Below are 57,671 nucleotides of genomic sequence, written 5' to 3' on the forward strand. Positions count from 1 at the left end.
TATTCTTAAAGATGCCCTACTCTCGGAAAACTTTGTGCGGCTATCTGGAGCGGTATGGCATCTATGATGAGCATTTGGAGCGCCGACCAGCGGAGCTCAGCGGCGGTGAGCTTCAACGTTTGGCATTGGCCCGTGCCATGCTTCTGAAACCCTCTTTCCTGGTGCTGGACGAGCCGACCTCTATGCTTGATGTCATCTCACAGGCCCAGATCATCCATTTACTGCAGGAAATCCAGCGGGAAAAGGGGCTTGGGTACCTGTTTATATCCCATGACATGGCTCTCTGCAAGCATTTTTGTACAAAGATCCTTCACCTGTCAGGAAGGAAGCTGTGGCCGGCAGAAGAGGGAGCAGATGTGCCGGAACAGTGCCGGCTCTAAGAGGAGAAAATGATGGCCAGAGAAAAGATCAAGCATCCCCCGTATCTCACACCGCAAGAAGTATGTTATTACCAACAGGTGGTGGAGGGCCTGGCAAAAGAGGGAGTTTCGGAAGCATATCTCCGGCAGGAATATCGGGATTATGCGCCGGATAAGCCGTTGGGGCGGACAATTTGCGAAAGCTATCCCATCCAGGATTTGGTGGCAATTCTAACTGAAAGAGCAAAAGAATTGGGCCGGACTCCCACACAGCAGGATATTTTTCCGCTCTACCGGGCGTATCTGAAGCGCCGATTTAGAACCTGGCCCGCCGCGCTCCGGGCGGCGGGATTGCGGCACGGCGTGGAGAAACAGGCAGTAACAGCAGACTGGATGGCTATGCTCACACAACAGCCGGAGGTAGGCTGGGCACTTCTGGTGTTGTCAGAGCGATGGGTAACTTGCGGGGTACCGCCGCTGCGGCGTGAAATACCAGAGGCGGAGCTGCTCCGCACCCATTTTGGTGCCTGGAATCAGGTCCTGATGGCTGCGAAAACCTTCGACCAGTGGCTGGAAGACCACCCGCTCCACGTAGAGCCTCCAGAACCCGAACAGATAAGAGAGATGGAGAGACTCGCTGGACACCTGGGACGTACCCCGCTACGGGAAGAGGTTCCGGAACCATTGCGGCTGACACTCCGCACAGGCTGTCGAAGCTGGGGAAGTATTCTGGAGGCTGCTGGCCTAACACCATTGTCAGGGGACGAAGAAGCGCGGGCAAAGTGGGAGTACCAGCAGCGAATATGTGCTGGGAGCTGTGTACTTACCTTGATACAGGCGCCTACCGCCAAACAGAGCAAATTGCTGGCGCGCCTGGAGGAGATCTGCCGTAGACTGGGCCGCTCTCCGCTCCGGGACGAGCTCTCTCCGTCGCTGCGAAATGAGCTGTCGGAAAACTTCGGCTCACTGCGGAATGCGCTCTTTCAACTGGGCAGGGCGCCGCTCACAGGCTCGGAAGCACAGAGGCTCCGCATCAAATTAAGAAAATCAGGCAGCAATAAAGAATCCCCCACTTGACAGCACAACAGGAAACTGCTATGCTGGTTACAATAAGTAAATATAGGAATGTCATAAGGTGGCGCCGCAGGGCGTCTGAAACGGCAAGCCGGTGAAATTCCGGCGCAGTCTTATCTCTACTGTGTGCGGCTTGGAGCCGTGAGCCAGGAATGTCGACCTTGTGGCGGACAAGAGCATCAAGGTGGAATGCTTTGTCGGTATCTCGTCTTTTTTGAAGGTTCAGAAAAGGCTTTGGTTGGTTTACCCTTCAAAGCGGAGATATCGGCACTGCGTCCACCTTTTGCATGGGTAATCCGGCGGAAAGTGGTCCGCCGGATTTTTTAAAAAGAAAATACCGGGGGGCTTTGTTTTCGTACGTTTTTTGACGAAAAAACGATTTTTGATAACTTTTCATTGACTTAAGAGCTCTGCGGTGCTATAATTTGGTACAGATGAGAACGATTGCTCCCATGTGTATCAGTGATCTCTCGATCCGGCAGGAAATGCCCAAAACTGAATACTGCATCCGGCTTTTGTGGCAAATGCGCGACCCGGCTCTGGAACACCGGAGCGGACACGCATCCTTGTTCGGCTGAACAAGGGAATCAGGTGTAATTCCTGGACATGTTTTGCGGCAGGAACCGCGGCGAAAGCTGCGGGGACGCGCAATTCAATAGCTGTGATTGTGGAGTATATCCGTTTTCTGCGAAAGCAGGTCACTGGCGGTCGTAATGGCTTAGCTGGGAAGGCGGCGGGTATGCAAGGGCGGTCAATATGGCCGTCGGGACACATCAGTCAGAAGACCTACTAAGAGCTCAATCCCGGGTTTCGGGACTGCTCTGACAAAAAACGCCAGATGAGAGGCGTACACGGGATCAGTGTACCCTTTCACGCCCTGAAAAGGAGCAAAAGCGGACGTATGATGATACGTCCGCTTTTTTCTTCCATACCATTGGGGATAAAGACGGACGCATTTTATGCGCCTGTCTTTTTTGTTTGGTGCCGGAGGGAACGAACCGCTCTGTACCTGTATCTGGAGGGACTGCCCGTGGAGAATAAAACATTCCAAGAAGGCCGGTCATTTAACCGAAAGGTCATAGGACGGACCAAAGAGGCCTTGCGGGCTCTGAACGTACAGTTTGCACAGGAACATGCCGAGGGCAGTGACGATATGCTGCTGGAATACGTCCGACAGGAGGCGGTCCGCTTTGGCTTTACGCCCAACGCCGGCGAGATCATCGGCGGAGCCTACATCTCCTCCCGTTTTGGCGGCTGGAAACATGTGATCGCGGCGGCGGGGCTGCCTTCTCCAAAGCGGCAGAGGCCCATCACCAGCCGGAAGATCTTTCAAGACGAGTTTGAGCGGCAAACGCGGCTCTACGCCCGGGAGCTCCGTGAACAGGAGGCAGGGGAGCATCCGGAGAAGGCAGGAAAACCATAAAGAGAAGGAGGGAATCCCTCCTTCCGGCATAGGGAACCCTATGCCGATGTCCTTTCTGTAACCAGCGGGCCTTCGCCCGTCTCATATGGCCGGTTCGCGGCCGACAACTGAATACCCAGCACCGAAAGCGATATTCCGTGAGCGGAGTAGGCCAGGACGCCGGGAGACCGGCCGAGCCACCAACGGCGGAGAGACGTGGAGCAATGCGGAACCGGCAACTGCACAGGAACGGTATTGGTGTCTGGCGGAGACAGGCGCGTATGAAGGGCCACCGATACGGCGGCCTCTGCGCTTTGTGACAGGAGCGCGGCGGCGGCCGCATTGGCGGCCGGACATGGATTTGAACCATTGAGGTTTCTCTATCGACCGGCGAAGGGAGGAGGCGAAGGGCAGACAGGGAAACACGAGAGAACATGCGGGATCCTAAACCAGCGGGATATTTTTAAGGAGGTTTTGGGTATGAAAACGAGAAAATTCACAGCCATGCTGCTGGCTCTGGCCATGGTGCTGAGCCTTTGCAGCGTCAGTGTATTGGCAGCAGACACTTCTGTTACCTACGGCGGCGTCACCCTTGGGTTTGGTGACCCCGCGCATGAGTCGACCTGGCCGGAAAATGCCATGGGCCTGGAGGGCTCCAATGGCACATACACGGCAGTTTACGAGGGCTCTGACGCGGCGTATTATTACCCCGACACCCTGAGCCTGTACGCCGACTGCGGCGACACGTCTCTGACCCTGACGGGCGATGGCGTGAAGTTTGCTACCTATGTGGACGCTGAGGAGATGCTGCACAACTCGATCACCACTGAGGAGAATGGCGCCGACCTCTTCACGCTGAAGATCCAGAGTGCCGGTACGGTCACCATTACTGGTGGCTCCAGCACCGTCACCATCCAGTTCAGCGCCCCCAAGTCGGACTACCCGGAAAGCGATGGCACCCCCACCGGCCTGAACGGCTACCTGCCCATCGGCCAGTATGCCAACGGCAATATGTGGGGCAGCCCCTATTCTGACGGCACCGCCTCCGCCGGCAATACCCCCAAGGTGGTGGGCGGCTACTCCGGCACCGGCGTGTCCTTGGGCGCCGCCGGCGGCTATGTGGAATACGACATGAACGTGACCAACAGCGACACCACCCCCTACGGCGTGGACTTCATCGTCTACGGCAATGCCTTTGTGGGCAACCCCGAGGCGGCCTCCGTCAAGGTCTACGGCACCCCTGTGAACGGCACCGCCGGGTGGTACGAGCTGGCCGGCTCCCTCTACTACGCCGACGAGACCCTGCGCAACGTGGACGTGACCTATAAGAAGGTCACATCGGCCAGCGGGGAATTTACCTCTGCCGGCATCTGGTACAAGATCGAGCGGAATGGCGTGACCCTGCGCAGCTGGACCAAGTTCAACACCAACACCAACGTGGCCTGGTGGCCGGAGGAGAGTGAGGGCTACCTAGGCGCCAACGGCGTGTGGGGCGGCGTGAACGACGTGGTCATCAGTGCCGACCAGACCCAGATCACCTACCAGAACGTGACCCTGGTGCGGGACACTGACGCCACGGCCGACTACGCCTTCGGCTATGCCGACATCACCCCCAACGGCACCAACTACGGCACGCCGGTCAACCCCTATACCTACAACACCACCGGCGGCAATGCCTATGACATCTCCTGGGCGGTGGACGAGAACGGAGAGCCCGTCCGTCTGACCACCATCTCCAAGATCCGGGTGTACACCTCTGCGGCGCTGAATGTCTCCTCCGGGGATGCCCCGATCTTCACCGTCCCCTCCATCTTCGGCGAGACCTCCACTGAGGTGTGCGGTATTTACGCGGTGACGGGGAGCGGCTCTGGTGTCGGCGCGGTTCCTACTGTTGAATTGAGCGAAGCCGGCGATATTGGATTGACCGCGGGTGATGCCGGGACTACTGTTAATTTGCAGGGTCTTGAGATGGATTCTGTTACGATCAGCGTATCTGGCGGCACCTACATCTTCATTAATGGTGTCGCCACTTCTACTGCTACCATAGATTTGTCCGATGGCGCAGTTCATAATGTCCAAATCATCGTGCAGAGCGGTACAGCTTCCCCGTATATCGTGCTGCTCCAGCTTGCCGCGTAGAGGTTATACAAGGGCAGCCGCGTTTTGCGGCTGCCCTTGTATGCTATATGAAAAAGTATGAAGAAAAATGTAAATAAGTTGATTTCCGCATTTCTTGCATTTGTTACGCTCTTGGGAATGCTTCCGCCGGCTATTGTTTTTGCAGTTGATGCGACGGAACCGCAGGCAGATAGCGATGGAGTGTATCAGATCGGAACCGCGGAAGACTTGCTGTGGTTTCAGCAGCAGGTATCAAACGGAAATACGACTGCTAACGCTGTGCTGACGGCAGATATTGACCTGTCCACTGTTTGCGGCAAAACAGCAGGTTCCTGGACTGCAATACCTGCTTACGGCGGAACGTTCGATGGACAAGGCCACAAAATTTCCAATTTATATATTTCGGGAGCAACGGTTGCAAAACAGGGCCTGTTTGCTGAGTTGAGTGCGACTGGTGTCATTCAGAATGTTGGCATGAGTTACTCTTCGGTATCAATGACCTCGAAAAAAAAGGTTAATAATCCCTATGCAGCTATTTTAGTAGGCTATAACGACAATGGTCAAATCATCAACTGCCATGTCGAGGACAGTTTAGTAGAAACGAACGCAAATCTAATGGCAAAATCAGGAGCCATCTGTGGCAATGATAATGGTGGGAAAATCATAAACTGCTACAGCATAAATAATATCATAACTGAACTGAATAACAAATATCAAATTGGCGGCATTTGTGGCTATAGCAAGGGAACTATCGAAAACTGTTACGTTGTAAATACTCCTCTTACTACGACCTCTAAAAACGCAGTGCAATCTATTTGTGGAGCCTCAACATCTGCAACCGTAATAAATTGTTACTATTCTGTTGAGGGTAAGTCAGATAATAAAGCTACTGCGAAAACCGATGAATGGTTTAAAAGTGATGATGCAATCGTTGCGTTGGGCAGCAAGTATTTTGCAAAAGACACAGAGAATATAAATGATGGATATCCTATCCTTACATTTGCAAAATACGGTGTGGACAAAGAGCTTTTGGAGCAGGCGCTGTCAGAGGCCCTTCCAGCACAGGAAAACTATTACACAGAAGATGACCGATGGAACGGGGTGGAAACGAGTATAAACGGATTTTGGGCGGATATGTATGCAATTATTCAACCCGCTCGAGATGTTTTTGATAGTGAAAATGCAACTCAAGGTGATATAGATAATGCTGTCGCTTACTTGACTTCTGAGGAAACAAAAGCGACTTTGCAGGCTGCAACTGATAAGCTGATTCCCACCACCCAGGTCAACGCCACCAGGCTCTACGAGGCAGTGCAGGCCTACCAGAAGCTGAAGGAGTCGGACTACACCGCCGCCTCATGGGCGGAGGGGGAACGCCTGTACGGCAAAATGGTGACGCTGCTGGACAGCCTGTTTGATGAGGAGGGCAACGCCACTGAGGCCAATACGGCATACAGGCAGGACGAAGCGGACGCCCTGGTGGATCAGGTTTACGCGTCGAACTCGTACCGCTGGACAAAAGTCCTGGTCGAGCAGGGGCTCTACGATGAGTACTACACCGTCTATGAGGCGCGCAGGCAGGAGGCACAGAACCTGCTGAACGCCTATGACCCGGCGCGGCTGACGGAAAGCGACTATACCCCGGAGTCCTGGAGCGCGTACACGGCGGCCTACGGCACCCTAGCGGAGGACATGGAGCACAAATTTGCCGGCGGGACCCGGGCGGACTACGGTATGCTGGCCCTCTTTGAGCCGCATCTCGATGCCCTGATCGACGCCCGGCTCCAGCTGGCCAGCAGCGGGGACGTCACCTGCTCCTTCACCTATGTGAACAACCTGATCGCCCGCTACCCGGACTTCCGGGAGGGGGGGACGGCGCTCTATGAGGAGCTGTCCATGACCCTGGCGGCGGGGAGCACCACCGTATCGGCGGCGCTGGAACAGGCCGGGATCACCTACCGAGAGGCCCACGACAACACCCTACCGGCCGGTGCCACCAACGACAGCGACACCGACGCCCTGCTGGCCATTTACCTCAACGGCGAGTGGGTGGCGTCCTCCTATGCAAAGGATCTGGAAAAAACGGATATCCAGATCCCGAACGGCGCCAAGGTGCTGGTGGTGCGCTACGCGCTCCCAGCTGAGCAGATGGAGGCATCCACCGGCGAGACCACCTCGGAGTGGAGCACCTATCCGTCGAACAGCACCACCGACTATTCGGACAGCTTTGCCCTGATCAAAATCAAGGGGCCGGCGGGGCAAGTGGCTGTGGGCGACAAGGCGGCCTTCACTGGAACGGTCACCGGTGCGTCTTACAGCCATCTGGGTGAGGATTTCGGCGGAGAAGGGCTGACCCTTTTCGTCAGCGAGCCCAGTGAAACAGAGACGCTCTCCGTCCCCGCCAAGCAGAGCACGGCGGTCACCGGGGCGGACGGTTCCCTGGAGTACGTCTTCACCAAGCCCGGCTGGTACACCGTGGCCCTCTTTGACTTAAACGAGGATGTGCTCACCTCCACCGACATCTTCCAGGAGACCACCATCGGAACCTATCCCTCCCTCTACGTCGGCGGCTTTATGACGCTCTATGTGGCGGAGGCGGAGGTCGGGGCGGATCTGGTGGAGCAGTACCGGACGGAAAAGGCGGCGGAGGCGGAGGCCTTCTTCAGCCAGTACCACGACTACGACTTCGCGGCCGGGTACTATGAGGAGACCTTTGTGCCGCTGTACAACACCCTGAAAACCAACCTGGCGGCGGCTACAGACTTTGCCGGACTGATGGATCAGTACGATGTGGACTATGCAGCCCTGCGGGCCGCGGCGTCCGCCGCCGTGAACCACACCGCAATCCTCGCCGCTCTGCGGGCGGATCTGGCTTTGATCCCCAGCGGCCTGTCCGGCATGGACGAGACCTACAAGACCCTGGTTGCCGGTATCCAGACGGCCTATGCCGCCCTGAACGACTACCAGAAGTCCCTGCTGACACCCAACGAGACCAGCAAGCTGGAGCAGATCGCGGCCCTGGACACGGACAGCCTGACCAAGCTGGCCAACGTGACGGTGACCTTCTATAAGCCAGGGGAAACCGAATATCCCTTCGCCACGATCCAGGGGACCTTCAGCGGCAACGGCGGAGCGGCCCTATATAACTGGCCCAACTGGAACTGGACCTCCCACCAAAAGCCCAATGGCACCATTCCGGATCCCAACTGGGGCGATGCCCGGCCATACGCAGAAAGCATGGCAGCCAAGGCTGGGGACTATGTCTACGTCCGGCTCTATCTGAATACGACGGAGCAACAGTACTGGCCCATGTGGTCGGTGGATAACGGGACGACCTGGGAACTGTTTGAGCCGGCGGTCTACGGCGGCGTGAGCGGCTACTACCTGGCCACCTGGCAGGTTCCCGAGGACGCCGCCGAGGGCAGCAGCTACCACATCAGCCTGAAAATGGTCTCCCGGACGGAGTACGAGGAATTCCTACGCACCGGGGACACCGAGGGACTGGAGCAAAGCAAGGAGACAGCCATTGCCGCTCTGAAGGCCGAGTATCAGCAATACCGCGCAGACAGTTCACTTCCTGCTGCCACATTAGTAAAGATCGAAGAGGCAATGACGGCGGGGATCGAGGCAGTCAAGGCGGCTCAGACCAACACTGAGGTCGCGGAGGCCCGGAAGGCCGCCCTCAGCGCCATGGCTTTGGCCGCAGGGAATACTGAGGATGTGGGCGAGGTCAGCTACGACTCCGGCGAGACAGTGGGACGAGTCCATGTGATCATGGAGAACACGACCTATGCCCAGGGTGCTTTTTATGGCCCGGGTTCCATCGCGGATGGCTGGTACACACTGGGTAAGAACGACTCCATGATGACCGTGGTGCTCAAGGTCCTGGAGAGCCAGGGCTATACCTGGACTGGTACCGGCGGCACAACTGCAAGCGGCTACGACATCACCTATCTGTCCAGTGTGTCCAAAGACGGCCAGACCCTGGCGGAAAAGCAGGGCGGTACTGCCGCCGGCTGGATGGGGACCCTCAATGATTGGTTTACCAACCTGGGATTCCATGCCTTTACCTATGCAAACGGCGGGCTGGAAGACGGCGACGAGATCCACATCGTATTCTCTCTGAACGCCGGCGAGGATCTGGGCGGTACCTGGAACAACAATGATACCCGCCTGGCGGCACTGGAGATCACGAGTGGCACACTGGCGCCCGCCTTCTCCCGCGACGTCACTGACTACCTGCTGGTCGTCCCCGATGGATATACGACGCTTCGGGTAGAGCCGGAGGCGGTCAATAAAAACTTCCAGACCCGTATTTTCCTGAACAGCTATGACAAGGACAGCGCCCGCTACAAGAGTGGCGAGACCATCTCGGTCACCTCCGGCGATGCGCTCTATGTGGGCGTGGGCGAGCGCGGCTGGCCCACCATGAACACCGGCAACCGGGGCACCAAGTATACTATTCAGGTGGCTACCCTTGCAGATGCGATCAGCTCCCTGCCTCAGGACAGTCAGGTGACCCAGAGCAATTACAAAGCGTACGGCCAGACGGCTACCATCCTGGAAGCCGCGGTCTCCACCAGCGGGTATCAGGGTGACACCACAAAGCTGAAAATGCTGCGGGCACGGGTGACCTTCTTTGAAGAGATCGCCGAGGTAGAGCGCCTGATCAGCACCCTTCCGGCCCTGGAAACCATTCAGGCTGCTCCGGGTGACTGGCGCGAAACAGTGAACCAAGCCAATGACGCTTATAAAAAATTGTCTGTTGCACAGCAGGCATACCTGGTCAGCGCCGATGTGAACAAGCTGAACCAGGCCGTGGAGGCCGTGGGCGGTGAGCAGGGCGGTGAAGATCTGGAAGCCGTGCGGACTTTCAACGACAAGGTGGACGCCATTGGTACCTTGGTCACGGTGGAGAGCGAGAACGTCATCAACGCGGCCAAAGCGGCCTATGGATCGCTGACGGAGACGCAAAAGACCCTAGTGGCAGAGCGATACAACACCCTCTGCAATGCGGAAGCCGCATTGGCGGTGGTAAAGCAGATCGCAGCCATCGGTGAGGTCACCCTGGAGAGCGAAACGGCCATCACCGAGGCGCGCTCCGCCTATACAGCTTATACCGGACAGTTCCCCGAGAAGGACATGGTCTCCAACCTGAGCGAGCTGGAGGCTGCCGAAGCTGCGCTGGAGGCCCTTCAGGGCGGCGGACAGGACACCTCCGGTTATCGGGAGGCCCTGGACAAAGTTCTGAGCTATCTGGCGGAGACCGTCTCCAGTCCAATCGTCGGGTCGACCAACGGCGAGTGGGCCGTGTTGGCCCAGGCCAGAGCCGGTGCGCTGGATAGCACTACCCAGACCAATTACCTGGCCAATCTGCGGACGTATGTGCAGCAGTGGGGTGGAAAGCTGGATCAGTCAGCTGACCAGACCCTGCACACCGAGTACTCCCGGGTCGTCCTGGCCCTGACCTCTCTGGGGGAGGACGCGGAGCACTTCCAGGTGGGCGACGTCACCTACGATCTGGTGGTACCCCTGCTCGAGGCGTCCAAAAACACGGGCGGCAGCTATGCCTATCAGGTCTCGGAGCAGGGCAACAACGGTACCATCTGGGCCCTCATTGCCTTGGATTCCGACAACTACCGGGATGACCCCGAGGGCAACGAAGCCCGGGCGGCATGGATCGACCTGCTCATCGAGAAGCAGCAATCCGACGGCAACTGGCCCATTTACAACCCGGACCAGGTGGACACTGGGAGCGGAAGCGAGCTGGGTGGCGTGGATGTCTGCGCCATGGCGGTGCAGGCCCTTGCTCCCTACTACCTCAACGAGAGCCGGTTTGCGGCACTGGACACGGTGCATACCTATAATGATCTCAAGAAAACCGTGGACGATGCGGTGGCCTTCCTCTCCACCTCTCAGAACAGCACCGGAGGCTACGGAAGCGCCGAATCCAGCGCCCAGGTCATCGTGGCCCTGGCCGCTCTGGGCAGAGACGCTGCCACCGACAGCGCCTTTACCAAGAACAGCATCAGCGTCCTGGCGGATCTGCTGAGCTACCAGCAGGAGGATGGCGGCTTCAGCCATGCGACTGGCGGCACCAACCAGATGGCCTCTGAGCAGGCGGCCTATGCCCTGGTGGCTTATGACCGCTACAAAAACAACAAGAATTCCCTGTACGACATGACCGATGTGTTCCCCAGCCAGCCCGGCGACACGCACACGATCCATGCCGAGGCAGGGGCAGGCGGAAGTATCGACCCGTCCGGCGCAGTTACCGTCGAAAACGGCGAGGATGTGACCTTTACTATCACCCCGGATGCAGGCCATCAGATCGCGGACATCCAGGTGGACGGGAACTCGGTGTGGGCCGGAGGCAGCACTGCCCAGAACGGGATGGATATTATCTCCGACAGCGATCTCATCAAGGAGACCGAGGCCGCGGAGACCTGCGCGGATGGGACGCATATCGGTGAAACAGTCGTCATCGGCCGGAGGACGGCCACCTGTACAGAGCCGGGCTACACCGGAGATACCATCTGCGGAAGCTGCGGCGAAGTGCTGGAGAGCGGTGTGGAGACCAGCTTGGCAGCCCACCAGTACACGAGCGGCTGGCAGTCGGACGCCACAGGCCATTGGCACATCTGCCTGGTCTGCGGAGAAAAGAGCGCTGTGGAGCCCCACGTATTTGAAAACGGGGAGAGCTCTGCCCTTTCGGAGACAGGGCCCGAGGGAGGGCCTGTAGTCCCGGAGACCGGCGAGACCACAGATCCTGAGTCTGACGGCGGGGAGACCGTGCCGGAGACCGGTGGCGAAGAAGAGACTACCCCGGGCACCGGAGACGGGGTGACGATCCCCAAGGCCGGTGACAACACGGCTCCAGAGTCCGAGAACAGCGGCACAGAAACCAGTTCTCAGGACGAAGGATCTACACCTGAAGAAACAGACGGACAGAAGGAGGCTGATGACCAGACAGGTGGAGAAGAAACGGATTCCGAGATAAGCGGCGACGCGCAGACCAAGCCCGCTGAGGGCAGCAACGCCGAGGAAACAGAGGACGAGACCGCCCCGACAGAAACCAATGATGAAACCGAGGAATGCCCTGCAGAATCTACAAACCCGGAGGACAGCCTGCTCAGCCTTGCCGGTATCCACCCAATGCTGCTCATGAACATGGGCAGCGGGCTGACCCCGGTGGATGCAGCAGCCCCCGCTACGGAGGATGCGGTCTGCCAGGTGTGCGGCTACAACGAGACAGTGGGCGGCACCGCCCCCTGTGACCATCACGGCGGCACGGCCACCTGCACGGCCCTGGCGGTCTGCCAGGACTGCGGGCTGTCCTATGGCGGCTATGCGGAGCACAGCTTCACCCAGATGGCCCACAGCGGCGGGATGCACTGGGCTGTGTGTGCAGACTGCGGCCTGGAGGGTGTGTCTACTTTGGCCCCCCATAGCTGGGAGCTAGATGCGGCAGCCTCCACGGAGACGATCGCCGTCTATGTGTGCCCGGACTGCGGTGCGGAGCGTACGGAGACTTCTGCAGAGGCTGTCCCCACGGAAGAGAGCCAGCAGCTCTCCAATGCTGCGGGCAAAAGTCAGACATACACGCTGGAAAACGTCACAGGCGATCATACCGTCTTTGTCACCTTTGAGGCCCTCACCCCTGTGATCGAGCAGGAGGTCACTACTGAAGGGGACACACAGACGGCAACGATCACAGAGAACGCGATCAGCGAGGCGGTCAAGGCGGTGAAGGAGACAAGCGCCGACACCATCACCGTCATCCCGGCAGAGGTCAGCCCCAGCACCCGCGCGGTGAGCGTGGTGCTCCCCGCCGGTTCGGCAAAGTCCATCGCCGAGGCAGCTGCGGGCCTTGCCGTCCAGACGCCCAAGGGCAATGTCACACTGTCTGAGGAAGTCCTGAGCAGTATCCAGGACCCTGGAGAGCTGATCATCCGTGTGGAGGAGACATCCATTCTTACGGTGGCAGAGCAGCTTCCCACCGGCACAGACCTGACCAACAGCACCGCGGTGGAAGTCACCATTACAGTGGGTGGCCAGGAGCTGACCACCTTCGGTGGGCATGGTCTGACCGTTATGATCCCAGTGGGCAGCAACTTCACGCTTGGCCAGCAGTATGACGTCCTGGTCATCAGCGACAATGGTACGGTGGAGACCTTGACTGGCCGGTGCGTCATCTCAGATGGCCAGCGCTATGTGACAGTTAGCGTAGATCATCTGAGCACCTTCGTTGTCTTGGCGGATGCCATGGAAGAGATCTACACCATCACGGCTACGGCCGGTGCTGGCGGCAGGATCGAGCCCGCGGGTAAGACCGAGGTAACGGCCGGCGGCAGCCAGACGTACTATATCACGCCTGATGAGGGCTATGTGGTAGATGACGTTCTGGTGGACTGGAGATCTGTGGGTGCGGTGGATTCTTACACCTTCCGCAAGGTGGATGCGGATCATGAGATCCGTGCGACCTTCCGGCGGGGAACGGAGATCCCGGACTTCGGCCCGGTCATCGGTTCGGTTTATATCAGCGTTGAGAACAACACCTACAGCGGTGGAGACTTCCGCGGCACCCTGGTGTCCGGCTGGTATGATCTGTGCGCACGGGACACCATGATGACCGGCGTGCTCAAGGCCCTGGCTCTGGACGGCTACTCCTGGTGGGGAACCGGCGCCAGCGACACCGGCGGCTATGACATCACCTATCTCTCCGGCATCTATGTGGACGAGAACAGGAATGGCCGCAAGGACAGCAGCGAGCCCAGCTTGGCTGAGTTCGATGGCGCTAGGGGAGCCGGCTGGATGGGCACCCTCAACGACTGGTTCGTCAACGAGGGCTTACAGTCCTTCCGGGCCAATGGCAGCGGCAACTATGAGCTGGGTGACGGCGATTACCTGAACATCGTCTACACCTGCAACTTGGGCGCGGATGTAGGAAGCCTCTGGGGCAACACAGATACAAGCCTGGATGACCTACGCATCAGCGGAGGGACACTTACACCGCGCTTTGACGGCGACACCCTGGAATATACCCTGAGCATCTCCGGCAAGAGCGCACGGGTCACGGTGACCCCCACCGCCATCAACAAGAACTATCTGGTCAAGACATTCCTGAACCACTACAACCGCGACTCCGCCTATTACAAGCGGACGCAGAGCATCACTGTGAAGCCTGGTGACGTCCTCTACATCGGCGTGGGCGAGCCCTCCTGGCCCTCCATGAACAATCAGGGCTCGGATGCGGTCAACTACACGGCGACCCGCTACACCATAACAGTGGTCAGCAACAACAGTGCGGAAGCGGTCATTAAGATGATCGAGTCTTTGCCGGAAATCACCTATGCCAACTACAAAACGCAGGCTGCAAAGGTAGCGGCTGCACGAGCCGCCTATCATGCGCTGAGCAGTGATTCCAAGGCAAAGGTGAGCCGGACGCTTCTGGACAAACTGGAGGAAGCAGAGGCAAAAGTAAAATTCTATGAACAGATCGACGACGTGAAAGAGCTGCTGAGGGCTTTGCCCAAGGTGGATCGGGGCAGCACGCCCAGTACGCGTCTGATTCAGCAGGTAAAGGAGGCGGCGGCAGCTTATAAAAATCTGAACGAGGAACAGAAAACGTATATCACTGCGGAAGATGCCGAGCGGTACGAAGCCCTGCGGCTTTGGCTGATTGAAACCGGAGCAGTAAAGCCCGACGAACTGCCGGTCATTGATGGCAATTTTGTCATGCCTGAGCTGGACGGGATTGAGATTCTTTTGGAACCCAAGGCGACCGTGGACAGCAATGGGAAGGCCGTTGCCACCGTGACATCTGCGGAGTTCAATACCCTTCTGGAGGAGGCTGTGGAGGCCGGCGCTACTCTAATCGTTATCGCACCCACCGGTGCGGAGCGGGCGACCGACATCTCCGTGGAGCTGCCCCGAAGGGCGCTCAGCGGCGTGATCGACGAGACGGATGCCGGACTGGCCGTTCGCACACACCTTGGTGAAACGAATATTCCCAACAGTACTCTAGCAAAGATCCTGGAAGAGGCGAACGGGCAGGATTTGACTGTCCGTATGGAGGAGCATCCATCTTCCGAAGCCAGAACCCTTCTGGCGAACAAAGCGGATATCCCAGCAGACCGCCTGGAGGATGCCAGTGTCACTGAAGTGACCATCACTTCCGGCAGTAAATCCATCACCAGCTTCGGCGGACGCGCTATTACCCTGCTCCTGCCTGTGAGTGAAAGCCTGTTCCAGACCGGTGAACGCTGTGTCGTGTACCAGATCAGTGAAAGCGGCGCGGTGGATGAGCAGACAGGACTGTGCAGGAGACAGAACAACCAACTTTGGGTAGAGGTCACAACAACATACCTGAGCACCTTTGTAGCTGTCCCGCCCATCCGGCTGCCATTCACTGATGTGAAAGAAAGTGACTGGTTCTATGACGCGGTGGTCTATGCCTATATCAATGAGCTTTTCAACGGTACCAGCGCCACCACCTTCTCGCCCAATGATACCATGACCCGCGCCATGCTGGTGACGGTGCTTTGGCGAATGGAGGGTGGACCCACGATGAACAGCACCAAGCCCTTTAACGATGTGGTAGCGGGAAACTGGTATACCAACGCAGTGGTATGGGCCAGTGGCTCCGGGATTGTCAACGGCACCAGCGCCACGACCTTTGATCCAGACGGCAGCGTGACCCGTGAGCAGATCGCTGCGATCCTGTACCGCTATGCCAAAACCAAGGGCTGGGATGTCAGCAGTGCATCCGGGCTGGGCGGTTTCCCGGACAGTGAGCAAGTCTCCGATTGGGCGGCCCGGGCTATTGAGTGGACTTATGCGGAAGGACTGATCACCGGCAAGGATGGCGGCCGTTTGGATCCTCAGGGCCAGGCAAGCCGCGCTGAAGTGGCAACGATCCTGATGCGCTTTCTGGAAAGTCGTTCCTGACGAATCCAGGGGCGCAAAAGCGGAAATCATGACAAAAAAGTGCGTGAAATTCGCCGCAGGCTTACCCCTCCCGTAACAGCCGGGGAATCACAGGATCTGGCTGTGCGGGATGGGTACGGCCAGGAAAAAGCAAGCGCGGGAGCCCATCCGACGGATGGGCTCCCGCTTGTCCTTGATGGAGGGTGAGCAGAAGATGAGATCCAGAGAGATTATCCGGCTGAAACAGGCCCTGTCACAGACAGCGGCGGAGGAGAGCGGGAAAACAGAGGATGCAGGATGGATGGAACCATCGCAGTGGATCATGTTCATGGGCAAACAGGCTCGAGGGGAGCTGTATGCGGCCTTCTCCAATGAAGAACTGTTATCTATTCTTCGGGAGACAGCAGAGCGTCTGGGACATAATCCCAGCAAAAAAGAGGTGTTTTGCGTCTACCGTGTATTTTTGATCGAGCGGTTCGGTAACTGGCCGAAGGCGTTGGTGGCTGCAGGCCTGAAGAAACCACGTAAGGAGCGGCGAGAGGCCAACCGGCGCCGGGAGATTGAGGCAATGAAGCGAAACACAAAATGGAAACAGTCCTTGATGCGGTGTGAGGAATGGCCGCATGGAAAAGGAACACAGGAGACAAATACATTGGCGGGAGATATTGCTGCCACAATCAGCATGGAAGGAGGAGCGGGATGAAACGAATCTGGAAAAGATGCGCCGCCGCACTTATGACACTGTCAATGGCAATAGGGATGAGTGTGCCGGCCCATGCCGCCGTGACGAATAGTGAGGTAGCTGCGGCTGTCCAAGACACGGCAAAATATGTTTATACTATGGTTCAGGATCCCCAGGTGGGATCCATCGGCGGCGAGTGGGCAGTTCTAGGTCTGGCACGGAGCGGCTATGAGGTGCCGGACAGCTATTATCAGGACTATTACGCCACAGTAGAGGAGTATGTGGAGGCGTGTGACGGTGTACTCCACGACAAAAAGTACACGGAGTACTCCAGAGTCATTGTGGCGCTGAGCGCCATTGGAAAGGATGCCCGGGATGTGGCAGGCTATGACCTGACAAAGCCGCTGGGGGATTATGAAAAGACCATCTGGCAGGGGCTTAACGGCCCTATCTGGGCCCTCATCGCCCTGGACAGCGCGAGCTACCCCATGCCGAAGAACCTTGAGGCGGAGACCCAGGCCACCCGACAGATGTATATTGACCGCATATTGGAGTGCCAGCTTCCAGATGGCGGGTGGAGCCTGTTCGGCGGGACAGAATCTGAAACGGCCAGCGACGGCACAGCGGATCCGGACATCACAGGCATGGCGCTCCAGGCCCTGGCCAAGTATCAGGATCAGCCCGCGGTGGCCCAGGCCACCCAGGAGGCGCTGGCCTGTATGTCCGAGCAGCAGAGCGATGACGGAGGTTTTTCCTCTTGGGGAACCGCCAATGCGGAAAGCTGCGTTCAAATGATCATTGCCCTGTGTGAGCTGGGAATTGACCTGGATGACCCCCGGTTTGTAAAGAATGGAAACACCATGCTGGACAATCTGATGACCTTCTACCGCAAGGGGGAGGGCTTCCTGCACACCCAGTCGGGCTCCGGCTCCAACCAGATGGCTACAGAACAGGGCTTCTACGGTCTGGTGGCCGCCCAGCGGGCGGCAGAGGGGAACAGCAGTCTCTACCGCATGTCTGATGCGCTTTCGATCCCCGATGCCGTGGAGACGGAGACGGCCAAAGGGCAGGGCCTGGAAGGCAAGGATCCTGCCGTGACCGCCCAGCCCATCACATCGCCGGGCAAGACCTTCCCGGATATCGTGTTCAGCGACCAGATCACAGCCATCGAGGCCCTGGCCGCTCGGGGTATCATTGATGGCAAGTCAGATGGCAATTTTGATCCTACAGGAAGCATGACACGGGCGGAGTTTGCAACCATCGTGGTGCGGGCTCTTGGACTAACGCCGGTGGATACCGGCGCCTTTGTGGATGTGGATTCCACTGCCTGGTACGCCTCCTATGTGGGGGCCGCCAGCACATACGCCCTCATCAACGGCGTGGGTGAGGGGCGGTTCAACCCGGATGGAACCATCACCCGGCAGGAGGCCGCCGTCATGGTGTCCCGCGCGGCACAACTGTGTGGATTGGAAACGGAAATGGATACGGCTGCAGTGCGGAATATGCTGGCCCAGTTCCCAGACTACATGACCTCCGCCGAATGGGCCAGAGCCCAACTTGCCTTCTGCTACCAAGAGGGAATTTTAAGCCAAACAGAGTTGAACATCCGACCTCAGGATGCCGTGACCCGGGCGGAGGTGGCCCAGATGCTTTTCAACCTTTTAAGTAGTGCCGATCTATTGTAAACTGAGAAGGGGGCGTACACGACCGTGATGAATCGGAACTGGTTTCAGAACAGAGACCATGTGGCGTACTGTAACGAGGCAGAGATTATTCCTCGTCTTTCCAGGGAACTGGGAATCAGCGATCTGGGGCAGCGGGTGGCGGCTTTCCGTGAGCACCCTGCCCCGGAGGGGGAGAACATCAGAGGGTGCAAGCGCACCACTCTCAAGCTGATGATCCCCAATCTGGTGTTTTCCGAACCCATCGACATGGGAGAGAACGTATGGATTTACATGGGTGATCTGTGCCCGGCTTATTGCCTGTATACGCCGTGGAAAAATGGTGAGGCGGCCAAATGAAGCTGACAAAAGGGAAGCTCATTGCCGCGCTGATCATTGTAGCCGTCCTTGCGGCGGCCTTCTGGTATGGCGGCAATGCGCCGGGGCTCCAGGGCTGGACGGTACGAGGGCAGGAGAGCGGCGCAGTCCTGGAGGCCTCACCGTCCGCTTCTGGAGCAGATGAGGCCGAAGTGTTTGAAGAGAAACCTGGCGGGGAGGCGGAAAAGTCCCCGCAGGCAGAGAGCAGCAACCCAATATGTTCTGAGCCACCACGGGCGAGTGAACCGGCTAACACCCCCGAGCCATCCCCCACGCCCGGCGGGCTGGATACCCGCCCAGGCGGCACAGAGGGAGGGATGACTGCCCAGGAAAAAGTGGAGGCCGCCGCTGAGCTGGCGGGAGGTTCCTCCGCCGGCGTGGAGCAGGGAGACAAGGAGTACTCGGAAGCCAACGGCATGGTCATCGATCCGGAGACGGGGAAGGATCGCTATCTTACCGACCCTGTGCCGGAGGGGAAACCCCTGCCGGTGGAGCCCCAGGATGTGGAATTCTCCGATGTGACCCACACCTGTACCCTCTCGGTGAGGTGCGATACCATACTGGAAAACATAAACTGGCTGAATCCAGAAAAAGTGGAATTGGTACCGGAGGACGGTGTCATCTTCCCTGCCACAGAGGTCACCTTTTACGAAGGGGAGAGTGTCTTCAACGTACTTCAACGGGAGATGCGGAAGGCTGGTATCCACATGGAGTTTGTGGATACACCTATGTACAATTCTGCCTATATCGAGGGAATCAACAACCTTTACGAGTTTGACTGCGGCGAGTTGTCCGGTTGGATGTACAAGGTCAATGACTGGTTCCCTAACTACGGTTGCTCCCGCTATCAGCTCCAGCCTGGTGATGTAGTGGAGTGGGTGTACACCTGCGATTTGGGAATTGACGTGGGAGGCTATTACGCTGCCAGTGGATAAAGATGTTCAGAGAGGAAGACGCTCTATGCCATATTCTGTCGAGGCATTGGAACAGGAAGTGTCTGTAAGCAGGTATCTCAAGGAGTGTGTGGATGTGGAACAGTTTCTGGGATACTGCCAGGCTTGTGAAAACTACGGAAAGCGATGGCCCTGCCCGCCATATGCTTTCCAGCCGCGGCAACTTTGGAAACAATATAAACGTCTGCACCTATTTGCCCGCATACTCTGTCCTTCATCGGACGAGACACTCACCGGATTGCTGAAAGGGATGCGAGCGGAAAAGGAAAAGCTGATGACCGAGCTCTTGGTTCTGGAGCGCAGAAAGCCCGGTGATCTGGCTTTGTCTGCTGGCAGTTGTGCCCTGTGCGGTGACGACTGCACGCGTCCGCACGGGGCACGGTGCCGACATCCAGAGAAAATGCGCCAATCCATTGAGGCTCTTGGCGGCGATGTTGAGAAGACGATGGAGCTGTATTTTCACCGCCCCATCGTCTGGGTAAAAAATGGGGAGGTTCCAAGCTACCTTACCCTCGTTGGCGGGCTTCTGCTGAAGTGAGTTGCCTGTCGGACACGTCAGGCTCCAGAAAAAGAGACGCTATGAACACGGGCAAACCGATATATATGCTGGGGCGAAAGCAGCGGAAGATTCACTTGCTTGGAAAACGGCATTAAGGACAGCTATGGCTATATTGCCGGCTGCTTCCAGAAAATTTCCAGTGAGATGGCCCGGTGAGAGCGGGAGGAGACGCAGTCCGGGCAGTAAACTTCATGCTCATGGGTACGGCGGTCTGCTGCGTCCCATAAGGGGGGATGTTCTATTCAAAACAGAGATACATTTTCCAGCTGCCATCCAGCCATCAATTTTCTCTATTTTGCGCTGGTCATTGGCTTCTCCATGTTTTTAATGCACCCGGTTTGCCTGGCCGTTTCCCTGGCTGCTTCATTGGCTTACGCAATCTATCTGAATGGCCGAAAGACTGTCCGTTTTTCTGTGCTGGTGATGCTCCCCATGATGGCGGTAGCCGCATTGGTTAATCCCGCCTTCAACCATGAGGGGGCGACCCTGTTGCTCTACCTCCCCTCGGGGAATCCGCTGACTCTGGAGAGTATCCTGTATGGGTTGGCTGCAGCGACCATGCTGGCAGCGGTGATCACTTGGTTCTCCTGTTATACGGCGGTGATGACCTCGGATAAGTTTGTCTACCTCTTCGGACGGGTCATTCCGGCCCTCAGCCTGGTGTTGAGCATGGCCCTGCGCTTCGTGCCCAAATTCCAAACTCAGTTCAAAGTGGTGTCTGAGGCACAGCAGTGCATAGGGCGGGATATTCATAATGGCGGGGTGATCCAGCGGTTGCGGAATGCGGTCACAACATTTTCTATTATGCTTACCTGGAGCCTTGAAAACGCCATTGAAACAGCAGACAGTATGAAGAGCCGCGGATACGGCCTGCCTGGCCGAACAGCGTTCTCCATTTATCGGTTTGACAGCCGGGACAGAGCTGTGCTGGGGTGGCTTGTGTATTGCGGAGTCTTTCTTTGCTGCGGTGCGGCAACGGGCGCCTTTACCTGGCGATATTACCCTACAGCAAAAGGCGCACCCTGGACGCCGCTGACGGTCTGCCTCCATCTGATTTATTTAGCTGCGTGCCTAACGCCGCTTATTTTAGATGTGTGGGAAGAAAGAAAATGGCGAAGGCTGTATGGAGAGAAGAAGGGGATATCTTGAAACAGACGATGAGCCTCCCTCTCTATTCCGGGAGTTTTATTGAATATCATGGCTGGGATGACATGCGTAGGGAACTGGCTCGGTTGGGATGTGACGGACTGGAGGGCGTATGGAGCGGCGAGGCTTTTCCTCCAGATTTACCCTCCGAACTGATAATTGGCTACCACTTGCTGTTCTATCCGGACTGGCTGGATTTTTACCGGGACAACAAAGCGATGCTCGTACGAAAATTTGGTGCCTTAAATACTGTTGAGTGTTTTTATGGAGGGTTGGACCCGGAAATTTTACTGAAACAGTATCAACAGGATTTGGAACGGGCAGCTTCCTTGAATGCAGAATATGTGGTGTTTCATGTCTCTGATGTCTCTATTGAAGAAGGCTATACCTACCGCTGGCTTCACAGTAACCAAGAGGTCATCGACACAGCAACAGAGATCATCAATTTAATTTTAGGGGAACGAGATTGGCCCTTCGTATTCCTGGTAGAGAATCAGTGGTGGCCGGGCTTCACCTTTACCAACCCGGAGGAGACTGCCCGACTGATAGGAGGGATTCGTTATCCCAAGAAGGGGATCATGCTGGACACCGGCCATCTCATGAACACAAACACCTCCCTGCGCACGCAAAGAGAAGGAGCGGCCTACCTGCGGAAAATGCTGGATACCCACGGTTCCCTGTGCAGATATATTCAGGGGGTACACCTCCACCAATCATTAAGCGGGCCCTATGTGACAGCATGCACTGGCAAACTTCCAACAGACTTGCCGAGAGACTACCTGGAGCGATTTGCTGTAAACTACAGCCACATCCTTCGGATTGACCAGCACCTGCCATGGACGGATCCGGCGATCCTCCCGGTACTGGAACGCATTGAGCCGCATTGGCTGACTCATGAGCTCTCTTCCCGGAATCGGAGGGCCCGTGCTGCGGCAGTGATGGCGCAGACGACATTATTGAGGGGAGGAGGATTGGCTTGTGGCTGAAGTGATGGAAGAAAGCATAAAAATAGAGCACCTGTCCTTCTCATATCCGGAGCAGGAGCGTTTGGCCTTGGATGACTTAAATCTGACCATCAAGCAAGGAGAGTTCTTAGTTTTGTGCGGGCCCTCTGGCTGTGGGAAATCCACCCTGCTGCGGCAACTCAAGACGGTCTTGACGCCTCATGGCCAGCGGACGGGCCTTATATGGTTCCGGGGTCAGCCTTTGGACACGTTGGATCAGCGGCTCCAAAGTTCTGCAATTGGCTTTGTGCAGCAGTCCCCGGAGAATCAGATTGTCACGGACAAGGTCTGGCATGAGCTGGCCTTTGGACTGGAGAGCCTGGGGTACGATACCCCAACCATCCGGCGGCGGGTGGCGGAGATGGCCTCCTTCTTCGGGATCGAGGGGTGGTTTTACAAAAATGTCACTGAGCTCTCCGGCGGCCAGAAGCAGCTGTTGAACCTGGCCTCCATTATGGCCATGCAGCCGGATATCCTCATTCTGGATGAGCCCACCAGCCAGCTGGATCCCATCGCTGCCGGGGACTTTATCGCCACCCTGGGAAAGATCAACCGGGAGCTGGGCACGACCATCCTGCTGACGGAGCACCGGCTGGAGGAAGCATTCCCCTTAGCCAGCAAGGTGGTGGTGATGGATGCGGGGAAACTCCTCTGCGCCGGTTCTCCCCAGGAAGTGGGCGTGGCCCTGAAACAGAGCGGACACGCCATGTTCCTGGCCATGCCGACGGCTATGCGGGTCTGGGCGTCGGTGGAAAACGATGCGCCCTGCCCCGTTACCGTGCGGGAGGGCCGCAGGTGGCTGACGGACTATGCGGGGAGGCATTCCCTGAAGCCACTGCCGGAGATGGCGGTGCCATCAGGATCGGGTGAGGCGGCGCTGACCGCCGAGGAGCTGTGGTTCAAGTATGAGAAGGATGGGCCGGACGTAGTGCGAGGGCTGGAGCTCTCCGTCCGAAAGGGGGAGTTCCTGGCGCTCCTGGGAGGCAACGGCACTGGCAAGACCACCAGCCTGAAGCTGCTCTCCGGCCTGCTGACGCCCTACCGGGGACAGGTGCAGATCCATGGCAGCCTTGGCATCCTGCCCCAGAACCCCCAGGCTCTCTTCGTAAAAAAGACGGTGCGGGAGGATCTTTTTGAGATCTTTCAGGGGAAACAGATCCCCCGGCAGATCCAAGAAGGACGGGTGGCCCATGTGACCGCCCTGTGCCGCCTGGGCCCGCTGCTGGATCGCCACCCCTACGACTTGTCCGGCGGCGAGCAGCAGAGGGCGGCCCTGGCCAAGGTGCTGCTGCTGGATCCGGATATCCTGCTGATGGATGAGCCCACCAAGGGACTGGACGCGGAGTTCAAACAGGCTTTTGCGGAGATCCTGCGGGTGTTGTTCCGGCGGGGTGTGACCGTCCTCATGGTCAGCCACGACATCGAGTTCTGCGCCAGATATGCCCACCGCTGCGCCCTCTTCTTTGACGGAAGTGTGGTCACGGAGGGCCGGCCCCGGGACTTCTTCTCCGGTAACAGCTTCTACACGACCTCTGCCAACCGGATGGCCCGGGGCCTTCTGCCCCGGGCGGTGACGCCGGAGGACGTAATGGTCGCCTGCGGCGGGGCCCTGTCTCTGGAACCAGCGCTGCCGGAGGACATTCCACCCCTGCCGGAGCCGGAGGAAAACAGCCCGGCGGCCAGGCCCCGGAAGCTCCCCTGGTGGCGGAAACTGCTGGCTGCGGCATCCGGACTTACGGTGTCGGTGCTGTTTTTGAAGGTGCTGGGCGTTACGGATCTGACTGCCTTAGTAACCCAGGAGGGCGCCACCGCCCTGGCGGAGGATCAACTGCGGCTCTATGGCCTGATGATCGCCGCAATGTTCGTTTTTGCCCTCTCCATTACCCGGCGCGCTCATCGGCCAGAGTATCTGGTGCAGACGCCAAAGGAGAAGCGGAAGCTGACAAAACGCACCCTGGCAGCCACGGTGCTGATCCTGCTGCTGATCCCGCTGACCCTGTATGTGGGCGTGTTCTACTTGGATAACAAAAAATACTACTTTATCTCTCTGATGGTGCTGTTGGAGTGTATGCTCCCCTTTTTCCTGATCTTCGAGGGCCGGAAGCCCCAGGCCAGGGAGTTAGTTATCATCGCGGTGCTGTGCGCCATTGGGATTGCTGGGCGGGCGGCGCTCTTTATGCTGCCCCAGTTCAAGCCGGTGATGGCCATGACCATTATCGCCGGTGTGGCCTTCGGCGGCGAGACAGGTTTTCTGGCGGGGGCCATGAGCATGCTTGTGTCCAATGTGCTCTTTGGGCAGGGGCCGATGACGCCCTGGCAGATGTTCGCCATGGGCATCATCGGCTTCCTGGCCGGAGTGCTCTTCCGCAAGGGGTGGCTGCGGCGGAGCCGCGGGTCCCTGAGCGTGTTCGGTGCGTTGTGCGCCATCCTGATCTATGGCGGGATCATGAATCCGGCATCTGCCCTTACCTGGTTGGGAGAACTCAATGGTAAGATCCTTCTGACATACTATATTTCGGGCTTCCCCTTCGACTGTATCCAGGCCGCTGCCACCTGGCTGTTCCTTTTCTTCGGCGCCGAGCCTATGCTGGAGAAACTGGATCGAATCAAAGTAAAGTATGGCCTGGTGGAATAGGGAGCTTAAGGGGGAACCATCAGCAAGTATCAGCCCATTGAGGAATCTGGGTAATCTGGTGGAGATACGGATTACCCTATGCTGCCTGTACTAGGGGAAGCACGCCATTGCTTGGCTTCTTTATATCAAAAACCCGGTTCGTGTTTGACGAACCGGGTTTTTGGCTGACTCAGGGCCGGTATAGCCACAGGGAACTGTCAGCTGAAATGTCTGCGCTGCTGGTATGGCTCTCGCCATAGAGGGAGGACGGAGTTGAGCCAAGACTGCTCGGGATACCATACGCCCCATCTCCGTTCGGGTTTAACCTCGTATGGAATGGGAATGACCATATGTATATGAACCATGGCGACGCAATGGTTGTCTGCCTCGCTGCGGAAAATCCGCACATAAGTCTGGGCATCCTCCGGCTTGCCGGGCTCCACGGACTCATACCACAGGATCACAGCACCGAACCGGTACTCCTCCAGTAAAATACAGCGTTTTTTCACGGCTTCCGGTATGCGGATATTCTCTCCTCCATCGACGCCGTCAGCGACGTTGGAGCGGCGGCGGTGCTCAGCAGCGACGGGCGGGTCGTGGCCTCCACCAGGAACCACCAGACCCAGGGCTTTTACGATGTGGATGGGTCGGCCTATCTGGGGGAAGAATTGAGCGACAAATTTATGCAGGCGCTGTCCCAAAACGAGACTCAGTTTTTTCCGTTTGAGCTGGACGGTCTGCCTCTGTATGCCTGTGTCATGCCCATGGATGTGTGCTCGGATAAAATCGTGATCGTAGACACCGACAAGGGCGTCAGCGATGCTGTTTCGGGCGTGGTGGATTACGCGCATGTCATTGGAGTTATGTTTGGCGTGGTGTCACTGCTGTTTGCGGCCGCGGTGCTCTACATCAACCGCTGCTACCATCGCCAGCTGCTCCAGGTGGTGTACCATGACCGGCTGACCGGAGCGTACAACCGGGACAAATTCCTCCGAATTCTGGAGCAGAATTGGAGGAAAAACCAGGAATACACCGTAATATCCGCCAATATACGAAAATTTAAGTACATAAACGAGCTGCTTAGCCCAGCCCGGTCCGACCAGGTGCTCAGGGATATCTGCGCGGTCCTGAATGGACAGATGGAGCAGGGAGAGTTTTTCTGCCGGGATACGGCGGATACTTTTGTGCTGGCCCTGAGAACGCTGGACCAGGAGGACGTGCGCGCCCGGCTGGAGCGTATATTCCTGGAGATCAACCAAAGCTGCAAGAGCGTCCCGCCCAACTACCCCATCGCTTTCTACTGCGGCTGTGCCTCCACGGTGGACTGCTCTGATAAAGGCCGAAGCGAGGAACTGGTGAGCCATGTGATGCTGGCCCTCAGCTACGGGCAGGGCTACTATTATAGTAGGCCGATCCCAGCGGCGGAATTTACAAAGGCATTTTTGAAGCCCTGCGCCCCGCACGCCCAGCCGTGGAGCGATCCCGACGGCAAGAGGGAGGACGGGAAAAAGGCATTGGGACTGTGGCGGAACGTATCCCGGACCAGGACCGGTTAAGCGGTAGAGCCACTGCTGAGGTACGCGCCGCGTGCTGCTTATCTGAGGGGGTGTGCATGTGAACGCCAACAGACACTTGCAGTTGGGACAGCGCGATTGTGATTGCCACTACTGGGATCAAACAGACAAATGGATTGTGTCCGGTCACTGGATCATTGAGATGGAGGAGGGCCAACCGGCCCGTATGTACTGCGACGACACCGCGCTGATCGCCCTGGGGGTCGCTCCGGGTACATCTCCCGAGAAATGCTACACCATGTGGCAGGAGAATATTTTTTCCTCTCACGTTGCGGAGATGCAGCGGCATATCTGTGCAATTATGGCGGGAGAACAGGGAGACATCACATATCCCTGGAAAAGCCCCACCGGCAGCACCATGTATCTGCGCAGCATCGGAGTACGGGATATGAGTTACCAGAAAGGGGTCCGGCTGGTGGGGACCTTTCAGGATGCCACCAGTGTGGTTTTCAGCGAACAGATCAGCCGGCACGCCTATCTGAAGTCTGACTTTCTGCTCCAGATCCTGGCGGATACCTTTGAGGCCGTGCATGTGATCCAGTTTGACAAAGGCTGCGTCATGCCGGTCCGCGCTGTCATGCCGCTCTTCTGGAAGGAGTCCGGACTGGACATTGCGCGTTATCTCGGGCTTTTGCCCAGCTTTGTCCCGCCCAAGGACTGCGAAGCCATCGAGAAGTGCGTTGCGCAGCGCAGGGCGCTGGACAAGAATGGGAATTTCGTGACCAGATGTTCGTGGAATTTCAAGGGCAGCGCCATAGAGAAAGACCGCTGGTATAACGTCCTCATCAGTTTGGACCCCAATGTCAGCAAAGACGACATGATCATCGCGTTCCGCGATATTTCCGAGGTGGAAAACAACAAGCACGCCGTCAGTACCCTGAGACACACATCAGAGATCGACGGCCTGACAAAGGTGTTCAACCGCACTGCCATTGAGCAGAAGATAAATGCGCATATTTCGGAGAACACGGACGAGACCAGTCTGGTCCTGCTGCTTGACCTGGACAATTTCAAGGCGGTCAACGATATGTTCGGCCACATAGAGGGGGATAACCTCCTCATCGAAACGGCGGAAAAGCTGGAGCATTTCTGCCGCAGCACGGATAAGGTGGGCAGGCTGGGCGGCGATGAGTTCATTATCTTCCTGCGCTCGGTGAAAGAGAAGGACATTGACCCGCTGGTCTCACGGATCATTGAGCAGCTGAGGAAAAAGTACAGCAACCCTGAAGACGATTTTGAGGTGACCGCGTCCATCGGCATCGCGCATTACCCCAGGGACGGAGCCTCTTTTTCCGAGCTTTACCACTGTGCGGATATTGCACTGTACGACGCAAAGCGCAGGGGCAAAAACCGCTACTCACGCTACCGGGACATGAGTCCGGGGAAAAACGGGTGCCAGCCGGTCTGACGCCAAAATGCCGCTGCTGTACCGGAAGAAGAGCCCTTGCCCCAAGAACGATTCGCCGGCGCATGGAGGTCCTGCTGACGGGACGCTTCGGCTTGGGGTGAACCCCCACACGCCCTGTTGATTTTTTTCTTGACAACAGGGGGGCGGGGTGGTATAGTAGGACAAAACTTAATAACCTAAACCGTTGAAGCGGAGATAACGGCAACGATGCCTTTACAGAGAGCCTGTGATGCTGAGAGTCAGGCAAGAAACACGTTGTCAAATGGACCGCTGAGGGCGCGGGGAAATGTGGGGCTCCACAGAGTATTCTGCGACGTTGCAGGCAGACGTCATTTGCCGGGGATATGTTGGTATCCTGCTAAGTGCACGGGTCATGCCGTGAATCAAGGTGGCACCGCGGATAATGTGTTTATTCGTCCTTGACAGATCGTATCTTTCTGTCAGGGGCGATTTTTTTGCGCCTCCGGCAGAAAGGCCGGAGGCGTATTTTTTATTTGGAGGTGCACACCATGCAGATTCGCCCCACACTGGACCAGGTCAGGGAGATGGCTGCCGGCGGCGCATATCGCGTGCTGCCGGTGAGCTGCGAGCTCCTGTCCGATTTCACCACGCCCATCGAGGTCCTGCGGACCCTGAAGCGCGTATCCACCCACTGTTACCTGCTGGAATCGGCGGCCGGCCACGAGAGCTGGGGACGCTATACCTTCCTGGGCTTTGACCCCAAGCTGGAGATCACCTGCATGGGCGGTGAGATGAGGGTCGGGAGCCTCCGTTTCCCCACGGAGCGCCCCGCCGACTGTCTGCGTCAGATCCTGGCCGACCACAAAAGCCCCCGGCTGGACCACCTCCCGCCCTTCACCGGCGGCCTGGTGGGGTACTTCTCCTACGACTACCTGGGGTACAGCGAGCCGTCGGTCCGCACGGAGGTGGAGGACACCGAGGCCTTCCGGGACCTGGACCTGATGCTCTTCGACAAGGTCATCGCCTTCGACCACCTGCGGCAAAAAATCGTCCTCATGGTCAACATGTCCCTGGACGAGCCGGAGACCGGCTACCACAAGGCGGTGCTGGAGCTGGAGCAACTGGCCGAGCTGCTGCGGAAGGGGGAGAAGAAGCGGGAGCCCGCCGGGCGTCTGCTGGGGGAGGTGACGCCCCTCTTTGACCGGGCGCAGTTCTGCGGCATGGTGGAGCGGGCCAAGGGCCACATCCGGGAGGGGGACATCTTCCAGATCGTCCTCTCCAACCGCTTGTCCGCCCCCTTCGAGGGCAGCCTTCTCGACACCTACCGGGTGCTGCGGACCCTCAATCCCTCCCCCTACATGTTCTACTTCTCCGGCACCGACGTGGAGGTGGCGGGGGCCTCCCCTGAGACCCTGGTGAAGCTGGAGGACGGGGTGCTCCACACCTTCCCCCTGGCGGGCACCCGACCCAGAGGCAAGAACTCGGAGGAGGACGGGGCGCTGGAGGTGGAGCTGCTCTCCGACGAGAAGGAGCTGGCCGAGCACAACATGCTGGTGGACCTGGGGCGCAACGACCTGGGCAAGGTCAGCCAATTCGGCACCGTCCGGGTGGAGCAGTTCCACACCGTTGAGCGGTTCTCCCACGTTATGCACATCGGCTCCACGGTACGGGGGGAGCTGCGGGCGGACAAGGACGCCCTGGACGCCATCGAGGCGGTGCTGCCCGCCGGGACCCTCTCCGGCGCGCCCAAGCTCCGGGCCTGCCAGCTCATCGCAGAGCTGGAGAACAACAAGCGGGGCATCTACGGCGGGGCCATCGGCTACATCGACTTCACCGGAAATATGGATACCTGCATCGCCATCCGCATTGCCTACCAGAAGAACGGCAGGGTGTTCGTCCGCAGCGGGGCGGGCATCGTGGCCGACTCGGAGCCGGAAAAGGAGTACCAGGAGTGCATCAACAAGGCCCAGGCGGTGGTCAGCGCCCTGAAGCTGGCCGGGGAGGTAGACCTATGATCCTGCTCATTGATAACTACGACAGCTTTTCCTACAACCTCTTCCAGATGGTGGGGGAGCTGAACCCGGATATCCGGGTCATCCGCAACGACCAGTGTACGGTGGAGGAGATCGGGGCCATGCGCCCCGACCGCATCATCCTCTCCCCCGGGCCGGGCAGGCCGGAGGACGCGGGGATTACCATGGAGACGGTCACCGCCCTGGGGCGGGACATCCCCATCCTGGGTGTCTGTCTGGGGCACCAGGCCATCTGCGCCGCCTTCGGCGCGACGATAACCTACGCCAAAGCGCTGATGCACGGCAAGCAGTCGGAGGTCCGGTTCGACCGGGACTGCCCCCTCTTCCAGGGCTGCCCGGAGACCGCCCCCGTGGCCCGGTATCACTCCCTGGCCGCCGAAGCGGACACCATCCCGGCGTGCCTGAAGGTGACCGGGCGCACCGCCGACGGCGAGGTGATGGCGGTGCAGCACACCGTCCATCCCATTTACGGCGTGCAGTTCCACCCGGAGTCCATTTTGACGCCCGACGGGAAAACCATGCTGCGAAACTTCATAAAGGGGATGTAAGCCATGATCAAAGAAGCCATCGTCAAGATCGTCAATAAAGGGGACCTCACCTATGAGGAGGCCTACACCGTCATGAACGAGATCATGAGCGGCCAGACCACCCCCACCCAGAACGCCGCCTTCCTGGCGGCCCTCTCTACCAAGAGCGCCCGGGCGGAGACCACCGACGAGATCGCCGGCTGTGCCGCCGCCATGCGCTCCCACGCCACAAGGGTGGAGACCAGCATGGAGCTCTTTGAGATCGTGGGCACCGGGGGCGACAACGCCGGCAGCTTCAACATCTCCACCACCGCCGCCCTGGTGGCGGCAGCGGGGGGTATGAAGGTGGCCAAACACGGCAACCGGGCCGCCTCCTCCCAATGCGGCACCGCCGACTGCCTGGAGGCCCTGGGGGTCAACATCCACCAGAGCCCGGCCAAGTGCGTGGAGCTCCTCAGGGAGGTGGGCATGTGCTTCTTCTTCGCCCAGGACTACCACACCTCCATGAAATATGTGGGGGCCATCCGCAAAGAGCTGGGCTTCCGCACCGTATTCAACATCCTGGGCCCCCTCACCAATCCCGGCACGCCCTCACTGCAGCTCCTGGGGGTCTATGACGAGTATCTGGTGGAGCCCCTGGCCCAGGTGCTCATCAACCTGGGTATCAAGCGGGGCATGGTGGTGTACGGCCAGGACAAGCTGGACGAGATCTCCCTGAGCGCCCCCACCACCGTCTGCGAGATCCGGGACGGCTGGTTCAAATCCTCGGTCATCACGCCGGAGAACTTTGGGTTTGCCCGCTGTGCCAAGGAGGATTTGAAAGGCGGCACCCCCCAGGAGAACGCCGCCATTACCCGGGCCATTTTGAGCGGGGAGCGGGGGCATAAGCGCAACGCTGTGCTCCTCAACGCCGGGGCGGCCCTGTATATCGGCGGCAAGGCGGACACCATGCAGGACGGCGTGGCCCTGGCGGGGGAGCTCATCGACTCCGGAAAGGCCGCCGCCGTCCTGGAGCGGCTGGTGGCTGTCAGCAACGGCCCGGAGGTGAGCGCATGACCATTCTGGACCAGCTGGCCGACCACGCCCGGGAGCGGGTGGCGGCGGCCCAACGGGCCGTCCCTCTGGAGGATCTGCGGCGGCAGGCCTGTTCTCTCCCCAAAGGGGACTTCGCCTTTGAGCGGGCCATGGGCAAGGAGGGACTATCTTTCATCTGCGAGTGCAAACGGGCCTCTCCCTCCAAGGGACTCATCGCCCCGGAGTTCCCCTACCTGCAAATTGCCAGGGAGTACGAGGCGGCGGGGGCGGACGGCATCTCCGTGCTCACCGAGCCCAAGTGGTTTTTGGGCAGCGACCGCTATTTGGAGGAGATCGTCCGGGCCGTTTCCGTCCCCTGTCTGCGGAAGGATTTCACGGTGGACGCATATATGATCTACCAGGCCAAGGTGCTGGGGGCGTCGGCGGTGCTGCTCATCTGTTCCATCCTGACCCAGGGGCAGCTCACGGACTATCTGCACCTCTGCGACGAATTGGGCCTCTCTGCCCTGGTGGAGATCCACGACGAGGCAGAGGGGGAGACCGCCCTCCGGGCGGGTGCCCGGCTGGTGGGGGTCAACAACCGTAACCTGAAGGATTTTTCCGTGGACACGGACAACAGCCGCCGCCTCCGGGCCATGATCCCACACGACGTGCGCTTCATCTCCGAAAGCGGCGTGCGGAACAGCGGCGACGTGGCCCGGCTCCGGGCGCTGGGAGCCGACGGTGTGCTGGTGGGGGAGACCCTGATGCGGGCGGCGGACAAAAAGGCGGCTCTGGCGGAATTGCGAGGTGGCGTATGACCATGACCGGAACAAAAATCAAGCTCTGCGGACTGTCCCGTCCCCGGGACATCCGGGCGGCCAACGCGTTGAAGCCCGAGTTTGTGGGCTTTGTGTTCGCGCCGCGCAGCCGGCGATATGTCTCACCCCAACAGGCAAAGACACTTAAGAGCCTGCTCTCACCGGAGATCCAAGCGGTGGGGGTCTTTGTGGACGAGGAGGCCGAGCGGGTGGCTGAGCTGCTGGGCAGCGGCATCATCGACCTGGCCCAGCTCCACGGTGCCGAGGACAACGGGTACATCCGGCGGCTGCGGGCCCTCACCGATCAGCCGGTCATCCAGGCCTTCCGTGTCCGGTCGGAGGAGGACGTCCGGCGGGCGGCGGACAGCGGCGCCGACCACATTTTGCTGGACGCCGGCGCCGGCACGGGCACGGTCTTCGACTGGGGGCTGCTCCGGCAGATCCGGCGGCCCTATTTCCTGGCCGGTGGGCTGGGCCTGCACAATGTGGAAAAGGCGGTGGAGGAGCTGCACCCCTATGCGGTGGATGTGAGCTCCGGCATTGAGACCGACGGGGTCAAGGACCCGGAGAAAATGGCGGCCTTTGTGGCCGCGGTCAGAAAGGAAGGAAGACCATGACCAATCCCAAGGGCCGCTTCGGGGTCCACGGCGGGCAGTATATCCCCGAGACGCTGATGAACGCGGTCATCGAGCTGGAAGAGGCCTATGACCACTATAAAAATGACCCGGAGTTTAGCCGGGAGCTCACCGAGCTGCTCAATGAGTACGCGGGCAGGCCCTCCCGGCTGTATTTCGCCAAAAAGATGACGGAGGACCTGGGCGGGGCGAAGATCTACCTCAAGCGGGAGGACTTAAACCACACCGGCGCCCACAAGATCAACAACGTGCTGGGTCAGGCCCTCCTGGCCCGGCGGATGGGCAAGAAGCGGCTCATCGCTGAGACGGGGGCGGGCCAGCACGGGGTGGCCACCGCCACCGCTGCCGCCCTCATGGGCATGGAGTGCGTGGTTTTTATGGGAGAGGAGGACACCGTCCGTCAGGCCCTCAATGTCTACCGCATGCGCCTGCTGGGGGCCACCGTGGTGCCCGTCACTACCGGCACCGCCACATTGAAGGACGCGGTGTCCGAGGCAATGCGGGAGTGGACCTCCCGCATTGCCGACACCCACTACTGTCTGGGCTCGGTGATGGGGCCCCACCCGTTCCCCACCATCGTCCGGGATTTCCAGGCGGTGATCTCCCGGGAGATCAGGACCCAGCTCCTGGAAAAGGAGGGGCGGCTGCCCGACGCGGTGCTGGCCTGCGTGGGGGGCGGCTCCAACGCCATCGGCAGCTTCTACCACTTCATTGAGGACCCCCAGGTGCGGCTCATCGGCTGCGAGGCGGCGGGCCGAGGGGCGGATACCCCGGAGACGGCGGCCACCATCGCCACCGGAAGGCTGGGCATCTTCCACGGCATGAAGTCCTACTTCTGCCAGGACGAATATGGGCAGATCGCCCCGGTGTACTCCATCTCCGCCGGGCTGGACTATCCGGGTATCGGGCCTGAACATGCTCACCTCCACGATATCGGCCGGGCGGAGTATGTCCCCGTCACCGACGAGGAGGCGGTGGACGCCTTCGAGTACCTGGCCCGCACCGAGGGCATCATCCCCGCCATCGAGTCGGCCCACGCCGTGGCCCACGCCATGAAGCTGGCCCCCACCATGGGGAGGGAGCAGATCATCGTCATCACCATCTCGGGGCGGGGCGACAAGGACTGCGCCGCCATTGCCCGTTACAGAGGGGAGGATCTCCATGAGTAAGATTGCAGACGCCTTCGCGGGCGGAAAGGCCTTTATCCCATTCATTACCTGCGGGGACCCGGACCTGGAGACCACCGCCGCCGCCGTCCGGGCCGCCGTGGAAAACGGCGCCGACCTCATCGAGCTGGGCATTCCCTTTTCCGACCCCACCGCCGAGGGGCCGGTGATCCAGGGGGCCAATCTGCGGGCCCTGAAGGGCGGGGTCACCACCGACCGGATCTTTGGGCTGGTGCGGGACCTGCGCCGGGACGTGACGGTACCTCTGGTCTTCATGACCTACGCCAACGTGGTCTTTTCCTACGGCACGGAGCGTTTTCTCTCCACCTGCCGGGAGGTGGGGGTGGACGGGCTCATCCTGCCCGACGTGCCCTTTGAGGAGCGGGAGGAATTCCTGCCCTTCTGCAAACGGTACGGGGTGGACCTCATCTCCCTCATCGCCCCCACCTCGGCCCACCGCATCGCCAAAATCGCCCGGGAGGCGGAGGGCTTCCTCTATATCGTCTCCTCTCTGGGGGTGACGGGGACCCGGAGTGAGATCACCACGGACCTTTCCGCCATGGTGGAGGTGGTGCGGCAGAACACCGCCATTCCCTGCGCCGTGGGCTTCGGCATCTCCACCCCGGAACAGGCCAGACGGATGGCGGAGGTTTCCGACGGGGCCATCGTGGGCTCGGCCATCGTCAAGCTGCTGGAGCAGTACGGCAAGGACGCGCCCCAACAGATCGGCGCGTATGTGCGGAAGATGAAAGCGGCCCTCGGATAGGGGGAAAAATACAGTCCCGGCGGGGGAAGGCTCACGGTGCGCTCCGGATTCTATTGCGAAGCGCCTATCCAGGGTGTATACTTCATGGATAGAAATATTTGGAGGAGAACGGAGAGCCTATGTCTGTTCAGTCGAATGCTTCCTATTTTTTTGTTCCCTTTCAGCTTCAGGAGCCACTGGACTTTCCGGAGACGGTCCGGCGGCTTGACCGGTCCGACTGCTGGACGCCGGTGGGTGAGCGTATCCTCTATTTTATGAAATATGTGTCCGACAAGCTGGATACCGGCGATCCGGAGCACTGCCAGTGTTTCCGGTTCTGCCTCAACCCGGAGGCGAGGGGGCGGTTCGGTCTCTCAGAGCCGGACAGCGTGTACCACATCGAGCCGCTGCGGCATGTGACGGAGCAGGAGACCTATCCCTTTTACCTGGGGGATGTGGAGCTGTTTTGTTTCCGCACGTCGGTGTGCATCCTGGCCATTCAGGTCAGTTTTCTGAAAAACGACCCCATTCACATCTCCAGCGGGCAGTTCTATCTGAAAAAGGTGGCCAAGGAGAAGGTCTATCCCCAGAATGGGGCGGACAGCTTCACCCTTCTGGAGCTGGCCCGCAGGCTGATGGACACCCTGGGAGAGAAAGTCCCGCCCGTTCCCTTCTTTTTCGCCAATCCGGGCAGCGAGCGGGCCAATGTCTTCAGCCGCCTGGAGGTGCCGCCCCAGGAGGACTATGACCGGGAGCTGTTCTACCTGCGCCGCTGTTACAGCGAGGGCTATCTCTACCAGCCCGACCCGGAGCTGGACGCCAGGGAGATCTACCGCCCGGCACAGGATACGGTGTGGGGCATGTCCGCCGAGGCGGCGGTGTGCCTGGTCTGCCCGGAGCGGGGGAAGGAGCAGTTTCTTCGGGGAGCCTTTTACCGCAACTTCAAAAGTCAGTATCTGCTGATGTACGTGCTGCTGCTCCACCAGAAGTATGTGCTCTACCTCTTCCTCACCGAGGTGGGCACCGGCATCCGGGACGATCTGGCGCTGCTGGAGTCCTACCGGGAGCGGCTCTATGACTTCATGACGGACTTTGTATTCTCACGGATCAGCGAGGTACCCCAGTATCAGAATCTGTACGACCGCCTGCAGCATGTCTTTGCCCTGGAGGAGCTTTTTGACGATGTGCGGGAGCCTCTGGCCGCGCTGCGGAACCTGTAGCTGGAGCAGGACGCCAAAAAGCAGCAGAGGCAGGACGCGCGGATCAACCGCATGCTCTTTGTGCTCTCTCTGCTGACGGGATTTTCTGTGCTGTCCGACGGGCATGCCGCCATCGAGAGCTATGCGTCGCCCTACCTGCCGCCCCTGCTGGTGGAGGGACTTCAATATGGGTTCGCGGCTTTGGTCATCGGGGCGCTGGCCTGGGGGATCATCACCCCCCGCCTCCACCAAAAAGAAATCCCCGTAGCCTCAACGGTTACGGGGATTTTCTTACTCCTGCAATGGTTTGCGGTGTTTTTAACTGTTACACAATGTTACTTTGCGTAACACGATGATTGCACACGAAACTGCAAAATTGCACACGGGATTGCACACGGAATTACTCCCGTCCCATCTGGTCCATGCACCGCTGAATGGCCTGACGCTCCTTCTCGGTGGAGGCGGACTCCATCATCTCCTGGAGCTGTTCCATCATCTGCTCCTTGGCGTCGTGGCGGGAGTAGCCGCCGTCACGGCTGTAACCGCCGTGATTGCCGCTGTACCCGTCCCGACTGTAATGACCACGGACATAGTGGCGGCGGCGGTAGCTGGAGCCGCCGTCATAAGACCCACCGGAACGGGACTGCCCGCCCTCCTCCTCCAGCATGCAGATCTTGTCGATGTTCTTGATGGTGTCGGTGAGCTTGTGGACGATCTCCAGATCACCGGCGCCCATATCGGGCTTCTGGTTGATCTCCTCCAGCTCCATGCAGAGCTTTTCTTTCAGCTCGTAAAGTGCTCTCATGCTTCCACTCCTTTCACGCCGTCCGGACGACTTCCATGTTGCTGTTTGCGAAGTTGATGGCCTGGGCGCTGGTGTTGCGCATGGCCACCGTGACACAGCAGCCACGGGGCACGTCCACCGAGGCGGAGACGTAGATGTTGAAATAGTTCTCCACGGCGGCAGGGGTCACCGTGGCCACAGAGGTGGGCAGGGGCTCCCCATTGATGGTGAGGGCCGCCGTGATGGCCTCCACGGTGCCGCCGGCAGGGATAGCGATGTTGCCGCCGAATGCCACGCGGAACTTTGCCCGACACTGGTTGGTGAGCCCCCGAAGAGTCACCAGCCCAGCGCCGGCCCGGTGTACGATGCTGGCGTTGCCGGAGGCCGCCGTCTCGCTGAGGGGCGCATTCTGGCCGGGTGCCACAGTGGCGATCCCGGCGTTGGTATACTCGGCCATAAGATCCTTCCTTTCAAAAAATGTACGGCGGGAGCGATTGCCCCCGCCGTTGTTGTTGTGTATCGGCTCGGGGCCGAACATCCGAGAGATCCTCGGAAGCTGGATCATGCAGTTGTCAGCAGCCGCAGCCGTTGCCGCAACCACAGCCGCCGTTGCAGAAGTTTGGGAAGGTCACGGGCTGGGGAGGCTGGACCACATAGGCAGGCGTGGGGCACTCCGCGCCGGTCCGGCGCAGGATCTCCGCCTTGTTGGCGTCCATGGCCGCCATGAGGACGGCGTTCTGGTTGGACTGGCTGGCGGCCAGCTTCAGACTCTGGTTCTCGGCAGTCAGGGTGGAGATCTTGTCCTGGGTCAGGAAGTCCAGGATAGCTCTGGTGTTGGAGTTGTTGTTCTCCAGAATGTCCCGAGTGGTGTTCTGGATGGTGTTGCGGGTGTCACAGGCCTGGGCGGCCATGTCATAGCGCACTTGGCCGATGGCCTCGCGGGTGTCGCAGCAACACTGAGCTAGCTGAGCGCCAAGGCCGTTGAAGCCCATCTGGGTCTGATAGCCCAGATTGCACACGGCATTGTCCACACCGTGGAAGCCGCTCTGCACGGCCCCCAGGATGTCCCGCTGGCCGCCCTGGAGGTTATTGAGTGCGAAACCGTCGTTGATGTCGGCTCGGGTGGCGAAGCCCTGGAAACCGGAACCGCCAGCGTTGCCGCCGAAGCCGCCATAGCCGCCCCAGCCGCCGAACAGACCGAAGATAAGGAACAGCACGATAAAGGACATCCAGTCGCCGCCCCAGCCGAAGCCGGAGCCGCCGTTGGTGTTGGCGGGCTGTACGGGCATGGTCAGCACAGCGCCGCCGTCATTGGTAAGAGACATGGTCATTCTCCTTTTGTTGTATTTCAAAACCGTGGCCACGGATTTTGAGACTGAGTTGCATCAAACTTTCATCTTTGTCAGCAAATATTGAAAGTACACTTTGCTTATTTCCCAAACATCCCCCGCAGGCCCTCGAACATGCCCTGCATCTGCTGGGCCTGCTGCTGGACCTGATAGAGCTGCTGCTGGGAGATGCGCCCGCTCTGGACCATCTCCTGGATCATGGCGTTGGGGTCCTTGCCCCGCATCTGCTGCATGAACTGCTGGAACTGGCCCAGCATGGGGCTGCCGCCCATACCGCCGCCCATGGCGTTAAAAAACGGGTTCATTCCGCATCCTCCTTTTCACTCCTGCCCAGGGCGTCCACACGGGCCGCCAGGGCGTCCAGTTCGGCTTTCGTGGCGTACTCCACCGCCGGAGCAGCGGGGGCAGCCTTGGCCGTGCCCCGCTCCACCAGGTCAAAGACCTGCATGGTGGGCCGCCCGGAGGCGTCGGCCTGTTTGAGGTAGATCACCGGCGCGTTGGAGTCCCACAGGGCAACGGCGGAGTTGGGGGCCATCAGATAGCCCATGGCCTCCTGCTGACCGCTCACCCAGACCATGGACTGCTGGGGGGCGGGCATCTGGGGCGTGGGCTGGGGCGTGTACTGCTGCTGCCGAAGCTGGGCCAGATTGTCCATCATGGGCGGCTGCGCCGGGTAGTATTGGGGTACATATGGGTAGCCCACAGGTCACTCCTCCTCCTTGGTCCAGTAATAAAGCACGATCTCATGGGAGCTGTCCCAGGTGTCATAGAGGGCACCGTCCTGGACGCACACCACATGGCCGGACAGGGTGAGGATGTAGGTCCCCTGTCGGTGGCCGGCGGCGNAAGAGACATGGTCATTCTCCTTTTGTTGTATTTCAAAACCGTGGCCACGGATTTTGAGACTGAGTTGCATCAAACTTTCATCTTTGTCAGCAAATATTGAAAGTACACTTTGCTTATTTCCCAAACATCCCCCGCAGGCCCTCGAACATGCCCTGCATCTGCTGGGCCTGCTGCTGGACCTGATCGAGCTGCTGCTGGGAGATGCGCCCGCTCTGGACCATCTCCTGGATCATGGCGTTGGGGTCCTTGCCCCGCATCTGCTGCATGAACTGCTGGAACTGGCCCAGCATGGGGCTGCCGCCCATACCGCCGCCCATGGCGTTAAAAAACGGGTTCATTCCGCATCCTCCTTTTCACTCCTGCCCAGGGCGTCCACACGGGCCGCCAGGGCGTCCAGTTCGGCTTTCGTGGCGTACTCCACCGCCGGAGCAGCGGTNTCCCCCTGCTGGCGGTGGACCACCGACCCCAGGTAGAGGCAGCCCGCCAGACTCAGGGCGGCCAGCACCGCCGCTGCAGCCGCCACCGGTCGGAGCCGGTCAGCAGCGCGTGTGGCGGCGCGGATCTCCTCCCGGACGGTCTGCCACATCTTTACCAGAACACGGATGATGGCCCGGTAGGTGGTCAGGCCCGCGCCCTCCTCGCTCAGGATCTCATTCAGCTCGTCGTCCATGGGCCCCTCCTCACAAAAGCTGGGCCACCAGGAAGCCCACGGTCCCCGTGATGAAGCCCGTCACGACCAGGTCCCAGAGCCGGGAGGGCCGCCCTTTCAGGGAAGCCACGTCTCCGGCGATGTCGTCCAGCTTCTCCACGATGGTGTCCAGCCGGGTCCCGTTCACTGCCTGGTGCTGTTCCAGCTCTCGGATGCGCCGGAAGAACTCCTCGTGCCGCTGGCTGTTCTTCTGGGACTCCAGTTCAAAGTCGCCCTCCAGCCGCTTGACCCGCTCGTCCAGCTGGCAGGCGGAACAATCGTTGGGCATGGCGTCAGCCCCCTCTCATCACCTTGTCTGCCTCAATGGCCTTCTGGGTAAAGCTATTGTTCTTCCACCAGGCCGCCAGGGCCGCCGCAACGGTCCACGTTGTGGTCACCAGGGCGTTGATGGTCTCGTCATCGATGGGAATGACCTGGATGCCGGCCATGCTCAGACACTGGTTGAGCAGGGCCAGAAAGAGAATGATGGTGCGGGCGATAGTGCCCGCGCTGATGCTGTTTTTCATATGCGCCTCCTTATCGAACTCCTGCATATCGTTCCATCCACAGTCTATCAGAAACGTACTGCAAAGGGCAAATGCCCGCTTAATTCTGACCCTTGCTCATAAGATCCCAGAAGTCATCCGCCTGTGCCGCGCTCATTCCTGCATTCTGGAGCTGCTGCAGTTTGACCTCTTTGGTGATTCCCTTCCCCGTGGCAGCATAGATGGGGTAATAGGTCAGGTAGTCATCAATGCTCATGCCCCACTGCCGTATCCTTTCCCACCGGGCACGTCCGGCGTCCGAGAGCTCCAGTTGATAGAGCCGGTTCTTGTCCGCCGCAGAGAGTCCGCTCGACTCGATGGCAGCGATGATCTCCGCCTGATTGACGGAGTCGTCTCCGTTCCGGTCCCTATCCGCATCCGCATAGGTCAGCCAGGCGTCCACGGAAAGGCCGCTCTGGTAAGCCTCCCGGAGCTTGTCCCGACTCATGGCGGCTCCGTACTTAGAGCGGTAGGCCAGGTATTCGGCCTCGCTCAGGCCCAAGTCTGTGCCTGCCCGCTTTACCTCACCGACCCACTCCTCTGGCTGATAGCCGCTGTGGAGATCCGCCTTGGACACGGCGTCGGCATAGGTGTATACCATGTCCAGCGCCCTGGCCTTCTCTTCGTCCGTGAATCCCTGATAGACCCCGCTTTGGATGAGTTTGTCGGACAGATCATAGGCCGTTTGTCCACGCATGGTCGCGTATTTTACATACTGTTCTGCGCTTAGGTCGATATGATTTCCGTCCACGATGATGTACCGGTTTGCCCGGCTGGGTACCACCCCGCTCTCTCCGGTCTGGTCGTAGAGCCGCTGCACCTCCTCATCCACCGCCGTCACATTCCGCTGGTCGGTGTAGGCGGGGTTGAAAAGGTTTTGGATGGACCGGATGATGGGGTCTCCCGTCTCCTCCTGCCGCCCCCAGGCGTCCACATAGGGGATCTGCTGGTAGTCCCAGCCGGGGAGCCGGGCTGACGCCTTGCCAAGGGCGTACTGGGCATCCGTGGGGAGGGGGAGGTTCTTGTCGGTGTAGGTGGTCATGCGCACGTCCTCGCCGCTGCGCTCCAGCTGGCCGCCCAGTGCGGGGATGGCCTGGGTGAGGTAGGAGACGATGGAGGACCACAAAAGGCCGCTCAGCTTCTCGTTGCTGGCTGCGTAGGACACGTTGTCAATGAGGTCGTTGAGGGACTGGAGCATGGACATTTCCAACATCGGCTCGGAGATGGAGGAAAAAACGTTCTTGATGCTCTCCGCCGTCAGTCCGTTTTCGCCCAGGGAGTTCATGAGCTGCACGCCCATGAAGAAGGGCAGGGCCTCCGGGGCCAGCCAGTCCAGGGTGACCGACCCGCCGCCGGGGAGGTTGAGGGCGTAGGACTGCGCTCCCGTCAGGTCGTTCATGGCCTGCTGCTTCTCGTCGGGGTCGTCGCCGCCGGTGACGATGCCTTTGGAGGCCAGAAGGGCCCCCAGGGCCATCAGGGCGGAGCCGGTGAGACCGGCGGCAATATTGTCGATGGCCTCCGCAGCAGATATTTTTCCTGTTCGTACCTTGTGCAAGTCGCCTTCGATCAAGCCAATCTCGAATGGGTTTATAGAATTTAGAAATCCAAGGGGGCTGTACTCCACGCCTCGGACCAGGATGTTGGCCGGCGTCCGCTTGAAGGGCAGGACGGCCTCGCCCAGAGTGCCCAGAGACCGGGCGGTCCGCACCACCGCGTCGGAGAACTGGTTTTTATCGTTGAAGGTGGCCCTCTGCGCCTCCTGTCCGGCGTAGTCCCGGGCAGCGTTGAGCAGTGTTTGGTCCACCTGGCCGGACCGGAGCTGTTCAGCCGTGACGCCGTTCGCGTTGAGATAGCCGGACAGCGCCCCGGCGTAGGTAAGACGCTTGAAAAGCGTGTCCTCGGCGCTCAGCGCGGCGCTGTTTCCGCGTCTCGCTGCTTCCAGCGGCTTTGTCTTGAAGATCGTCCTCTTGTCATTGATGATGCTTTGCACGTCGTCGTACTTGCTGCCGCTCAGCACGTCCGCCACGTTGTTATAGTCCCTCCAGGCGGCGGCGTACAGCTCCGGGCTGGTGGCAAAGGACTTGGTGCGCTGAAGCTTGCCGCCGGAAGCGGCGCTCACGCCGGATTCGATGAGAGCCGCGATTCGGTCCTTGATAAAATGGACCGGCTGAAATCCCACGTTGCCGAAGACGTTCCGAACATGGGTCCTGGGATTGCCCAGCATGGACAGATACCGCCAGGCGTTCCACTTGTCCTTCCAGGTGGACGGCACCTGGTCGGCCACGTTCTGATAGATCTCCTCCAGCACCGCGTCCCGGCCGGCCTGGTCCGTCTGCTGCTCAAACTTGGTGATGAGGTCCGGGTCGATGGTGATTTCCTGCCCCTTCAGCGTTTTGGAAAGCGTTTTCTGGAGGTTATCCACCGCCTTCTGAGCGGCGTAGAGCTGATAAGTGGGCTCCAGCTTGCGCAGGATGGAGGCGGCCTGCACGGACTGTCCGGCGGTGGTCTCCATCTGTGCGTAGAGGGATAGGAGCTCCGCCGTTGCCTTGCCGTCCCCGGCGTTGGCGGCGTTCACCAAAAGCTGCTGTCCCAGGGTGGCAAGGTCTTTTGACACCACGCCCTTCTGGACCGCGTTGGAAAAGTCGCCCAAAGCCCGCTGGAAACCGTCCCGCTCGATCTGTGCAACGGCCCGGCGGATGGAATCCTGATCGGTCACGCGGTCATAGGAGAGCTGACCAGATAGGACCATGCGCTGGATTTCGCCCACCACCTCGTCGGGGATGGCCCTGGCCCCCATGGCGGTGGAGGCCGTCTTGCGGATCTTCCGCCCTGACGGGTCGGTGGTGGGCACGTCCACAGGCCGGGCCGCGTTGGCCCCCTCGCTGTTGTTGATTGGCTCTCTGTAAACTTGCTGCCTTCTCCATGTCTGCACCTCACTATCTTGGAGTCTGGGACACTCTCTGGTACTACTTGGTACTACCATGCACTTCCTCAGACTCTTATAGTTTGGCAGAGGCATTTTACCCTGACAAGCCGCCGACTGTTTTTACGCTTACGAAAGATTAGAGAATCCTGTCCTAAATCTATTTTCAAATAAAAACGGATGGTCTAATGAAACCATCCGTTTTTAAACATATTCTATTTGTCTGGCTTGATAGTTTGCTTAACCAGTTCGGCTTTTTGTTTCTCAATGAGATTTGAGTAGACTGCATAAGCAACATTTTGAAAATAATCGATATACAAACTCTGGTCACTTGCAGGCAAGGGGGCCAAACGTTCTATACCGTCATCTTCAAGCTGGTATGTTTTTACAATATTGATTTTCAAGTCGGTTTGCTTAAAATTCACATCGATTACTATTGTTATCGGGAGTGTCTTGTGCGAGAACTTGTAACTCATACTTGAAAAAATAAAACCTTGAGACATACATTCCTTTACAAAATCATTATTTCTTAACCCGTCACCTTTTAAAATCGCACTACTAATTCCCGAAAGGCGTCCGGTGGGTTCAGAAGCATCAATTTCGCCTGATGTAGTCTCGTCATTTTCATCATCAATGCTTTTTTCATCTTTGTTTACAGTAACATTAATAATGTCTGTTAGTTTCCATTCTTTGTGAGTGTACGCGCCAAAATTATCAAAGAAATCTACCTTGTGTGCCTTTAAAAGACTTGCTAACGTTATTCTTTTAAGACCAAATACAGCCTGTTCACTATCTTCTTGAATCATTTCATCCAGAAGTGTGACAAACTGTTTTGATTCCGACATTCCTTCGTGCCGTATGCTAACTTTAAACTTCTGCGAATCATCTTCTAACGGGGAAATGGTAACATCTAAAGTCACTGTTCGCGTTTCAGCAATTTTAATACGGCCTCTTTGGGGTTTTTTATATATGTACTGCAATGTTACGCTGGTTTGATTTCTTGCAATGTTTTTTAATGTATACTTAGTATTCGAACTACGACCTTTATTGACAAATTCATCTGCTATACTCGTCAGAAAATCTTCTTTGGACTGTTCGCTTTTAGGAGAGATTATGACAACAGTAGACTTCAAGTTGTTTTGCTCAAAATTCATAACCTCTTGCATCTGAGTCATAGTTGCAGAGCCAAAAAAATGATGGTGTATCAAGTCAGAAAGAGCCTCTGAATTAGTACATATGGGAAGGATACCTTTTTGCCGTAAAACATATTTGACACTTTGAGCGTTAATTAGTTTATCGTCTATTAATTTTTTAAGGTCATCCCCCTTAACAAAGGATTGAACTGCCATTATTCTCGCCTCCCTTATGACTCATAATAGATTCTTGATAAACGACGATTGTCCATCAGATAATATTTAAAAGTATCTTTTTCTGCGAACATTTTTGAAAAAGATTCTTTGATGTGATCTATGTCTTTTTCTGTTTCAGGATAAAAATAGAAATGAACTTCTTGATAACGATCACTTCTCGATTCTAATTGTAATTCATTAATCATATCCTGCAAATACTTTAAAGAATCATCTGTAACGTGCTCAAAACAAAACAGGGCCTTTATATCAACCTTTGTTGTAACGCCTTGGTTGGTTGCACTTTTAATATAGGATGCCAAGATGTAGTCGGAAAATAAATATGTTGGTGTGACTACAGGTGAACGATCCCAGGTAGAACCACCAATGGATGGATATATAATGCCAAAGCTATTTTCAATACTGTTTTGCTTAATTTTCGCGATTTCAGCATTAAAAGAATACCATTTTTCAAGCCTACTATTATCTGCAAGATAAATCATTAGAGGATGGCGACGTCTTGGAACCTTAATTTGGGAAATGCTTTTTAACGCACGTTCCATCTCGTATATGTTATCACTTGAATTATATAGTAAAATCCCACCGATTAAAGTATATTCTTCTAAATATGTAGTTAAGGCAGGAGATGTTGAAGCACACTCAATAGTATTACACAATTCCTCAACCCATAATGACAAATTACTCGGAATAAAGTTAGACCATTCGCGATGTTTGCATTCTATAATAAAGGCCTCTTGGCGTTTAGTGAAAGGATTATAATACCCTGCTAATATATCTACACCATGCGTTTTTTTGTCAGAAGATTTTGCGTTTTTATGTGCAGCTCTTATGCAGTCAATTTGAACATCTTGAGCTAAAATCTTCCATTCCAAATGCTCAAAAATAGAATTTCCATAGTGCTCTAATTTTTTCCCAATTCTTTGACTAAGTTCGCCCATCAATGTTCACCTCCATTCAGCAAAATTTGATGGAGAAACAATATTTCTTCATCGTCCATCGAGGAACGAGACTTATAAACGGTAACTCGCCCCTTTGCAGTAATTCGGAGTTTAATTGAGCTATTATCACAGTAAAGAATAATAGTCATGCTTGAAATTTTATCATTATATTTCTGAAGGATAGAAAAAGCATCTCCATACGATGAGAGGTCCACAGTAAAGTTGCCAACAATATCCTCCGTAAAGAGAAAATCTTGAAAGCACACTTTAGAGACTTTTAACTTATAACCTTTCAATTTTTCTAATAAAGTGTCAATCGTAACTTCGATACTATTAATGGAAATAGGCGCTAACAAATTCGATAGCTCAAATACTAATTTGTTTGCCGAAGTTTTGTTCCCCCAAATTTCCAAAAAACCATCCGTAATGCTGAAAGAAATAACATTTGCTTTAGGAACAATACGATATTCAAAAACTCTCTGCTCAGGGTTATAATAAGATTCTTGAGCATTTTGGACAATGACATATTCGCCCAGTAGTTCATTGGCGCTAATCATTTCCAAATTAAAATAGGTATTTTCATCTTCTGGATAACCTTTCAAGCGTGAATATATTGATTCTACATTGATTTCTGCTGGTGAACGCAATTCATATATAAAAATACTGCTGGAAGCCATCGAGTTACCTCCTTTAAAAATGTTGTCAGAATCTACAATTAATACAATTATACGACTATATAGAAAAGTTATCAATGTCATGGCAGGCAAAAGTTATCATCAAAATAAAAAAGGAAGGGCGACAGGAAAAACCTGCCGCCCTCGTCTTACTTTGCTACCAGCTCGGAGAGCTCCCGCAGCACCTTTGACACCTCGCCCCACAGCTTTTCATAGTCCCGCTTCAATCCGTCGATTTCCTCCGGGTACACGCCGTAGGTGTGCGCGTGTACGGCGACCTGATTGAGATTGTTGGAACAGCGCCTTTGCAGAGAGATCAATTCTTTTATGGGCGCAAGGTCAACGTGCAGGATATACCCGTTCAGAGCCATCTTCCGCACATAAGCGCCGGCATTGGAAATGCCCGCTTCGGCCATCCGCTCATGGATGGCCGCCAGCTCGTCAGGCGTCACCATGACGTGCAGATGGACATTCCGCTTTCGGTTCTCCATCAGCGTTCCAGATCCCGGCCCTTTCTGCGCTCTTTGGGCTCCTTCACTTTGTCCAGCGGCTTTGCGTCCAGCTCCGGGGGCGCAGGCGGGATGGGCGTGTTATTGGGTACGCCGTCGATCATGTTGCAGTTCTGCTCCGTGGAGAGCTCGGCGGTTTTCAGATAGTTGTCTTTTTCGTGCATGGCGATCCTCCTTCTATTCTGAACCTCGGGCCAACATGGTCCGAAGTGAGGTATGTTACGAAATGAGGGAGCAAACCGGGGCGGGATGGGTTGCAGTATTCCCGCCCCGGAAACGCCCTCAAAAAAGCCCGGAATATCAAGCCTTTCGGGGCGGCAAATCGTAACCGCCGCCCGGCCTTTTCTCCCGCATTTTCCTCATGCGTTCCCGGCTTTTCCGGCGGTTTCCTTCGGCCTTGCAGGCGTCGGAACAGTAGGCTTGACGGCCTTCGGGTAAAAATGCCCGCCCGCAGACCGTACAGGCCCGAAGCTCCGGGGAGCCGCCTTCCACGGTCAGCGCCGCAAGAAGCTCCGGGTCGAGGGGCAAGACGGCCTCCCGGAAATACCGGCAGTAAGCGCCCGTCCAGCATTTGTGCAGCATATAGCAGCCACAGTCCAGCGGCAGGCACAGGCCCGTTTCCCGGTCATAGTTGGCGCACATCCCCGTGACAAGGGAACGGATTTTCTTCTTCTCGTCACGGGTCAGCTCCCGGGCGTCCATTCAGGACTTCGGGCTACGATGGCCCGAAGGGCGGGGCTCCACGATCAGCGCCCGGAATTTCTTCCGGCACTGTTTTTTCCTGCCTTTGCACTCCTTGTAGTAACGCCCTTGTCCTTGACGCTGGACACCATAGCCCGCATTTCTTCATCGTCCCGGACCTCAAAGGGATGGTTTTTGAAGGCGTGGAGCTCGTTCAGCTTGATATATACGATCTGTTCCTCGCCACGGCGGGGAGCCTCCTTCGGCCCCTCGGGTTCTTTCGGAGCGGGAGCGGCCTGCACCGTGGGAGCCGTTTTTTTCTCCGGTTTCTCTTTTGGGGCCTTTTCCGGCTTTTTCTGTGCGGCGGCCTTGGGCTTCGGAGCGGCGGCCTTGTCCTTATCCTCTTTCGGAGGACGGCCCCGGCGCTTCGGCTGCTCGGGCTCTTTGAGCTTTTCCTGTTTTCCATCGGCCTTTTTCGGAGCCTCCGGCTGTTTTTTCGGTTTCTCCGTTTTTGCCGGGGCAGGCTTTTCCCCGCCGGAAGCTGCCGCCCGTTCCTCGGCTTTCTTTCCTTTCATAATTTCAGCGAAGTCATAGACGGACACCTGCGGGCTCTTTGCCTGCTGTTCCGTCTTTTTTTCGGTCTCCGGGGGAGTAGGCGTTTTCTCCGGCTCGGGCGGAGTTTCCTTGCCCGGCCCGGTATCCGTTACCGGCTGCTCCGGCATTTTCGTGGTTTTATCATCTGCCATAAGCATTTACCTCCTGTTTTTGGGCGTAAAAAAAGGGGCTCAACTTTTCAGTCAAGCCCCCGTGGGAAGTTCCTCCTTTCTCCGCCAAGATACAAAAATACCGCCCGTAGTCTCGTTTGGGCGGTACTTTGTGTAAGATTGGCAGTCCATTATTAAGTTTTTTATTATGTTCCCTTTGTACACCGTTGCAAGAATTGGGTACTATACTTCCATCAACAGTTGTGCCTTATTTTCCCCCAGGACTTGGGCAAAGGAAATGGATTGCAAAGAGTAATCGCTACTGGGAAATTGAATTGGGATAGTGAGATAAACATGATACATGATTTGATGTATATAGAACTGAAAACAGGGTATTCCGACGATGGCCCGGCATGGATCGGATATGTGAAAACCTCAAAGAGCAGGAAAACGATTTACTTTATCTTCGCAGCTTTGCGGAAAAGTATCAGCTCAATGTTGTGGGAGAATCCCAGGACGAGGCCAGCGGCCTGACCTTTGACCGGCCTGGGCTGAATGATTTTCTGGAAGCTGTCCGGCGAGGACAGGCCGACGCTCTTTTGACAAAAGATTTGACACGCCTGGGGCGAGATGTCATGCAGACTGCCTCATGGATCGCAGACTTGAATACTTCGGGTGTAGGCGTGTTTTCCGTCACGGACTTGACTCTCCGAGGGCTTTAATTACTGAATCAGCGTAAAATCCGGCAAAAAATCTCATAAATTTTTTTGTTTTCTCTTGACATTAGGAGACGATGGACACACGGGGACGGATGCCAACCGTGAAAATTTCCAGCGGCTTCTGGCTGATGTAATGAGCGGGAAAATCAACTGTGTTGTGGTAAAAGACCTTTCCCGTTTTGCCCGGAATTACAGCGATGCGGGGAGTCTGATTGATAACCTGTTTGTGCAGATGGGTGTTCGTTTTATCAGTCTTGCTGAAAATGTGGACAGCTACCTCAACCCGGACAGCGTTTCCAGCATTATTGTTCCGATTACAAATGTGATGAACGATCAATACTGCTATCAGACTTCAAAGAAGATCCGCCAGGTGTTTGACTATAAGCGACGCAACGGCCAGTACATCGGCTCCTTTGCTCCCTACGGCTACATAAAAGATCCGAAAGACAAACACCAGTTGATTGTCGATCCCGAGGCCGCCGAGATTGTAAAGCTCATTTATAACAAGACTTTGCAAGGGGAAACAAGGCGGGCTATCGTCTACCACCTAAACGATCACGGCATCCCCAGCCCGACAACTTACCGAAAAAATAAGGGCCTGCCCTATTCCTGTTCGGTATCAGACAATCCCATGTGGGGAGAGCGGGTGCTTACAAACATTCTTACCAACCCGATCTATACCGGGGATTTGGTACAGGGCCGCCGCCGTGTGAAAAGCTATAAGGTACATGAAATTGAGGCGGTGCCGGAGGATGAATGGGTGCGGGTGGCTGATACCCACGAGGCGATTATAGACCGGGAAACCTTTGAAAAGGTGCAGGCCCTGTTGAAACGGGACACCCGGACGGCCCCACGGAAAAAGGAGCTCCATCTGTTCAGCGGTTTTCTCCGCTGTGCGGATTGCGGAAAATCCATTACACGGAGCCAGAGCGGGAAAAATGTGTATTACGCCTGCTCTACCTACAAATACCGCTCCCGGGCCGCCTGCTCCATGCACTCAATCAAGCATGAGCGGCTGGAGGCCGCCGTCCTGTTTGCCGTCCGTCAACAGGTACATCTGGCCGTTTCCTTTTCGGAGATACTTGCCCGTATCAACTCGGCTCCAGTCAAAAAAAGCCAGTCTTTCCGACTGGACGATCTGATTGCCGCAAAGGAAAAGGAACTGGCGAAAATTACCCGCTACAAGCAGTCTCTTTATCAAGACTGGAAAGACGGGGAAATTACCCAGCAGGACTACCGGACGATGAAGGCTGACTATGAACGGCAAATAAGCTCTCTCTCCGATGTGCTGGAACGGCTGACCGCTGAACGGGCGGAATTGGCAAACGGCGTTGACAGCGAGCATCCGGCGCTGGTGGCCTTTAAGAAACACCAGAACATTGAAACGCTCAACCGGGAAATCCTCATTGATCTTGTAAACTACATCAAGGTTTACGAAAACGGCAATATCAGCGTGAAATTCAAGTTTGCTGACGAGTTCCGCAGAATTGCCGAATACATTGAAATTAACATTTCTGAAATTCCCGCCGCGGCGGGCTGATGCCCGCCACATCATTTCTGGCAGTGTGTTTTCCTAATATGAAACATTCATATGCTTGACCTCGATTTCAAAATTTTTGTCACATCGAGACTCACTGGTGTAGTAGTGGTGTAGTAGCACTACCTTCAAGCCTGAAAAACCTTGATATTACAGGGAATTTTAGAGATTTCTGCAAATAATGCCGTGACATACGAACAGTATTTTGATCATGGAATTTCCTTCCCAAGCCGGTACAGGCTTTCCTGTAATTTCTATGATATTTTACCATAGCCAAGGGGTGAAATCCACTCTTGATGCGTGAAAAAGGAGAGGAGGGCGGCATATAATGCCGCCCTCCTCAGGGTATTTCAGAGAGGATGAAATAAAGACCGTCTTGGGAGAAGGTGGCCTGGATGCCCTTGCTCTGGTAGTAGTCACGGATGACCCGGTACGCCCCCTCCTGCCGCTCCGGAGTGCAGCAGCACGCGCCCGGAGGTTCCAGACAGGCGGTGGTGGGGTTTTTATAGGTCACACGGTAGCGGATGTCCTCCTCACGCAGCCGTGTGTTGAGCAGGACGAGGTCCTGGTAATCGATATCCACTGTGGTCACATCCTCCTGCCCATCGGATATATGCGCCGGGTGGAAACAGGCGCTTCTCTTCCGGATTGTGATGCTGTGATGCGAGAAACAGGCGGCATCAGTCCGCAAGGGGGGCCGTTTCGTCCTCTTGGGGAGCGGATTCGGTTTCCGGGACATTTTCCTCAATGGGTGACTTCTCCCGGTGGAGTTTGACGCCCACGCAGCGATTGATGGGGGTGCCCAGGTTGTGGAACTTCTCCTCGTAGTCGGTCATGACGCCGCAGATCCCGTTGGCGTGGAGATCGCGGGTGACCTCCCGCAGCTCATAGCCCGCCTTGGGGAACTGGAAGAGGGACCACTCAAAAAGACCGCGGTTGTCAGTCTTAAAGTGGATATCACCGCCGTCCCGCAGGACGCCCCGATAGCGCTCCAGAAAATCCGGGTGGGTGAGGCGGCGCTTGGCATGGCGGTTGGTGGGCCAGGGGTCGCAGAAGTTGATATAGATGCGCTCCACCTCATCGGGGGCGAAATAGGACTGGAGGTTGGCCACGTCGGCGTCGATGAAGCGGACGTTGATCAGGCCCATAGCCTTGGCCCGCTCCATGGCGATGACCATGGCGTCGGGGACCCGCTCGATGGCGATGAAGAGGACCTCCGGCTCGGCGGCGGCGGTCTCACAGGTGAACCGACCCTTGCCGCAGCCCAACTCCAGCCGCAGCTGGCACTCCGGGGCGAGCAGGTCCCGCCAGTGTCCCTGCCAATTCTGGGGGTCCTTGATCTGATAGTCCGCACAACGCTCCATCCGGGGGATGAGGTTGGGTTTCTTCCGCATACGCATGGGGAGCACTCCTCCTAAAATTCTCATGATCCGGGTGACAGTCTACCACATTTTTGACAGAAAGTCGAACTTTTTCTGAGGCGGCTGAAAGGCCGGGCACCGTTTTATCCGGTACCCGGCCTTTCGGAGAGGAAAAGAGGTCAATCAGCGGCGGCGATGATGATGCGGATCCGGCCTCCGGCGGCAAAGCCGAGGTCGTCGTACCAACCGGTGAGGGTGTAATCGCCGGCGTTGATTTCAGAGAGGGTGGTGGCGTAGAAGTTGCCGGAGCTGTCCTTCAGGAGGACCTGGACATCCTCCGCCAGGGCATATTTCCGGTTTCCTGCCATGGCATAGAGATCACTGAGCTCGGTGAGTGTCACATCCTCGAGCTGCTGGAAGTTCTTAACTGCGCCGTCCTCATAGAGAAGGGCGGCACCGCCGATAGAGATATTATAGATGGTGCTGCCGCTGAGGGTCTGGCTCTGGCCATCCAGCAGGTAGCGGTAGGTGCCGGAGGTGTTCATGTCCATAGAGCTGCTGGCGGCGGAGGTGACATAGACATAGTCCAGCGTATCGCCGGTGACCTCGTTGAGAATGAGACGGTCGATGTCGCCGTTCTTATCCAGGGAGTAATAGCGCACATCCTCCTTGTCCAGGGTGACACCGGCGATGCGGGAGGGATAGATCCGGGCGTAGAGTAATCCACCTCACCGTTGGTGATGGTGTATCCCAGGGTGGTGCCGTATGTCAACATGCCCATCTCCCAGGGCCTGATCCTGGACAACGCCACCGACGCCGTCACCGAGCTGATGACCACCTCGGAGTCTGCCTTCAGCAAGATCGCCGGCTATGATTTGGATACCTATGAGAAGGAGGAGGGCGACATCGACGGGCCCTTCGCTGTGGCGGTCTCCATCGCCTGTGACAACGATGGGCAGATCGTCTGGTTCTCCTCCTCTACCTTCCTGGAGGATATGTACAACGCCTGGTCCGCCGGTTCCAATTCCGACCTGGCCATGAATGCCCTCTCCTCCCTCATCGGCGAGCGCGAGGCCATGGCCATCCGCAGCAAGTCCCTGAACTACAATTACCTGAGCATCAGTGACTCCACCGCCTCCCTGCTGAAGGTGCTCATGATCGGCGTCTTCCCCCTGGGCTACCTGTGCATCGGCATCGGTGTCATCCTGAAGAGAAGGAGGAAGCAGAATGAAGCGGGCTAAACGGATCTATGTCCTGCTGGGTGTGCTGGCGGTGGTCTGCGTGGCGGCTTTCGCCGTGGTCCACTACCAGGAGGAGCAGGAGCGCATCGCCAATACGGACGAGGTCATCCTGGAGCTGGATACCGATGCTGTGGAGTCCCTCTCCTGGAGCTACGACGACCAGTCCCTGGCCTTCCACAAGGACGAGCACTGGATCTACGACGATGACGAGGCATTCCCCGTGGATGAGGAGAAAATCAACGCCCTGCTGGAGCAGTTCCAGGCCTTTGGGGCCTCCTTTATCATCGAGGACGTCACTGATTATGGCCAGTATGGGTTGGATGACCCGGCATGTACCATAGACATCGCCACGGCCGATACAAGCTATGAGATCCAATTGGGCGATTTCAGTACTATGGATTCCCAGCGCTATGTCTCCATCGGGGACGGGAATGTCTACCTGGTCCAGAACGACCCCATGGACTCCTTTGAAATCACCATCCGCGACCTGATCGACAATGACGAGACCCCGGACTTCGACCAGGTGTCCTCCATCCAGTTCTCCGGCGAGGACAGCTACGAGGTGGTCTGTCAGGAGGAGAACACCTATACTGCCTGTGCCGACGACCACCATTTCGCTCAGGAGGGCGATGCCTGGCTGCCTTTGGATACCAGCCGGGTGGAGAGCTATCTGAGCACCATCAGCAGCCTGGCCCCCGACGACTATGTGACCTATACCGCCGGGGAGGAGGCTCTGGACGCCTTCGGTCTGGACGACCCCGAACTGACGGTCACCGTGCAGTATACCGCCGAGGATGAGGATGAGGATGGGAACCAGACTGAGGAGACCTTCACCATCAGCGTCAGCCGGGACCCGGCGGAGCGTGAGGCTGCCGCGGCAGAGACGGAAGAGGCCGATACGGAGGAGACCGAGGAGGACATCACCGCCTATGTCCGCATCGGCGACTCCAAGATCGTCTACCAGATCGCCGGCACCAGCTATGAGAAGCTGATGGCGGCCGGATATGACGACCTGCGTCACCGGGAGGTGTTCGCAGCTGACTTCGACGATGTTACCGGCCTGGAGATCACCCTGGAGGGGAGCACCTACCAGATCACCTCGGAAGGGACAGGGGACAATAAGACCTTCTCCTATGGGGAGGAGGAGCTGGAGATCGGCGATCTGCAGAGCGCTCTGGAGAGCCTCACCGCCGCCAGCTTTACGGAGGAATCCCCCGACCAGAAGGAGGAGATCAGCCTCACCGTCACCCTGGACAACGAGAACGTCCAGGAGATCCAGATCCAGCTCTACCGTTACGACGGCGAGCAGTGTCTGGCTGTGGTGGGTGGGGAGCCGGTCTCCCTGGTACCCAGGTCCTCTGTGGTGGACCTTATCGAGGCAGTCAACGCCATCGTGCTCTGACCGAAAACAAAAAAGTGGAGAGGGGACCGCCCTACGGCGGTCCCCTCTCCACTTTTTGCCTTTACCAGATCGGGCGCCTGGCTTGCAGGCGTAGAAGTTGACGGGTGGTCTGCATACAGCGCTGCGTGTGGTATTCCAAGTACCGCTTTTTGGCGGCGCGCTGTACCTGCTGCTCTTCCTGAAACGCCCGCCAGTGGCCGCAGCTCTTGTGGCATCCAACGCAATACATCGCACAGGTGTTTTGACAGGGAAGCATATTCAGACCACTCCAATCCGGACGCGGCTTTCGTCCGTTCCTGGGTACAGTATATGCTTCTCTTTTACGCCGCACTACCGTGTCTGTGTAAAAACTTAGTCAAGCTCCTGGGGAGCGGAGCAGGGGATGACAGAAACCAAATCGAAGTCTAGCACAGTGGATTCACTTTGGAGAGAATGGGAGAGAGCTGACGGATGACAATTTTTGTGCGTAAGCATAAAAAAGCGTGGTCGCAAAGCGGACTTTGCGACCACGTGAAACGGGTGAATGGTTTCGAGGATAAGCCTTTAAGTCTGCACCTAGAACCAAATCGCAACCCAGCGCAAGCGGTTGCGATTTGGAAAGGAGGAGCAAGGGAGCGGGCGGATGGCGCTTTTTTGTGCATGAGCATAAAAAAGCGCCGGAGCAAAGCGGACTTTGCTCCGACGTGGTGACCCAGCGGGGATTCGAACCCGGGATAAAAATTCGATATATCGACTGCGGCTCTAAGAACTTCCTTGTTCCGTGTGTAAAATCGTGTGCAAAATGCCTTCGAAGTAGTTATTGACCTTTTCCGCTGCCTGCTGGGCCTCAGCCTGCATGGTGTGCTGGTAGATGGTCTTGAGCATGTTATCCGTACTGTGCCCCATGCGCTCCTGGGCGTACTTATTGGGGACGCCCAGGGCCAGCATGACGGAGGCATTGATGTGCCATTACGGTATAATAACGACAAACGGAAAAAGCCTTGATTTTCAAGGGGTTTCAGCGTTTGTCGCCGTCTATTCAATTCCTTTTCCCAAGTTGAAATATGGCGAGAAAATTGACGAAAAAAGGAGGCTGTTACATTAACGACAAAACTGAATAGTGCCAGCGGTCCGGCATTTTGCCTGACCGCTGATTGCCGTGGGCGTTTCATCTTATTAGGTGGACGCCCTTTTTTCATGCAGATTTTTAGAAGAAAGGAGCCACACGTGGAACTGAACGAAATGGAAAAAAAGATGCTCTTTCAGGCCGAAGGAGACTGTCAGGCAAAGGTCCTGAATGAGCTTTACATGACCGTGCGCTACTCAAACAATTCCGAGCTGCGGGAGACAGCGGAAAGCCTTATGGCAAAGGTGCGTGTCCTATCGGATCGCGAGTGCATGGATTTGGTGCGGGACATTCAGAAAAATTACCGGCTGCCCTACCCGCCCCGGACCATCGGGGAAAGGATCGCCGAGGCCAGGCAGCAGTCCGGCGCAGAGAAATTAAAAGGACATGACATTATGGGGCTGGAACGGTTTGACCCTGAGGTAAAGCACATGATCGTCTTTGATGTGCTGTCCTATGCTTCCCCTGTTGGGGACAAGGGCGATAAGATGCGCCTGTTTCTTACGGAGGCCGGCTATCAGAAATTCTTAGAGAGCCAGGAACGGGGTGAAGTCAAACTGAAAAACCATGCGAAGGTCTCAGGCGGCCATCTCCATTATGACCGCAGGGACCGCGTTTTGTAACGGAATAACCGAAGAAAGGAGGCTGTGAAATGGCTGTATTCCGTGTAGAGAAAACGAAGGACTTTACGGTTATGAGCAATCACCACCTGCGCAATACGGAACTGTCCTTAAAGGCGAAGGGGCTTCTTTCCCTTATGCTGTCGCTGCCGGAAGATTGGGATTATACCACAAAGGGGCTGGCCCACATTTGCAGGGATGGCGTGGATTCCATTACTACCGCCCTGAAGGAGCTGGAGCGGCACGGGTATCTCACCAGGCAGCGCCTCCGCTATGAAAACGGACAGTTGGGAGATATTGAGTATACGATCCATGAAAAGCCCGCAACTGGCGTAAAACAAGGTGTTCCACCTAAACGGGAAAATCCAAGACAGGTAAATCCAAGACAGGCAAAACCTGAACAGGCGGAACCTGAACAGGAAAATCCCGCACAATTAAATACTGATCCACAAAGGACTAAAAAATCAAAAACGGATATATCAAGAACACATCAGTCAATCTATCCGGCAGAGCCGGAAACGGCAGGCCGCCAGGATGGGATTGATAGGATGGATATGGCAGAGGCATATCGAGAAATTATCAAAGAGAATGTTGAGTATGATTTCTTGGTTCCCCGATATGGGAGGGAACGCATGGACGAGACTGTGGAGCTCATGCTGGAAACGGTGCTGTCAAGACGGTCATATATCCGCATTGCCGGAGATGACTTCCCACGGGAGGTTGTCAGGAGCCGGTTCTTAAAGATCAATTCCGGCCACTTGGAGTATGTCTTTGACTGTATCGACAAGAATGTTACGAAAGTCAACAATATCAAGGCTTATCTGCTGGCGGCGCTGTATAATGCCCCGGCAACGATGGATAGCTATTACCGTGCGGAGGTCAACCATGACCTGTACGGCTGTTAGGCGCTTTCGGGCGTCTTTTTCATATCATCGCAGGAAGGAGGCGAAGCACGATGAATCAGAAATCCGTGCCGGCACCATGCCGGGCGTAACCCAGGAACAGATTGAACAGGCACGTGAGTCTGACCTGTTTGCGTATATACAGTCCCATGAACCAGGAGTACTCAAACGGGATGGAGCAAACTACCGGCATAAGGAGCATGACAGCCTGGTCTATGTTACCGGAAAAGATTACTGGTATTGGAATAGCCGGGGACGCAGGATCAACGCCCTGGACTATTTGATTGAGATTCGGGGGTATGGTCTGGTAGATGCGGTGAACCGGCTGATTGGCGGGGATATTCAAAGGGAATCGTCTTACCGGAAATCGGCAGCTACAAGTCCTCCGAAAAAGGAACCGGAAAAAAAGCCTTTTTATCTTCCCTGGGCCAGAAGATGTGCTACCTCTGCTGTTTCGTATTTACAGCGGCGCGGGATCAGCTCGGATGTGATCCGCCGGTGCTTTCGGAACGGACTTTTCTATGAGGCCCGGTATCATGGCGAACCGGTCTGTGTGTTTGTCGGGAAGGACGACGCGGGGAAAGCGAAGTTTGCCTGTATGCGCAGTATCACCGGCAATCTCAGAAAGGATGTTTACGGCAGTGACAAGGAATTTAGCTTCTGCTACCCGCCACGGAATCCGGGCAGCCGCCATGTGGCTGTTTTTGAAGCCCCCATTGATGCCCTTTCCCATGCCACGCTGCAGGATCTTGAAGGCTGGAAATGGGATGGCTACCGCTTATCCCTGGGAGGCACTTCCCATGTGGCGCTGACC

The 57,671-nt window shown here is 57.1% G+C and carries 51 protein-coding genes and 2 riboswitches (2 of these 53 running past the window's edge); of the genes, 31 read left to right on the plus strand and 20 right to left on the minus strand.

Going from position 1 to position 57,671, the window contains the following annotated elements:
• The 24 genes from E0E29_RS05185 to E0E29_RS05305 all read left to right on the plus strand — a co-directional run.
• A protein-coding gene (locus E0E29_RS05185) for an ABC transporter ATP-binding protein (protein WP_242622374.1) crosses the window boundary here: on the plus strand, nt 1-380 show its 3' portion. It extends 265 nt beyond the left edge of the window; the window shows 380 of its 645 coding nt (coding positions 266-645); its start codon lies beyond the left edge, outside the window; it ends in the stop codon at nt 378-380.
• Between the two features lie 12 nt (nt 381-392).
• Complete coding sequence (locus E0E29_RS05190) at nt 393-1,436, plus strand: homing endonuclease associated repeat-containing protein (RefSeq protein ID WP_130848927.1); 1,044 nt, start codon at nt 393-395, stop codon at nt 1,434-1,436.
• A gap of 39 nt (nt 1,437-1,475) precedes the next feature.
• Nucleotides 1,476-1,611: riboswitch (cobalamin riboswitch) on the plus strand.
• A gap of 403 nt (nt 1,612-2,014) precedes the next feature.
• A riboswitch (cobalamin riboswitch) is annotated at nt 2,015-2,221 on the plus strand.
• Nucleotides 2,222-2,463: 242 nt separating this feature from the next.
• On the plus strand, nt 2,464-2,856 hold the full coding sequence (locus E0E29_RS05195) for a homing endonuclease associated repeat-containing protein (protein ID WP_130848928.1): 393 nt from the start codon (nt 2,464-2,466) through the stop codon (nt 2,854-2,856).
• A gap of 459 nt (nt 2,857-3,315) precedes the next feature.
• Nucleotides 3,316-4,974, plus strand: coding sequence for a hypothetical protein (locus E0E29_RS05200; protein WP_130848929.1), 1,659 nt, complete (start codon nt 3,316-3,318; stop codon nt 4,972-4,974).
• 1,224 nt (nt 4,975-6,198) lie between these two features.
• Nucleotides 6,199-15,903, plus strand: a complete 9,705-nt coding sequence (locus E0E29_RS05205) for an S-layer homology domain-containing protein (RefSeq protein ID WP_130848930.1) — start codon at nt 6,199-6,201, stop codon at nt 15,901-15,903.
• Nucleotides 15,904-16,096: 193 nt separating this feature from the next.
• The gene (locus E0E29_RS05210; protein ID WP_130848931.1) at nt 16,097-16,585 is read left to right on the plus strand and encodes a homing endonuclease associated repeat-containing protein; all 489 of its coding nucleotides are present in this window, start codon (nt 16,097-16,099) and stop codon (nt 16,583-16,585) included.
• A 155-nt stretch (nt 16,586-16,740) separates the two neighbouring features.
• A complete protein-coding gene (locus E0E29_RS05215; RefSeq protein WP_242622375.1) occupies nt 16,741-18,249 on the plus strand; it encodes an S-layer homology domain-containing protein in 1,509 nt (502 codons plus the stop codon).
• A 27-nt stretch (nt 18,250-18,276) separates the two neighbouring features.
• On the plus strand, nt 18,277-18,585 hold the full coding sequence (locus tag E0E29_RS05220) for a hypothetical protein (RefSeq protein ID WP_242622403.1): 309 nt from the start codon (nt 18,277-18,279) through the stop codon (nt 18,583-18,585).
• Nucleotides 18,582-19,538: a DUF4430 domain-containing protein gene (locus E0E29_RS05225; protein WP_130848934.1), complete on the plus strand. Its 957-nt coding sequence runs from the start codon at nt 18,582-18,584 to the stop codon at nt 19,536-19,538. The genes E0E29_RS05220 and E0E29_RS05225 overlap by 4 nt, the downstream gene beginning before the upstream one ends.
• A 94-nt stretch (nt 19,539-19,632) precedes the next feature.
• Nucleotides 19,633-20,094, plus strand: coding sequence for a DUF2284 domain-containing protein (locus E0E29_RS05230; RefSeq protein ID WP_207303564.1), 462 nt, complete (start codon nt 19,633-19,635; stop codon nt 20,092-20,094).
• 327 nt (nt 20,095-20,421) lie between these two features.
• Nucleotides 20,422-21,264 (plus strand): energy-coupling factor transporter transmembrane component T, encoded by an 843-nt coding sequence (locus E0E29_RS05235; protein WP_423202434.1) that lies wholly within the window; start codon nt 20,422-20,424, stop codon nt 21,262-21,264.
• On the plus strand, nt 21,261-22,247 hold the full coding sequence (locus E0E29_RS05240; RefSeq protein ID WP_242622376.1) for a TIM barrel protein: 987 nt from the start codon (nt 21,261-21,263) through the stop codon (nt 22,245-22,247). The genes E0E29_RS05235 and E0E29_RS05240 overlap by 4 nt, the downstream gene beginning before the upstream one ends.
• A gap of 4 nt (nt 22,248-22,251) precedes the next feature.
• The gene (locus E0E29_RS05245; RefSeq protein ID WP_130849092.1) at nt 22,252-24,900 is read left to right on the plus strand and encodes an ATP-binding cassette domain-containing protein; all 2,649 of its coding nucleotides are present in this window, start codon (nt 22,252-22,254) and stop codon (nt 24,898-24,900) included.
• A gap of 551 nt (nt 24,901-25,451) precedes the next feature.
• On the plus strand, nt 25,452-26,435 hold the full coding sequence (locus E0E29_RS05255; RefSeq protein WP_130848938.1) for a GGDEF domain-containing protein: 984 nt from the start codon (nt 25,452-25,454) through the stop codon (nt 26,433-26,435).
• Between the two features lie 58 nt (nt 26,436-26,493).
• The gene (locus tag E0E29_RS05260; RefSeq protein WP_130848939.1) at nt 26,494-27,861 is read left to right on the plus strand and encodes a GGDEF domain-containing protein; all 1,368 of its coding nucleotides are present in this window, start codon (nt 26,494-26,496) and stop codon (nt 27,859-27,861) included.
• A 509-nt stretch (nt 27,862-28,370) separates the two neighbouring features.
• Complete coding sequence (locus E0E29_RS05265) at nt 28,371-29,837, plus strand: anthranilate synthase component I family protein (protein WP_130848940.1); 1,467 nt, start codon at nt 28,371-28,373, stop codon at nt 29,835-29,837.
• Nucleotides 29,834-30,403 (plus strand): anthranilate synthase component II, encoded by a 570-nt coding sequence (locus E0E29_RS05270; RefSeq protein ID WP_130848941.1) that lies wholly within the window; start codon nt 29,834-29,836, stop codon nt 30,401-30,403. Before E0E29_RS05265 ends, E0E29_RS05270 begins: the two co-directional genes overlap by 4 nt.
• Before the next feature lie 3 nt (nt 30,404-30,406).
• Nucleotides 30,407-31,438: an anthranilate phosphoribosyltransferase gene (gene trpD / locus E0E29_RS05275; protein WP_130848942.1), complete on the plus strand. Its 1,032-nt coding sequence runs from the start codon at nt 30,407-30,409 to the stop codon at nt 31,436-31,438.
• On the plus strand, nt 31,435-32,217 hold the full coding sequence (gene trpC, locus E0E29_RS05280) for an indole-3-glycerol phosphate synthase TrpC (protein ID WP_130848943.1): 783 nt from the start codon (nt 31,435-31,437) through the stop codon (nt 32,215-32,217). Before trpD ends, trpC begins: the two co-directional genes overlap by 4 nt.
• 2 nt (nt 32,218-32,219) lie before the next feature.
• Nucleotides 32,220-32,834, plus strand: a complete 615-nt coding sequence (locus tag E0E29_RS05285; protein ID WP_130848944.1) for a phosphoribosylanthranilate isomerase — start codon at nt 32,220-32,222, stop codon at nt 32,832-32,834.
• The gene (gene trpB, locus E0E29_RS05290) at nt 32,831-34,021 is read left to right on the plus strand and encodes a tryptophan synthase subunit beta (RefSeq protein WP_130848945.1); all 1,191 of its coding nucleotides are present in this window, start codon (nt 32,831-32,833) and stop codon (nt 34,019-34,021) included. Before E0E29_RS05285 ends, trpB begins: the two co-directional genes overlap by 4 nt.
• Nucleotides 34,014-34,784 carry a tryptophan synthase subunit alpha gene (trpA, locus tag E0E29_RS05295; protein WP_130848946.1) on the plus strand — a complete coding sequence of 257 codons (771 nt, stop codon included), beginning with the start codon at nt 34,014-34,016 and terminating at the stop codon, nt 34,782-34,784. The genes trpB and trpA overlap by 8 nt, the downstream gene beginning before the upstream one ends.
• Before the next feature lie 119 nt (nt 34,785-34,903).
• Nucleotides 34,904-35,983: a hypothetical protein gene (locus E0E29_RS05300; protein ID WP_130848947.1), complete on the plus strand. Its 1,080-nt coding sequence runs from the start codon at nt 34,904-34,906 to the stop codon at nt 35,981-35,983.
• A 51-nt stretch (nt 35,984-36,034) separates the two neighbouring features.
• Nucleotides 36,035-36,310, plus strand: coding sequence for a hypothetical protein (locus E0E29_RS05305; protein ID WP_130848948.1), 276 nt, complete (start codon nt 36,035-36,037; stop codon nt 36,308-36,310).
• A gap of 52 nt (nt 36,311-36,362) precedes the next feature.
• Here the strand turns inward: E0E29_RS05305 and E0E29_RS05310 are convergent, their stop codons facing one another.
• The 16 genes from E0E29_RS05310 to E0E29_RS05395 all read right to left on the minus strand — a co-directional run bounded on the left by E0E29_RS05310 (nt 36,363) and on the right by E0E29_RS05395 (nt 48,012).
• On the minus strand, nt 36,363-36,767 hold the full coding sequence (locus tag E0E29_RS05310) for a hypothetical protein (RefSeq protein WP_130848949.1): 405 nt from the start codon (nt 36,765-36,767) through the stop codon (nt 36,363-36,365).
• A 13-nt stretch (nt 36,768-36,780) separates the two neighbouring features.
• Nucleotides 36,781-37,203 carry a hypothetical protein gene (locus E0E29_RS05315; protein ID WP_130848950.1) on the minus strand — a complete coding sequence of 141 codons (423 nt, stop codon included), beginning with the start codon at nt 37,201-37,203 and terminating at the stop codon, nt 36,781-36,783.
• A gap of 115 nt (nt 37,204-37,318) precedes the next feature.
• On the minus strand, nt 37,319-38,071 hold the full coding sequence (locus E0E29_RS05320) for a hypothetical protein (RefSeq protein WP_242622377.1): 753 nt from the start codon (nt 38,069-38,071) through the stop codon (nt 37,319-37,321).
• Nucleotides 38,072-38,175: 104 nt separating this feature from the next.
• Nucleotides 38,176-38,400 (minus strand): hypothetical protein, encoded by a 225-nt coding sequence (locus E0E29_RS05325; protein WP_130848951.1) that lies wholly within the window; start codon nt 38,398-38,400, stop codon nt 38,176-38,178.
• Nucleotides 38,397-38,798 carry a hypothetical protein gene (locus E0E29_RS05330; protein WP_130848952.1) on the minus strand — a complete coding sequence of 134 codons (402 nt, stop codon included), beginning with the start codon at nt 38,796-38,798 and terminating at the stop codon, nt 38,397-38,399. The genes E0E29_RS05325 and E0E29_RS05330 overlap by 4 nt, the downstream gene beginning before the upstream one ends.
• A 256-nt stretch (nt 38,799-39,054) precedes the next feature.
• Entirely contained in the window at nt 39,055-39,279 is a 225-nt protein-coding gene (locus tag E0E29_RS05340) for a hypothetical protein (protein ID WP_130848954.1), read from the minus strand.
• Between the two features lie 342 nt (nt 39,280-39,621).
• On the minus strand, nt 39,622-39,918 hold the full coding sequence (locus E0E29_RS05350) for a hypothetical protein (RefSeq protein WP_130848489.1): 297 nt from the start codon (nt 39,916-39,918) through the stop codon (nt 39,622-39,624).
• Between the two features lie 4 nt (nt 39,919-39,922).
• Complete coding sequence (locus E0E29_RS05355; protein ID WP_207303553.1) at nt 39,923-40,156, minus strand: phage holin; 234 nt, start codon at nt 40,154-40,156, stop codon at nt 39,923-39,925.
• 79 nt (nt 40,157-40,235) lie between these two features.
• Nucleotides 40,236-43,106, minus strand: a complete 2,871-nt coding sequence (locus E0E29_RS05360; protein WP_130848956.1) for a hypothetical protein — start codon at nt 43,104-43,106, stop codon at nt 40,236-40,238.
• Nucleotides 43,107-43,312: 206 nt separating this feature from the next.
• Nucleotides 43,313-44,446, minus strand: coding sequence for a hypothetical protein (locus E0E29_RS05365; RefSeq protein WP_130848957.1), 1,134 nt, complete (start codon nt 44,444-44,446; stop codon nt 43,313-43,315).
• 14 nt (nt 44,447-44,460) lie between these two features.
• Nucleotides 44,461-45,402 (minus strand): PD-(D/E)XK nuclease domain-containing protein, encoded by a 942-nt coding sequence (locus tag E0E29_RS05370; RefSeq protein ID WP_130848958.1) that lies wholly within the window; start codon nt 45,400-45,402, stop codon nt 44,461-44,463.
• A complete protein-coding gene (locus tag E0E29_RS05375) occupies nt 45,402-46,079 on the minus strand; it encodes a hypothetical protein (RefSeq protein ID WP_092364966.1) in 678 nt (225 codons plus the stop codon). The genes E0E29_RS05370 and E0E29_RS05375 overlap by 1 nt, the downstream gene beginning before the upstream one ends.
• A gap of 146 nt (nt 46,080-46,225) precedes the next feature.
• On the minus strand, nt 46,226-46,567 hold the full coding sequence (locus tag E0E29_RS05380) for a plasmid mobilization protein (RefSeq protein ID WP_021419845.1): 342 nt from the start codon (nt 46,565-46,567) through the stop codon (nt 46,226-46,228).
• Nucleotides 46,567-46,749: a DUF4316 domain-containing protein gene (locus E0E29_RS05385; RefSeq protein ID WP_130848959.1), complete on the minus strand. Its 183-nt coding sequence runs from the start codon at nt 46,747-46,749 to the stop codon at nt 46,567-46,569. Before E0E29_RS05385 ends, E0E29_RS05380 begins: the two co-directional genes overlap by 1 nt.
• Nucleotides 46,750-46,885: 136 nt before the next feature.
• Nucleotides 46,886-47,287 (minus strand): cysteine-rich VLP protein, encoded by a 402-nt coding sequence (locus tag E0E29_RS05390; protein WP_102268374.1) that lies wholly within the window; start codon nt 47,285-47,287, stop codon nt 46,886-46,888.
• Nucleotides 47,288-47,331: 44 nt separating this feature from the next.
• Nucleotides 47,332-48,012 carry a ParB N-terminal domain-containing protein gene (locus tag E0E29_RS05395; RefSeq protein ID WP_423202431.1) on the minus strand — a complete coding sequence of 227 codons (681 nt, stop codon included), beginning with the start codon at nt 48,010-48,012 and terminating at the stop codon, nt 47,332-47,334.
• A gap of 371 nt (nt 48,013-48,383) precedes the next feature.
• On the opposite strand from E0E29_RS05395, the gene E0E29_RS19200 reads away from it, so the two are divergent.
• Together E0E29_RS19200 and E0E29_RS05410 are read left to right on the plus strand one after the other, a co-directional pair.
• A complete protein-coding gene (locus E0E29_RS19200; RefSeq protein WP_130848960.1) occupies nt 48,384-48,692 on the plus strand; it encodes a recombinase family protein in 309 nt (102 codons plus the stop codon).
• 55 nt (nt 48,693-48,747) lie between these two features.
• A complete protein-coding gene (locus E0E29_RS05410) occupies nt 48,748-50,229 on the plus strand; it encodes a recombinase family protein (protein WP_479723847.1) in 1,482 nt (493 codons plus the stop codon).
• Nucleotides 50,230-50,566: 337 nt separating this feature from the next.
• On the opposite strand, the gene E0E29_RS05415 is transcribed toward E0E29_RS05410, so the two are convergent.
• From E0E29_RS05415 to E0E29_RS05425, 3 genes are all read right to left on the minus strand, one after another.
• On the minus strand, nt 50,567-50,818 hold the full coding sequence (locus E0E29_RS05415) for an RDAC family protein (RefSeq protein ID WP_130848961.1): 252 nt from the start codon (nt 50,816-50,818) through the stop codon (nt 50,567-50,569).
• A gap of 88 nt (nt 50,819-50,906) precedes the next feature.
• Complete coding sequence (trmB, locus tag E0E29_RS05420; protein ID WP_130848962.1) at nt 50,907-51,626, minus strand: tRNA (guanosine(46)-N7)-methyltransferase TrmB; 720 nt, start codon at nt 51,624-51,626, stop codon at nt 50,907-50,909.
• 140 nt (nt 51,627-51,766) lie between these two features.
• A complete protein-coding gene (locus tag E0E29_RS05425; RefSeq protein WP_130848963.1) occupies nt 51,767-52,249 on the minus strand; it encodes a hypothetical protein in 483 nt (160 codons plus the stop codon).
• Nucleotides 52,250-52,360: 111 nt separating this feature from the next.
• On the opposite strand from E0E29_RS05425, the gene E0E29_RS05430 reads away from it, so the two are divergent.
• Nucleotides 52,361-52,828 carry a hypothetical protein gene (locus E0E29_RS05430; RefSeq protein ID WP_242622378.1) on the plus strand — a complete coding sequence of 156 codons (468 nt, stop codon included), beginning with the start codon at nt 52,361-52,363 and terminating at the stop codon, nt 52,826-52,828.
• Nucleotides 52,815-54,230, plus strand: a complete 1,416-nt coding sequence (locus E0E29_RS05435) for a DUF4340 domain-containing protein (protein ID WP_130848964.1) — start codon at nt 52,815-52,817, stop codon at nt 54,228-54,230. The genes E0E29_RS05430 and E0E29_RS05435 overlap by 14 nt, the downstream gene beginning before the upstream one ends.
• A 741-nt stretch (nt 54,231-54,971) precedes the next feature.
• On the opposite strand, the gene E0E29_RS05445 is transcribed toward E0E29_RS05435, so the two are convergent.
• Nucleotides 54,972-55,157: a hypothetical protein gene (locus tag E0E29_RS05445; protein WP_130848966.1), complete on the minus strand. Its 186-nt coding sequence runs from the start codon at nt 55,155-55,157 to the stop codon at nt 54,972-54,974.
• Nucleotides 55,158-55,436: 279 nt separating this feature from the next.
• Between E0E29_RS05445 and E0E29_RS05450 the strand changes: the two genes are divergently transcribed.
• The 3 genes in view from E0E29_RS05450 to E0E29_RS05460 are tightly spaced (at most 29 nt apart) and all read left to right on the plus strand, a layout consistent with a single transcriptional unit that may run on beyond the window.
• On the plus strand, nt 55,437-55,958 hold the full coding sequence (locus E0E29_RS05450) for a DUF5720 family protein (protein ID WP_130848967.1): 522 nt from the start codon (nt 55,437-55,439) through the stop codon (nt 55,956-55,958).
• A 29-nt stretch (nt 55,959-55,987) separates the two neighbouring features.
• Complete coding sequence (locus E0E29_RS05455; protein ID WP_130848968.1) at nt 55,988-56,860, plus strand: DUF6017 domain-containing protein; 873 nt, start codon at nt 55,988-55,990, stop codon at nt 56,858-56,860.
• A protein-coding gene (locus E0E29_RS05460) for a DUF3991 domain-containing protein (protein WP_242622379.1) crosses the window boundary here: on the plus strand, nt 56,841-57,671 show its 5' portion. The gene runs 249 nt beyond the window's last position; the window shows 831 of its 1,080 coding nt (coding positions 1-831); it begins with the start codon at nt 56,841-56,843; the stop codon falls past the right edge of the window. The genes E0E29_RS05455 and E0E29_RS05460 overlap by 20 nt, the downstream gene beginning before the upstream one ends.

Source organism: Intestinimonas timonensis, from assembly GCF_900626145.1.
Classification (GTDB): domain Bacteria; phylum Bacillota; class Clostridia; order Oscillospirales; family Oscillospiraceae; genus Intestinimonas; species Intestinimonas aquisgranensis.

Bases quoted from the DNA above. Each gene is read 5' to 3' on its own strand.
- E0E29_RS05190 (WP_130848927.1), top strand. From the start codon at position 393: ATGGCCAGAGAAAAGATCAAGCATCCCCCGTATCTCACACCGCAAGAA.
- E0E29_RS05200 (WP_130848929.1), top strand. From the start codon at position 3,316: ATGAAAACGAGAAAATTCACAGCCATGCTGCTGGCTCTGGCCATGGTG.
- E0E29_RS05210 (WP_130848931.1), top strand. From the start codon at position 16,097: ATGAGATCCAGAGAGATTATCCGGCTGAAACAGGCCCTGTCACAGACA.
- E0E29_RS05220 (WP_242622403.1), top strand. From the start codon at position 18,277: ATGAATCGGAACTGGTTTCAGAACAGAGACCATGTGGCGTACTGTAAC.
- E0E29_RS05225 (WP_130848934.1), top strand. From the start codon at position 18,582: ATGAAGCTGACAAAAGGGAAGCTCATTGCCGCGCTGATCATTGTAGCC.
- E0E29_RS05245 (WP_130849092.1), top strand. From the start codon at position 22,252: ATGGAAGAAAGCATAAAAATAGAGCACCTGTCCTTCTCATATCCGGAG.
- E0E29_RS05265 (WP_130848940.1), top strand. From the start codon at position 28,371: ATGCAGATTCGCCCCACACTGGACCAGGTCAGGGAGATGGCTGCCGGC.
- E0E29_RS05270 (WP_130848941.1), top strand. From the start codon at position 29,834: ATGATCCTGCTCATTGATAACTACGACAGCTTTTCCTACAACCTCTTC.
- trpD (WP_130848942.1), top strand. From the start codon at position 30,407: ATGATCAAAGAAGCCATCGTCAAGATCGTCAATAAAGGGGACCTCACC.
- trpC (WP_130848943.1), top strand. From the start codon at position 31,435: ATGACCATTCTGGACCAGCTGGCCGACCACGCCCGGGAGCGGGTGGCG.
- E0E29_RS05285 (WP_130848944.1), top strand. From the start codon at position 32,220: ATGACCGGAACAAAAATCAAGCTCTGCGGACTGTCCCGTCCCCGGGAC.
- trpB (WP_130848945.1), top strand. From the start codon at position 32,831: ATGACCAATCCCAAGGGCCGCTTCGGGGTCCACGGCGGGCAGTATATC.
- trpA (WP_130848946.1), top strand. From the start codon at position 34,014: ATGAGTAAGATTGCAGACGCCTTCGCGGGCGGAAAGGCCTTTATCCCA.
- E0E29_RS05300 (WP_130848947.1), top strand. From the start codon at position 34,904: ATGTCTGTTCAGTCGAATGCTTCCTATTTTTTTGTTCCCTTTCAGCTT.
- E0E29_RS05305 (WP_130848948.1), top strand. From the start codon at position 36,035: ATGCTCTTTGTGCTCTCTCTGCTGACGGGATTTTCTGTGCTGTCCGAC.
- E0E29_RS05310 (WP_130848949.1), bottom strand. From the start codon at position 36,767: ATGAGAGCACTTTACGAGCTGAAAGAAAAGCTCTGCATGGAGCTGGAG.
- E0E29_RS05315 (WP_130848950.1), bottom strand. From the start codon at position 37,203: ATGGCCGAGTATACCAACGCCGGGATCGCCACTGTGGCACCCGGCCAG.
- E0E29_RS05320 (WP_242622377.1), bottom strand. From the start codon at position 38,071: ATGTCTCTTACCAATGACGGCGGCGCTGTGCTGACCATGCCCGTACAG.
- E0E29_RS05325 (WP_130848951.1), bottom strand. From the start codon at position 38,400: ATGAACCCGTTTTTTAACGCCATGGGCGGCGGTATGGGCGGCAGCCCC.
- E0E29_RS05340 (WP_130848954.1), bottom strand. From the start codon at position 39,279: ATGAACCCGTTTTTTAACGCCATGGGCGGCGGTATGGGCGGCAGCCCC.
- E0E29_RS05350 (WP_130848489.1), bottom strand. From the start codon at position 39,918: ATGCCCAACGATTGTTCCGCCTGCCAGCTGGACGAGCGGGTCAAGCGG.
- E0E29_RS05355 (WP_207303553.1), bottom strand. From the start codon at position 40,156: ATGAAAAACAGCATCAGCGCGGGCACTATCGCCCGCACCATCATTCTC.
- E0E29_RS05365 (WP_130848957.1), bottom strand. From the start codon at position 44,446: ATGGCAGTTCAATCCTTTGTTAAGGGGGATGACCTTAAAAAATTAATA.
- E0E29_RS05370 (WP_130848958.1), bottom strand. From the start codon at position 45,402: ATGGGCGAACTTAGTCAAAGAATTGGGAAAAAATTAGAGCACTATGGA.
- E0E29_RS05375 (WP_092364966.1), bottom strand. From the start codon at position 46,079: ATGGCTTCCAGCAGTATTTTTATATATGAATTGCGTTCACCAGCAGAA.
- E0E29_RS05380 (WP_021419845.1), bottom strand. From the start codon at position 46,567: ATGGAGAACCGAAAGCGGAATGTCCATCTGCACGTCATGGTGACGCCT.
- E0E29_RS05385 (WP_130848959.1), bottom strand. From the start codon at position 46,749: ATGCACGAAAAAGACAACTATCTGAAAACCGCCGAGCTCTCCACGGAG.
- E0E29_RS05390 (WP_102268374.1), bottom strand. From the start codon at position 47,287: ATGGACGCCCGGGAGCTGACCCGTGACGAGAAGAAGAAAATCCGTTCC.
- E0E29_RS05395 (WP_423202431.1), bottom strand. From the start codon at position 48,012: ATGGCAGATGATAAAACCACGAAAATGCCGGAGCAGCCGGTAACGGAT.
- E0E29_RS19200 (WP_130848960.1), top strand. From the start codon at position 48,384: ATGGATCGGATATGTGAAAACCTCAAAGAGCAGGAAAACGATTTACTT.
- trmB (WP_130848962.1), bottom strand. From the start codon at position 51,626: ATGCGTATGCGGAAGAAACCCAACCTCATCCCCCGGATGGAGCGTTGT.
- E0E29_RS05430 (WP_242622378.1), top strand. From the start codon at position 52,361: ATGCCCATCTCCCAGGGCCTGATCCTGGACAACGCCACCGACGCCGTC.
- E0E29_RS05435 (WP_130848964.1), top strand. From the start codon at position 52,815: ATGAAGCGGGCTAAACGGATCTATGTCCTGCTGGGTGTGCTGGCGGTG.
- E0E29_RS05445 (WP_130848966.1), bottom strand. From the start codon at position 55,157: ATGCTGGCCCTGGGCGTCCCCAATAAGTACGCCCAGGAGCGCATGGGG.
- E0E29_RS05455 (WP_130848968.1), top strand. From the start codon at position 55,988: ATGGCTGTATTCCGTGTAGAGAAAACGAAGGACTTTACGGTTATGAGC.